Annotated in this window: 49 protein-coding genes and 1 pseudogene (1 of these 50 only partly in view); 33 read left to right on the top strand and 17 right to left on the bottom strand. The window is 64.1% G+C overall.

Annotation, left to right across the window (positions count from 1 at the left end; translation table 11 throughout):
* Positions 1–143 precede the first annotated feature (143 nt).
* From FQ755_RS36760 to purN, 3 genes and pseudogenes are all read right to left on the bottom strand, one after another.
* Positions 144–1540: pseudogene (locus tag FQ755_RS36760) on the bottom strand (mechanosensitive ion channel family protein).
* Between the two features lie 82 nt (positions 1541–1622).
* Entirely contained in the window at positions 1623–2882 is a 1260-nt protein-coding gene (locus tag FQ755_RS36755) for an RsmB/NOP family class I SAM-dependent RNA methyltransferase (protein WP_144163080.1), read from the bottom strand.
* Positions 2879–3544: a phosphoribosylglycinamide formyltransferase gene (gene purN / locus FQ755_RS36750; RefSeq protein ID WP_144163078.1), complete on the bottom strand. Its 666-nt coding sequence runs from the start codon at positions 3542–3544 to the stop codon at positions 2879–2881. Before purN ends, FQ755_RS36755 begins: the two co-directional genes overlap by 4 nt.
* Positions 3545–3654: 110 nt before the next feature.
* Between purN and FQ755_RS36745 the strand changes: the two genes are divergently transcribed.
* The 6 genes from FQ755_RS36745 to dut all read left to right on the top strand — a co-directional run bounded on the left by FQ755_RS36745 (position 3655) and on the right by dut (position 10988).
* The gene (locus tag FQ755_RS36745) at positions 3655–4650 is read left to right on the top strand and encodes a bifunctional riboflavin kinase/FAD synthetase (RefSeq protein WP_144163076.1); all 996 of its coding nucleotides are present in this window, start codon (positions 3655–3657) and stop codon (positions 4648–4650) included.
* A 175-nt stretch (positions 4651–4825) separates the two neighbouring features.
* Entirely contained in the window at positions 4826–7663 is a 2838-nt protein-coding gene (gene ileS / locus FQ755_RS36740) for an isoleucine--tRNA ligase (RefSeq protein WP_144163074.1), read from the top strand.
* Positions 7663–8166, top strand: a complete 504-nt coding sequence (gene lspA, locus FQ755_RS36735) for a signal peptidase II (RefSeq protein WP_144163072.1) — start codon at positions 7663–7665, stop codon at positions 8164–8166. Before ileS ends, lspA begins: the two co-directional genes overlap by 1 nt.
* Before the next feature lie 34 nt (positions 8167–8200).
* On the top strand, positions 8201–9415 hold the full coding sequence (gene coaBC / locus FQ755_RS36730) for a bifunctional phosphopantothenoylcysteine decarboxylase/phosphopantothenate--cysteine ligase CoaBC (protein ID WP_144163070.1): 1215 nt from the start codon (positions 8201–8203) through the stop codon (positions 9413–9415).
* An 83-nt stretch (positions 9416–9498) separates the two neighbouring features.
* Complete coding sequence (locus FQ755_RS36725) at positions 9499–10500, top strand: LLM class flavin-dependent oxidoreductase (RefSeq protein WP_144163068.1); 1002 nt, start codon at positions 9499–9501, stop codon at positions 10498–10500.
* 41 nt (positions 10501–10541) lie between these two features.
* Positions 10542–10988, top strand: a complete 447-nt coding sequence (gene dut / locus FQ755_RS36720; RefSeq protein WP_137958993.1) for a dUTP diphosphatase — start codon at positions 10542–10544, stop codon at positions 10986–10988.
* Between the two features lie 198 nt (positions 10989–11186).
* On the opposite strand, the gene clpA is transcribed toward dut, so the two are convergent.
* Positions 11187–13484, bottom strand: a complete 2298-nt coding sequence (gene clpA / locus FQ755_RS36715; RefSeq protein WP_144163066.1) for an ATP-dependent Clp protease ATP-binding subunit ClpA — start codon at positions 13482–13484, stop codon at positions 11187–11189.
* A complete protein-coding gene (clpS, locus tag FQ755_RS36710; protein ID WP_144163064.1) occupies positions 13481–13795 on the bottom strand; it encodes an ATP-dependent Clp protease adapter ClpS in 315 nt (104 codons plus the stop codon). The genes clpA and clpS overlap by 4 nt, the downstream gene beginning before the upstream one ends.
* A gap of 652 nt (positions 13796–14447) precedes the next feature.
* Here clpS and cspD point away from each other — a divergent pair.
* Positions 14448–14654, top strand: coding sequence for a cold shock domain-containing protein CspD (gene cspD, locus FQ755_RS36705; RefSeq protein ID WP_017776809.1), 207 nt, complete (start codon positions 14448–14450; stop codon positions 14652–14654).
* Between the two features lie 76 nt (positions 14655–14730).
* On the opposite strand, the gene FQ755_RS36700 is transcribed toward cspD, so the two are convergent.
* Together FQ755_RS36700 and icd are read right to left on the bottom strand one after the other, a co-directional pair.
* Complete coding sequence (locus FQ755_RS36700; protein WP_144163062.1) at positions 14731–16356, bottom strand: multicopper oxidase family protein; 1626 nt, start codon at positions 16354–16356, stop codon at positions 14731–14733.
* A 613-nt stretch (positions 16357–16969) separates the two neighbouring features.
* Positions 16970–18226 (bottom strand): NADP-dependent isocitrate dehydrogenase, encoded by a 1257-nt coding sequence (gene icd, locus FQ755_RS36695; RefSeq protein ID WP_144163060.1) that lies wholly within the window; start codon positions 18224–18226, stop codon positions 16970–16972.
* A gap of 311 nt (positions 18227–18537) precedes the next feature.
* Here icd and FQ755_RS36690 point away from each other — a divergent pair, with 311 nt between their 5' ends.
* From FQ755_RS36690 to FQ755_RS37750, 10 genes are all read left to right on the top strand, one after another.
* Complete coding sequence (locus tag FQ755_RS36690; protein WP_144163058.1) at positions 18538–19107, top strand: pseudouridine synthase; 570 nt, start codon at positions 18538–18540, stop codon at positions 19105–19107.
* A gap of 394 nt (positions 19108–19501) precedes the next feature.
* On the top strand, positions 19502–19699 hold the full coding sequence (locus tag FQ755_RS38520; RefSeq protein ID WP_144163056.1) for a hypothetical protein: 198 nt from the start codon (positions 19502–19504) through the stop codon (positions 19697–19699).
* A gap of 155 nt (positions 19700–19854) precedes the next feature.
* Positions 19855–20361 carry a DUF192 domain-containing protein gene (locus FQ755_RS36680; protein ID WP_144163054.1) on the top strand — a complete coding sequence of 169 codons (507 nt, stop codon included), beginning with the start codon at positions 19855–19857 and terminating at the stop codon, positions 20359–20361.
* A gap of 256 nt (positions 20362–20617) precedes the next feature.
* Complete coding sequence (gene fusA / locus FQ755_RS36675; RefSeq protein WP_144163052.1) at positions 20618–22723, top strand: elongation factor G; 2106 nt, start codon at positions 20618–20620, stop codon at positions 22721–22723.
* A gap of 209 nt (positions 22724–22932) precedes the next feature.
* Complete coding sequence (locus FQ755_RS36670) at positions 22933–23466, top strand: cupin domain-containing protein (RefSeq protein WP_144163050.1); 534 nt, start codon at positions 22933–22935, stop codon at positions 23464–23466.
* Between the two features lie 291 nt (positions 23467–23757).
* On the top strand, positions 23758–25422 hold the full coding sequence (locus FQ755_RS36665; RefSeq protein WP_144163048.1) for an ABC transporter substrate-binding protein: 1665 nt from the start codon (positions 23758–23760) through the stop codon (positions 25420–25422).
* A 47-nt stretch (positions 25423–25469) separates the two neighbouring features.
* Positions 25470–26480 carry an ABC transporter permease gene (locus tag FQ755_RS36660; protein WP_144163046.1) on the top strand — a complete coding sequence of 337 codons (1011 nt, stop codon included), beginning with the start codon at positions 25470–25472 and terminating at the stop codon, positions 26478–26480.
* On the top strand, positions 26477–27340 hold the full coding sequence (locus FQ755_RS36655; protein WP_144163044.1) for an ABC transporter permease: 864 nt from the start codon (positions 26477–26479) through the stop codon (positions 27338–27340). Before FQ755_RS36660 ends, FQ755_RS36655 begins: the two co-directional genes overlap by 4 nt.
* On the top strand, positions 27337–29445 hold the full coding sequence (locus FQ755_RS36650) for an ABC transporter ATP-binding protein (protein ID WP_144163042.1): 2109 nt from the start codon (positions 27337–27339) through the stop codon (positions 29443–29445). The genes FQ755_RS36655 and FQ755_RS36650 overlap by 4 nt, the downstream gene beginning before the upstream one ends.
* A gap of 498 nt (positions 29446–29943) precedes the next feature.
* Complete coding sequence (locus FQ755_RS37750; protein ID WP_186308761.1) at positions 29944–30798, top strand: hypothetical protein; 855 nt, start codon at positions 29944–29946, stop codon at positions 30796–30798.
* Between the two features lie 197 nt (positions 30799–30995).
* Here the strand turns inward: FQ755_RS37750 and FQ755_RS36640 are convergent, their stop codons facing one another.
* Positions 30996–31841: an aldo/keto reductase gene (locus tag FQ755_RS36640; protein WP_144163040.1), complete on the bottom strand. Its 846-nt coding sequence runs from the start codon at positions 31839–31841 to the stop codon at positions 30996–30998.
* Between the two features lie 147 nt (positions 31842–31988).
* Here FQ755_RS36640 and FQ755_RS36635 point away from each other — a divergent pair, with 147 nt between their 5' ends.
* Positions 31989–32735, top strand: a complete 747-nt coding sequence (locus tag FQ755_RS36635; RefSeq protein ID WP_144163038.1) for a GntR family transcriptional regulator — start codon at positions 31989–31991, stop codon at positions 32733–32735.
* Between the two features lie 68 nt (positions 32736–32803).
* On the opposite strand, the gene FQ755_RS36630 is transcribed toward FQ755_RS36635, so the two are convergent.
* A complete protein-coding gene (locus FQ755_RS36630) occupies positions 32804–34198 on the bottom strand; it encodes a CoA transferase (RefSeq protein WP_144163036.1) in 1395 nt (464 codons plus the stop codon).
* Positions 34199–34363: 165 nt separating this feature from the next.
* On the opposite strand from FQ755_RS36630, the gene FQ755_RS36625 reads away from it, so the two are divergent.
* Positions 34364–35608, top strand: a complete 1245-nt coding sequence (locus FQ755_RS36625; protein WP_144163034.1) for a citrate/2-methylcitrate synthase — start codon at positions 34364–34366, stop codon at positions 35606–35608.
* Here the strand turns inward: FQ755_RS36625 and FQ755_RS36620 are convergent.
* Positions 35601–35924: a DUF2917 domain-containing protein gene (locus tag FQ755_RS36620; RefSeq protein ID WP_144163032.1), complete on the bottom strand. Its 324-nt coding sequence runs from the start codon at positions 35922–35924 to the stop codon at positions 35601–35603. The genes FQ755_RS36625 and FQ755_RS36620 overlap by 8 nt on opposite strands.
* 173 nt (positions 35925–36097) lie before the next feature.
* Here FQ755_RS36620 and FQ755_RS36615 point away from each other — a divergent pair, with 173 nt between their 5' ends.
* The 3 genes from FQ755_RS36615 to FQ755_RS36605 all read left to right on the top strand — a co-directional run bounded on the left by FQ755_RS36615 (position 36098) and on the right by FQ755_RS36605 (position 40668).
* Positions 36098–37510, top strand: coding sequence for a PLP-dependent aminotransferase family protein (locus FQ755_RS36615; RefSeq protein ID WP_144163030.1), 1413 nt, complete (start codon positions 36098–36100; stop codon positions 37508–37510).
* A gap of 139 nt (positions 37511–37649) precedes the next feature.
* A complete protein-coding gene (mdtD, locus tag FQ755_RS36610) occupies positions 37650–39110 on the top strand; it encodes a multidrug transporter subunit MdtD (protein ID WP_144163028.1) in 1461 nt (486 codons plus the stop codon).
* Between the two features lie 283 nt (positions 39111–39393).
* Entirely contained in the window at positions 39394–40668 is a 1275-nt protein-coding gene (locus tag FQ755_RS36605; protein WP_144163193.1) for an EAL domain-containing protein, read from the top strand.
* Here the strand turns inward: FQ755_RS36605 and FQ755_RS36600 are convergent.
* Positions 40624–41676, bottom strand: coding sequence for a sigma-70 family RNA polymerase sigma factor (locus FQ755_RS36600; RefSeq protein ID WP_144163026.1), 1053 nt, complete (start codon positions 41674–41676; stop codon positions 40624–40626). The genes FQ755_RS36605 and FQ755_RS36600 overlap by 45 nt on opposite strands.
* Positions 41677–41895: 219 nt before the next feature.
* On the opposite strand from FQ755_RS36600, the gene clpP reads away from it, so the two are divergent.
* Both clpP and FQ755_RS36590 read left to right on the top strand, forming a co-directional pair.
* Positions 41896–42549: an ATP-dependent Clp endopeptidase proteolytic subunit ClpP gene (gene clpP, locus FQ755_RS36595; protein ID WP_144163024.1), complete on the top strand. Its 654-nt coding sequence runs from the start codon at positions 41896–41898 to the stop codon at positions 42547–42549.
* A gap of 119 nt (positions 42550–42668) precedes the next feature.
* Positions 42669–44180, top strand: a complete 1512-nt coding sequence (locus FQ755_RS36590) for an NYN domain-containing protein (protein ID WP_144163022.1) — start codon at positions 42669–42671, stop codon at positions 44178–44180.
* Positions 44181–44245: 65 nt separating this feature from the next.
* On the opposite strand, the gene FQ755_RS36585 is transcribed toward FQ755_RS36590, so the two are convergent.
* The 3 genes from FQ755_RS36585 to FQ755_RS36570 form a co-directional block, all read right to left on the bottom strand.
* A complete protein-coding gene (locus FQ755_RS36585) occupies positions 44246–45364 on the bottom strand; it encodes a porin (protein WP_144163020.1) in 1119 nt (372 codons plus the stop codon).
* Positions 45365–45993: 629 nt separating this feature from the next.
* Positions 45994–46617: an FMN-dependent NADH-azoreductase gene (locus FQ755_RS36575; RefSeq protein WP_144163018.1), complete on the bottom strand. Its 624-nt coding sequence runs from the start codon at positions 46615–46617 to the stop codon at positions 45994–45996.
* 48 nt (positions 46618–46665) lie between these two features.
* Complete coding sequence (locus FQ755_RS36570; protein WP_144163016.1) at positions 46666–47307, bottom strand: glutathione S-transferase family protein; 642 nt, start codon at positions 47305–47307, stop codon at positions 46666–46668.
* Between FQ755_RS36570 and FQ755_RS36565 the strand changes: the two genes are divergently transcribed.
* Positions 47306–47503 (top strand): hypothetical protein, encoded by a 198-nt coding sequence (locus FQ755_RS36565; protein ID WP_144163014.1) that lies wholly within the window; start codon positions 47306–47308, stop codon positions 47501–47503. The two genes, FQ755_RS36570 and FQ755_RS36565, sit on opposite strands and share 2 nt — an antisense overlap.
* A 185-nt stretch (positions 47504–47688) precedes the next feature.
* Here FQ755_RS36565 and FQ755_RS36560 read toward each other — a convergent pair whose 3' ends face one another.
* Positions 47689–47922, bottom strand: a complete 234-nt coding sequence (locus FQ755_RS36560) for a hypothetical protein (protein WP_144163012.1) — start codon at positions 47920–47922, stop codon at positions 47689–47691.
* 142 nt (positions 47923–48064) lie between these two features.
* Between FQ755_RS36560 and FQ755_RS36555 the strand changes: the two genes are divergently transcribed.
* From FQ755_RS36555 to FQ755_RS36520, 8 genes are all read left to right on the top strand, one after another.
* On the top strand, positions 48065–48772 hold the full coding sequence (locus tag FQ755_RS36555) for an SRPBCC family protein (RefSeq protein WP_144163010.1): 708 nt from the start codon (positions 48065–48067) through the stop codon (positions 48770–48772).
* Positions 48773–48796: 24 nt separating this feature from the next.
* Complete coding sequence (locus FQ755_RS36550; protein ID WP_144163008.1) at positions 48797–49699, top strand: FAD binding domain-containing protein; 903 nt, start codon at positions 48797–48799, stop codon at positions 49697–49699.
* Positions 49689–50192, top strand: coding sequence for a (2Fe-2S)-binding protein (locus FQ755_RS36545; RefSeq protein WP_144163006.1), 504 nt, complete (start codon positions 49689–49691; stop codon positions 50190–50192). The genes FQ755_RS36550 and FQ755_RS36545 overlap by 11 nt, the downstream gene beginning before the upstream one ends.
* A gap of 1 nt (position 50193) precedes the next feature.
* A complete protein-coding gene (locus FQ755_RS36540) occupies positions 50194–52569 on the top strand; it encodes a xanthine dehydrogenase family protein molybdopterin-binding subunit (protein WP_144163004.1) in 2376 nt (791 codons plus the stop codon).
* A gap of 55 nt (positions 52570–52624) precedes the next feature.
* Entirely contained in the window at positions 52625–53275 is a 651-nt protein-coding gene (locus FQ755_RS36535) for a TetR/AcrR family transcriptional regulator (RefSeq protein ID WP_144163002.1), read from the top strand.
* A gap of 189 nt (positions 53276–53464) precedes the next feature.
* On the top strand, positions 53465–54949 hold the full coding sequence (locus FQ755_RS36530) for an MATE family efflux transporter (RefSeq protein WP_222105828.1): 1485 nt from the start codon (positions 53465–53467) through the stop codon (positions 54947–54949).
* An 89-nt stretch (positions 54950–55038) separates the two neighbouring features.
* Positions 55039–55641 (top strand): TetR/AcrR family transcriptional regulator, encoded by a 603-nt coding sequence (locus FQ755_RS36525; RefSeq protein WP_144163000.1) that lies wholly within the window; start codon positions 55039–55041, stop codon positions 55639–55641.
* Between the two features lie 195 nt (positions 55642–55836).
* Positions 55837–56400: a GNAT family N-acetyltransferase gene (locus FQ755_RS36520; protein WP_144162998.1), complete on the top strand. Its 564-nt coding sequence runs from the start codon at positions 55837–55839 to the stop codon at positions 56398–56400.
* A gap of 122 nt (positions 56401–56522) precedes the next feature.
* On the opposite strand, the gene sodB is transcribed toward FQ755_RS36520, so the two are convergent.
* Both sodB and xseA read right to left on the bottom strand, forming a co-directional pair.
* Entirely contained in the window at positions 56523–57101 is a 579-nt protein-coding gene (gene sodB, locus FQ755_RS36515) for a superoxide dismutase [Fe] (protein WP_144162996.1), read from the bottom strand.
* A 207-nt stretch (positions 57102–57308) separates the two neighbouring features.
* On the bottom strand, positions 57309–57470 hold the end of the coding sequence (gene xseA, locus FQ755_RS36510) for an exodeoxyribonuclease VII large subunit (RefSeq protein ID WP_144162994.1). 1218 nt of this gene lie beyond the right edge of the window; the window shows 162 of its 1380 coding nt (coding positions 1219–1380); its start codon lies off the right edge, out of view; the stop codon is at positions 57309–57311.

Raw genomic sequence — 57470 nt, 5'->3', positions numbered from 1 at the left:
AAAGCATACGGACAGATTGGACGTTATTCTACGCGAACCGTTCCAAGTGTTTGTAACAATTGGGGATTTTTTGTAGCGCATCAACCTGGGACAAACACGCTGACAGGCTTTTTTTACTGCATGTGGAAAGCGCCGCAGCCGCGTCAGGCGGCGCTGCCGGGCTCGTTGACGGCGTCGCCGGTCAGATTTACCGGACGCGACAGTATGTCGCCCGCGCCGACAATTCGCACCTCGCGTTGCGCGTAGGGCATCGCAATGCCGTGTTCGCCGAACAGGCGCCAGATATTGCGATTGATCGTCGAGCGCACGCCGGAGGTCCCCGTCGCCGCGTCCTCGATCCAGAAACCCAGTTCCAGGTTGATGCCGTCGGGTCCAAAACCGATCAGATAAGGCGTCGGCGCCGGCTCCTGCAGCACCCGCTCCACGCCTTGCGCCGCCGTGGCGAGCAACGCCATCGCCTGATCGACGTCCGATGCATAGGCCACCTGCACCGCGATCTTCGCGTAGCCGCGCGTCAGATAGGACGACTGGTTCTGTACGACATCGGTGATCAGCTTTTCGTTCGGAATCAGCGTTTCGATGCCGTCGAGGCCGCGCACGACCGTGTAGCGCGTGCGGATCTGCGTGACCATGCCCTGCAGGCCGCCGGTGTTGATGGTGTCGCCGATCCGCAACGAACGGTCGATCAGGATAATGAAGCCCGACACATAGTTGCTGGCGATCTTCTGCAGCCCGAAGCCGAGCCCGACACATAGTTGCTGGCGATCTTCTGCAGCCCGAAGCCGAGCCCGACACCCAGCGCGCCGCCAAACACGCCCAGCACCGTGATATCGATGCCCACCAGCGACAGGCTGATTAGCACCGCCGCCAGCATGAACAGCGCGCGCCCGACCCGCGCGACCACCACTTTCAGGTTGGCGTCGAGCGTGCGCGAGCGCACAAGACGCTCCTCGAACGCCGAGCCGAGCCACATGGCCACCACCATCGTCACGCAGACCCACAGCAGGCCGGTGGAGAGCGACAGCAGCGTCATATGCGCGTTGGCGACGCGGAAGTGGACGCTCGCCATCCAGTCGAGCACGTCGTCCTGAATGCCCATCACCGTGAGCACCATGCCGATCCAGACGATCAGCGAGACGATTTTCTCGCCGAGGAAAAGCCACGTATGCGCCTCGCCATGGCTCGCGAACACGCGGCGGGCGAGGAAAAACAGCACATAGATCAGGCCGATGCCGAGCAGCGGCACCAGCGCGAGTTCGAGCAGCGCCGTGTGCATGAACGGCCCGGCCACCGCCTGCGCGATCCACACCAGCAAGGCGCCGATCAGCGGAAAGAACGCGCGGTTAAGGCTCTCCGCGCCGAAACGCAGCGCCTGATAGCGCGTCTGGCGGCGCAGATCGAGCCTGCGCCGCAGCAGCCAGGCGAGCAGCCACGCCAGCGCCAGCGTGCCGAGCAGCACGCCGACCTGCCAGAGCATCACGGGCTGGCCGAAGTCGTGGGCGACGTCGCCGAACAGGTGCGAGAAGATCCGGTTGTGCATGGTCTCGTTGAGGCGCCTGGCGAGGCGCGGCTGCCGTTACAGCACGGCAGCCGCGCTTCGCCTGCGGCGCCCGGGCGCGTCTTTAAGCCTTGCGCTCCAGCACGGCGGCGAAGAAGCCGTCGGTGGCATGACGGTGCGGCCATAGCGACAGATAGTCGCCCATTTCAATTTCGACCCGCTGCTCGGCCAGCACGTCGCGCGCCGGCACCAGCGCAAAGCCCGGATGATTGGCGAGGAACTGCTCGACGATGCGCTCGTTTTCGGCTTCCAGGATGCTGCAAGTCGCGTAGACGAGGCGCCCGCCCACCTTCACGAGACGCGCGGCGCTCGTCAGGATGGACAACTGCTTGGGCGCGAGTTCGGCCACCGATTCCGGCGACTGGCGCCACTTCAGGTCCGGATTGCGCCGCAGCGTGCCAAGGCCGCTGCACGGCGCGTCCACCAGCACGCGGTCGATCTTGCCCGCCAGACGCTTGATCTTGGCGTCGTGCTCGCTGTCGATCAGCACCGGATTGACGTTCGACAGCCCGCTGCGCGCGAGGCGCGGCTTGAGCTTGGCGAGGCGCCGCTCGGAGATGTCGAAGGCGTACAGACGGCCGGTAGAACGCATCATCGCGCCCAGCGCCAGGGTCTTGCCGCCGGCACCGGCGCAGAAGTCGACGATCATCTCGCCGCGCTTCGGTGCGACCAGCGAGCACAGCAACTGGCTGCCCTCGTCCTGCACTTCGACCCAGCCGTTCTGGAACGCGTCGAGCTTGGTGAGCGGCGGCTTGCCGACCACCCGCACGCCGAACGGCGCGAACGGCGTGGCGCCGGCCTCGATGCCGGCCTTCGACAGCGCGTCGAGCACCTCGTCGCGGCTCGCCTTGATCGGGTTGGCGCGCAGGTCCAGCGGCGCCGGGTAATTCAGCGCGGCGGCGAGCTGCGCCAGTTCGTCGGCCTCGAAGCGCTTGGCCAGCGCCTGATAGATCCAGTCCGGCAGATTCATGCGAATCCGCAGCGGCAGGCTCTCCGGGTCGATCTTGGCGACGTGTTCGAGCCAGTTCGACTCGGTGTCGGAGAGAAACGGCTTCAAGGCCGAGCGCCCGGCCGTCTGCATCAGGCCCAGCAAGGCCATGCGGCGCGCCGGGCTGCCGGTGCCGCTTTCGGCCAGGTGGGCGAACTCCATCCGGCGCCGCAGCACCGCAAACACGGCCTCGGCGATCACGCCGCGCTCGCCGTGCCCGAGCTTCGGGTGAGCGCGGAAAAAACGGCTGGTGGCGGCGTCGGCGGGGCCGGCCAGCTTCAGCACGTCCGCCAGCAGCGTTTCGGTTTGTCCAATCAGAAATCCATGCAGTCTCATACGCCCTCTCCGGCGATCCTGTTGCTATTGATGTCGGCAAAGAGCCATTGCGGCTCCGGCGGCGTGAGCGTGACGCGCAGTCCGTCGAGCGCGAGGCGCCCTTCCACGAACCAGCGCACCGCGCGGGGGTAAATCATGTGTTCGGTCTCGAGGACGCGCGCGGCCAGCGCCACGGCGTCGTCGCCCTGCAGCACCGGCACGGCCGACTGGATCACGATCGGTCCGTGATCGAGTTGCGAGGTGACAAAATGGATCGACGCGCCGTGCAGACGCACGCCGGCGTCGAGCGCCTGCTGGTGCGTCTTCAGGCCCGCAAAGCTCGGCAGCAGCGACGGATGCACGTTCAGCATGCGGCCAGCGTAGCGGTCCACGAAACCAGCCGTCAGCACCCGCATGAAGCCGGCGAGCACCACCAGATCGGGCGCGAAAGCGTCGATTTCGCGTGCCAGCGCCGCGTCGAAACTCTCGCGATCGGGAAACTGGCGGTGGTCGACCACCGCCGTGGCAATACCATGCGACGCGGCAAACTCGAGGCCGGCAGCGTCTGGACGGCTGGCAATCACGGCGGCGACCTGCGCCGGCCAGCCTTCGCGCGAACAGGCGCGAACGATGGCTTCCATGTTGCTGCCCCGCCCGGAAATCAGGATGACAAGTTTTTTCATCCGCGGATTTTATCATTCGGGGGACGCCGGAACGGCGCGGCGCCGCCGTGGCGTGCTTTGAGCGTTTATAATCGTTTGTTTTGCAACTTAAAGTCGCCCCACACGCCATTGTGAGAGTCTTCCGCGGTCTTCCCAATGCCGAGAGCCGAGCGCCCTGCGCCCTGACCATCGGCAATTTCGACGGTGTCCACCGCGGCCATCAGGCTTTGCTCGCCCATGTGCGGGCCGCAGCCGACGCCCGCGGCCTGCCCGTCTGCGTGATGACCTTCGAGCCGCACCCGCGTGAATTCTTCAATCCGGCGGGCGCGCCGCCGCGCATCGCGATGCTGCGCGACAAGCTGGAAGCCTTGCGCACCAATGGCGTCGACCGGGTCGTGGTCGAGCATTTCAACCACACGTTTGCCAGCCAGTCGCCGGATGCGTTCGTGAAACGGATCATCGTCAACGGCCTGCACGCGCGCTGGGTGATGATCGGCGACGACTTCCGCTACGGCTCGAAGCGGGCGGGCGACTTCGACTCGCTCAAGGCGGCGGGCCTGCAACACGGCTTCGAAGTGGAACAGATGGCGACCGTCGCGGATCCGTCCGGCGCGCGCATCTCCAGTTCCGGCGTGCGTGCGGCGCTGGTGGCGGGCGATCTGGACTCGGCGCGCGCCGCTCTGGGCCGCGACTACCTGATCAGCGGCCACGTCGTGCACGGCATGAAGCTTGGCCGCGACCTCGGCTTTCCCACGCTGAACCTGGCGATCGCCCACAAGCGCCCGGCGCTGGCGGGGATTTTCGTGGTCCGCGTGCACGGCATCGAGGCGCAGCCGGTGCCAGGTGTCGCGAGCCTCGGCTTGCGCCCCACCGTCGACGATTCCGGCCGCGTGCTGCTCGAAGTGCATCTGCTCGACTGGCACGGCGACGCCTATGGCAAACTCGTGCGCGTCGAATTTCTGAAGAAGCTGCGCGACGAGGAGAAGTATGTCGACCTCGAAACGCTGACCGCCGCCATTGCGCGCGACGTCGCCAATGCGCGCGCGTGGTTCGCGGCTGTCGGCAACGGCACGCCGGGCAGCCGTTCCACCGGTTTCGCCACGTCAGCCACCGACCGAATTAGATAGCCGCCGCGGTACGTGCCGGCGCGCTTGGCATCAGGCGCCGCAAGTACCCGTCGCCGCGCGCATCGAAGGGCGTCCGTGCCACACGCGACATGCCTGCCGGGCGCGCCCAACGCCCGCGCATCGTGCGCAAACTGCGCCCTTACCGCGCACCGAAAGAATTCACCGCGACCACATCATGAGCAACAAGAAAGCCGATTCGAAACCGCAGTCCCGCTACCCGGTCAACCTGCTCGACACGCCGTTCCCGATGCGTGGCGACCTGCCCAAACGCGAGCCGCAATGGGTCAAGGAATGGCAGGAACGCAAGATCTACGAAAAGATCCGCGCCGCCAGCAAGGGCCGCAAGAAGTTCATCCTGCACGATGGCCCGCCGTATGCGAACGGCGACATCCACCTCGGCCACGCGGTGAACAAGATCCTCAAGGACATGATCGTCAAGGCGCGCAATCTGGCGGGCTTCGACGCGGTCTACGTGCCGGGGTGGGATTGCCACGGCATGCCGATCGAAATCCAGATCGAAAAGCAGTTCGGCAAATCGCTGCCCGCCGCCGAAGTGATGCAGAAGGCGCGCGCCTACGCGAGCGAACAGATCGAAAAGCAAAAGCTCGGCTTCCGGCGTCTGGGCGTGCTCGGCGACTGGGACAATCCGTACAAGACCATGAACTTCGCCAACGAAGCCGGCGAGATCCGCGCGCTCGCGAAGATCATGGAGAAAGGTTATGTGTTCCGCGGCCTGAAGCCGGTGAACTGGTGTTTCGACTGCGGCTCGGCGCTGGCCGAGGCGGAAGTCGAATACGCGGACAAGGTCGATCCGACCATCGACGTGCTGTTTGCCTTCGCCGAGCCAGAAAAGACCGCCCAGGCGTTCGGCCTCGCCGCCTTGCCGCGCGGCGAAGGCGGCGTGGTGATCTGGACCACCACGCCGTGGACCATTCCCGCCAACCAGGCGCTCAACGTCCATCCGGAAATCGTCTACGCGCTGGTGGATACGCCGCGCGGCTTGCTGATCCTCGCGGAAGAACGCGTTGAAGCGTGCCTGAAGCAATACGGTCTGGAAGGCAATGTGGTCGCCACCACCACGGGCGCGAAGCTCGCCAATCTGCGCTTCCATCACCCGCTCGCCTCCGCGCATCCCAGCTACAAGCGCACGGCGCCGGTGTATCTCGGCGACTATGTGACGACGGAAACGGGAACCGGCATCGTCCACTCGTCGCCCGCCTATGGCGTGGAAGACTTCGTGTCGTGCAAGGCGCACGGCATGGCCGATTCCGACATCATCAGCCCGGTCATGGGCGATGGCCGCTATATCGAATCGCTCGCGCTGTTCGGTGGCCTCTCGATCTGGGCGGCCAATCCGAAGGTCATCGAAGCGCTGGAGTCCGCCGGCACGCTGCTGCGTACCCAAAAGTTCGAGCACAGCTACATGCACTGCTGGCGCCACAAGACGCCGATCATCTACCGCGCCACGTCGCAGTGGTTCGCCGGCATGGACGTGAAGCCGAACGATAGCGACAGGACACTGCGCGAGACCGCACTGGAAGGCATCGAAAACACAGCGTTCTATCCGTCGTGGGGCAAGCAGCGCCTGTTCAGCATGATCGCCAACCGCCCCGACTGGACGCTGTCGCGCCAACGCCAATGGGGCGTGCCGATGGCGTTCTTCGTGCACAAGGAAACCGGCGAGCTGCATCCGCGCACGCTGGAGCTGCTCGAAGAAGTCGCGCAACGCGTCGAAAAGGCCGGCATCGAAGCGTGGCAATCGCTCGATCCGCGCGAGCTGATCGGCGACGACGCCAACCTGTACGAGAAGAACCGCGACACGCTCGACGTGTGGTTCGATTCGGGCACTACGCATTGGCACGTGCTGCGCGGCTCGCACAAGGACGAACTGCAATTCCCGGCTGATCTGTATCTGGAAGGCTCGGACCAGCATCGCGGCTGGTTCCATTCGTCGCTGCTGACGGCGTCGATGCTCGATGGCCGGCCGCCGTATAACGCGCTGCTGACACACGGCTTCACCGTCGACGGCGAAGGCCGCAAGATGAGCAAGTCGCTCGGCAACGGCGTCGATCCGCATGAAGTGTCGAACCGTCTGGGCGCGGAAATCATCCGCCTGTGGATCGCCTCGACCGATTATTCGGGCGAGCTCGCCATCTCCGAGGAAATCCTCAAGCGCGTGACGGAAGGCTATCGCCGTATCCGCAACACGCTGCGCTTCCTGCTTGCCAACCTGTCGGACTTCGACTTCGAGAAGAACGCGCGTCCGGTGGAAGACTGGCTGGAAATCGACCGTTACGCGGTGGCGCTGTCGGCCAATCTGCAGACGGACATCCTCGCGCACTACGACCGGTACGAGTTCCACCCGGTCGTCGCCAAGCTGCAGACGTTCTGCTCGGAAGACCTCGGCGGCTTCTACCTCGACGTGCTGAAGGACCGTCTGTACACCATGGCGCCGGATTCAGTCGCCCGTCGCGCCGCACAGACGGCGCTGTATCACATCGCGCACGGACTGCTGCGCATCATGGCGCCGTTCCTGTCGTTCACCGCGGAAGAAGCGTGGAAGATCTTCCAGCCGAATAGCGAGACCATCTTCACGGAGACCTATCACGCGTATCCGGAAGTGGCGGATGCAGCGGCTTTGCTCGACAAATGGACGCTGTTGCGCGCGGTGCGCAGCGACGTGACAAAGGCGCTGGAAGAAGCGCGCGTTGCCAACCTGATCGGCTCATCGCTGCAGGCGGAAGTCGAAATCCGCGCGAGCGGTGCGCGCCACGATGCGCTGGCGAGCCTCGGCGCCGACCTGAAGTTCGTGCTGATCACCTCGGCGGCGACGGTCGTGAAGGTGGAAAGCGAAGCGGACGAAAGTGTCGACGTGGTGGCGTCGAAATATCTCAAATGCGAACGCTGCTGGCACTACCGCGCAGACGTCGGCGAGAACGCCGAGCATCCGACGCTGTGCGGCCGGTGCTTCAGCAATCTGTTCGGAAGCGGCGAAACGAGGAGCGCGGCATAATGGCAAGAACCCTGTCGAAACCGGCCAGCGGCGGTTCGCTGGCACCGTGGCTTGGCGTGGCGCTCATCGTCATCCTGTTCGATCAGCTCTCGAAAATCGCCGTGCAGAAAGTGTTTGCATACGGTGTGCCGCACGCGGTGGCGCCGTTTTTCAACCTCATTCTGGTGTACAACCGCGGCGCCGCTTTCAGCTTCCTCGCCATGGCGGGCGGCTGGCAGCGTTGGGCGTTCACGGCGCTGGGCATCGTCGCGGCGCTGGTGATCTGCTACCTGCTCAAGCGTCACGGCTCGCAGAAGATGTTCTGCGCGGCTCTCGCGCTGATTCTGGGCGGCGCGCTCGGTAACGTGATCGACCGGCTGGCTTATGGCCACGTGATCGACTTCCTCGATTTCCACGTGGGCACCTGGCACTGGCCGGCGTTCAACCTCGCCGACAGCGCGATCACGATCGGTGCGATCCTGCTCGTGCTCGACGAATTGCGGCGCGTGCGCGGCTCGCGCTAACGCTGTTGCTTTTGCTCTGTCACGGAGGCTTTCGTTGGCAACCGCAGAACTCGCAGGAAAACATCTCGTCCTCGGCATGAGCGGCGGCATTGCCTGCTACAAGATCGCCGAACTCACGCGCCTGCTCACCAAGGCGGGCGCCACCGTGCAGGTCGTCATGACCGAAGCGGCGACGCAGTTCATCACGCCCGTCACCATGCAGGCGTTATCGGGCCGTCCGGTCTACAGCAGCCAGTGGGACGGACGCGTGCCGAACAACATGGCGCATATCGATCTGTCGCGTGAAGCGGACGCCATCGTGATCGCGCCGGCTTCCACCGATTTCCTCGCCAAACTCGCGCACGGCATGGCCGATGACCTGCTCTCCACGCTATGCGTGGCGCGCGATTGCCCGCTGCTGGTCGTGCCGGCCATGAACCGCCAGATGTGGCAGAACCCGGCCACGCAACGCAACGTTGCACAACTGCGCGCGGACGGCATCGAGGTGCTCGGCCCGGATTCCGGCCCGCAGGCCTGTGGCGAGGTCGGCGACGGCCGTATGCTGGAAGCCGCCGCCACCTACGAAGCGATCGCCTCCTTCTTTCAGCCGAAGATTCTCGCCGGCCGCCGCGTGCTGTTGACCGCCGGCCCGACCTTCGAGCCGCTGGATCCGGTGCGCGGCATCACCAACCGTTCGAGCGGCAAGATGGGCTTTGCGCTGGCGCGTGCGGCGCAGCAGGCTGGCGCGGACGTGCATCTGATTGCTGGACCGGTCGCCCTGGAAACGCCGTGGGGCGTGATCCGCGAGGACGTGCAGACCGCGCAGCAGATGTACGACGCCGTGATGCGCGCGGTGCCCGACTACGACATCTTCATCGGCGTCGCGGCGGTGGCCGACTGGCGCGTCGATCAGGTGAGCGAACACAAGATCAAGAAGACCGCCGGGCGCATCGTGCCCGCATTCAACTTCGTCGAAAATCCGGACATCCTCGCCTCGGTGGCGAAGCTGCCGCATGCGCCCTTTTGCGTCGGCTTTGCAGCGGAGAGCGGTGATCTGGACGTGCACGGCGAACAAAAGCGCGTGCGCAAGAACGTGCCGCTGCTGATCGGCAATCTGGGCCCGCTGACTTTCGGCCTCGACGATAACGAAGTGGTCCTGTTCGAAGCCGGCGGCGCGACGAAGCTGCCGCGCGCGGGCAAGCAGGCGCTCGCCGGCACGTTGATTGCCGAAATCGCCCGGCGCCTGCCCGATACAAGCCTGATCCGGTAGGCAATCAACCATCCGGCAAAGCGATTCCGGCAAGTGCGTGGTCCCTTCGCCGGAACCGTGAGTCACCTTGGAGCCGTACTGTCATGACGCTACTTTCCGTGCTCGATCAAACGCCCGTGATCGACGGGCACTCGGTGGCGGACGCGATCGCCGCCACCATCCAACTCGCGCAACTCGCCGACGATCTCGGCTACACGCGCTACTGGTGCGCCGAGCACCATGGGCTGCGCGGTGTCTCGAATCCCTGCCCCGAAGTGATGCTGGCGCGCCTTGGCAGCGTGACGAAGCGCATCCGGCTCGGCTCCGGCGGCGTCATGCTGCCGTACTACAGCCCATTCAAAGTGGCCGAGCAGTTCATGATGCTCGAAGCGCTGTTTCCGAATCGCATCGACCTCGGCGTCGGTCGCGCGCCGGGCGGCGACATGCGCACCGCCCAGGCCGTCGCCGCCGGCGACTACAACCGCGGCGACATCTTCCCGCAGCAGGTCGCCGATCTGGTCGGGCTCTTCAACGGCACGCTGCCGGCGGATCATGTTGCGCAAGGCGTGCTGTTGCAGCCGCAGGTCGAAACCCGTCCGCAACTGTGGATGCTCGGCTCAAGCGAATTCGGCGGCCTGCTCGCGGCGCAGCTTGGCATCCGCTTCGCCTTCGCGCATTTCATCAACGCGCATTTCGGTCATCAGGTGGCCGAGGCGTATCGCGAGCGCTTCACCGCCGGCAACGAAGCGCAACCTTATCTGGCCGCCGCCGTGTTTGTGATCTGCGCGGACACCGAGCAGGAAGCCGCCGATCTGGAAAAGGCAGTCGACCTGCGCCGCGTGCAAATGGCCTACGGTCTCAACGCGCCGATTCCGAACATCGAACAAGGTCTCGCCCAGGAATACGGCGAGCGCGAAAGGCTGGTGATCGACCGCGAGAAGCCGCGCAGCGTCATCGGCACGCCGGAGCAGGTCACCGCACGCATGCTCGATCTGCAGGAGCGGTTCCAGGCCGACGAGCTGATCGTACTGACCGTGGCGGGAAGCTACCGCGCGCGGCTGCGCTCCTATGAACTCCTGGCCGACGCGTTCCAGCTTGGCCGCTAACGCAAACTTTTTGCCTCTACTTACCCATCGATTCGAACTGCATGAAACTCGACCTGAAGATTCTCGATGCGCGCATGCGCGACCAACTCCCGGCCTACGCCACGACCGGCAGCGCCGGTCTCGATCTGCGCGCCTGCCTCGACGAACCGCTGACACTGCAACCCGGCGAAACGGCACTGGTACCGACGGGTCTGGCGATCCACGTAGGCGACCCTGGCTATGCGGCGTTGATCCTGCCGCGCTCGGGTCTGGGACATAAGCACGGCATCGTGCTGGGGAATCTGGTAGGACTGATCGACTCGGATTACCAGGGTCAACTGATGATCTCGACGTGGAATCGCGGACAGACCACCTTCACGTTGAATCCCATGGAGCGCCTCGCGCAGCTCGTGATCGTGCCGGTGGTGCAGGCCGAATTCAATATCGTGGATGACTTCGAGCAGAGCGAGCGCGGCGCGGGTGGTTTCGGCAGCACGGGCAAGCATTAAGGGTTGCTTGCCGTGGACGATTGAGGCCGCTTCGGTTGATGCGCTTCGGTTGATGCGCCAGGCGCTTGATGCCCGGCCGACTCGACGCCAGTAAGCCTTGAGCCGCAAAAGATGCGCATAAAAAAACGGCGCGGGTTTTAAGGCCCGCGCCGTTTTTGCCTGGCTGAACGAATCCGCCGGCTCCGTAGAGCCTCAGCTTTACTCGACTTCGACCGCTTCCGGATTCGGATTGCGCGGTGCCGGTTGCTCGTCGAACGTGAGCTGCACCTTGTCTTCCGCATCCACGTCGACCGTCACGCGGCCGCCGCTCATCAGCTTGCCGAACAGCAGCTCGTCGGCCAGTGCACGACGGATCGTGTCCTGGATCAGACGCTGCATCGGACGTGCGCCCATCAGCGGATCGAAACCGTGCTTCGCCAGATGCTTGCGCAGCGCGTCGGTGAAGAGCGCATCGACCTTCTTCTCGTGCAACTGATCTTCCAGTTGCATCAGGAACTTGTCGACCACGCGCATGATGATTTCTTCATCCAGCGAGCGGAAGCTGATGGTTGCGTCCAGACGGTTGCGGAACTCCGGCGTGAACATCCGCTTGATGTCGACCATTTCGTCGCCGGTTTCGCGGCGCGTCGTGAAGCCGATCACGGACTTGCCCATTGCCTCGGCGCCCGCGTTCGTCGTCATGATGATGATGACGTTGCGGAAATCCGCCTTGCGACCGTTGTTGTCCGTCAGTGTGCCGTGGTCCATCACCTGCAGCAGCACGTTGTAGATGTCCGGATGCGCCTTTTCGATTTCGTCGAGCAGCAGCACGCAATGCGGCTTCTTGGTCACGGCTTCGGTCAGCAGACCGCCCTGATCGAAACCGACATAGCCCGGCGGCGCGCCGATCAAACGGCTCACCGCGTGACGCTCCATATACTCCGACATATCGAAGCGGATCAGCTCGATACCCAGCGTGAACGCCAGTTGCTTCGCCACTTCGGTCTTGCCGACGCCCGTCGGGCCGGAGAACAGGAACGCGCCGATCGGCTTGTCCAGCTTGCCGAGACCCGCACGCGCCATCTTGATCGCAGCCGACAGCGCGTCGATGGCCGGGTCTTGCCCGAACACCACGCTCTTCAGGTCGCGGTCCAGCGTCTGCAGCTTGCTGCGGTCGTCTTGCGACACGCTTTGCGGCGGGACACGCGCGATCTTCGAGATAATTTCCTCGATCTCGCCCTTGCCGATGGTCTTCTTCTGCTTCGACTTCGGCAGGATGCGTTGCGCCGCGCCCGCTTCGTCGATCACGTCAATCGCCTTGTCCGGCAAATGACGATCCGTGATGAAACGAGCCGACAACTCAGCGGCCGCCGACAGCGCGCCCGACGAATACTTCACGCCGTGATGTTCCTCGAAACGCGACTTCAGTCCGCGCAGGATAGCCACGGTCTGTTCGACGGTCGGCTCGGTCACATCCACTTTCTGGAAGCGGCGCGACAAAGCTGCATCTTTTTCGAAGATGCCGCGGTATTCGGTGAACGTCGTGGCGCCGATGCACTTCAGCGTGCCCGACGACAGCGCCGGCTTCAGCAGATTCGACGCATCCAGCGTGCCGCCCGAAGCAGCGCCCGCGCCGATCAGCGTATGAATTTCGTCGATGAACAGGATGGCGTGCGGACGTTCCTTCAGTTCCTTGAGGACCGTCTTCAGGCGCTGTTCGAAATCGCCGCGGTATTTGGTGCCGGCGAGCAGCGCGCCCATGTCGAGCGAATACACCTGCGCATCCGCGAGAATGTCCGGCACTTCGCCGCGCGTAATGCGCCACGCCAGCCCTTCGGCAATCGCGGTTTTACCGACACCGGCCTCACCGACCAGTAGCGGATTGTTCTTGCGCCGGCGGCACAGCACCTGCACCACGCGCTCGACTTCCGATTCGCGCCCGATCAACGGGTCGATGCGGCCGTCTTTCGCCATCTGGTTCAGGTTCTGCGTGAACTGGGCGAGCGGGGTTTCTTTCTGCGCAGCGGCTTCGTCAGACTCGGCGTTCGCATCGCTCGCCTTGGCGGCGTCGGTGCTATTGGTCTTGGCGATGCCGTGCGAGATGAAGTTCACCACGTCCAGACGCGTGACGCCCTGCTGTTGCAGGTAGTAAACCGCGTGCGAATCCTTCTCGCCGAAGATGGCGACCAGCACGTTCGCACCGGTCACTTCCTTCTTGCCATTCGAGGTGGACTGCACATGCATGATGGCACGCTGGATCACGCGCTGGAAACCCAGCGTGGGCTGCGTGTCGACGTCATCCGTGCCAGGCACGGTTGGCGTGTTGTCATGAATGAAGTTGCGCAGGTTCTGGCGCAGATCCTCGATGTTGGCCGCGCACGCGCGCAACACCTCTGCGGCCGTCGGATTGTCCAACAGGGCCAGTAAAAGATGTTCGACCGTAATGAACTCGTGCCGCGCCTGGCGTGCTTCCATGAACGCCATGTGCAAGCTGACTTCCAGTTCCTGGGCAATCATGCTTCCTCCATCACACACTGCAGCGGATGCCCGGCCTGCCGTGCGTGGGTAACGACTTGCTCGACTTTGGTCGACGCGATGTCCCGCGTATAGACCCCACAAACTCCCCTGCCTTCGCGATGCACCTTCAACATAATCTGCGTTGCGGTTTCACGATCTTTATTGAAGTATTCCTGCACGACCATCACGACAAATTCCATTGGCGTGAAGTCGTCATTCAACAGCACCACCTTGTACATGGCCGGCGGCTTCAGCTTTTTTTCCTGCCGCTCCAGTACGGTGCCATCCTGCTTGTCCGGGATAATTGCCATACACCCATTCTAAACAACTCGGACAGGGCCGCAATCCTGTCAAAACCCGACCGGCTGGCCGGTGATCTGTTTCGCCTCCACATGACGGCACTGCCTGTCACGCGTGCGCCTTGCACGGAGCCGATTGCGGAGCCGGCCCTCCAAAAGAATGTCATTGCTGCTGGTGTTACGGTGCTTTGGATCGAGTATCGCACAACCTGCCGTAGCAAGCTGAACGCGTGCGCGGCGGCTCCGCGAAAACCCCGGGCGCCCCCATTTACGACTGAGACGACTGCGCTCCGGGCGGCTCTACCCAAACCGCCTATATGGCCTTGAGTGCTGATCCGGTAAGACTTGCGGGAGTGCCACCCCCGCTGAACAGCATGTGAGTCGATTATGCGACTTTTCAAGATGCAACGCTTGCGCCACCGCACATAAGAAAAGCGGTAAAAACCCTGGAAATGGGGCGTTTGCAACGCACCGTTGCGTGTCTCAAAATTTTCTTGACACTCGAATAAAGAGCCTCAACAATCAAGCTGGCACTTTTTTCAGTCAGCCACAAATTCGAAAAAATGCCGATGGTGAGCTTGTGAGGAGGGAGCGGCTGCATGCCCGCGGCCGTTGAGCTTTTCGAGGGCTCGTGGTGGTGTCATGAGTTACAGGGGAAGTAGGTATGGCAACTGGTACGGTCAAATGGTTCAATGACGCGAAAGGTTTCGGATTCATTACGCCCGACGAAGGCGGTGAGGATCTGTTTGCACACTTTTCGGCCATCCAGATGAATGGGTTCAAAACCCTGAAGGAAGGCCAGAAGGTTAGCTTTGAGGTCGTGCAAGGCCCCAAAGGCAAGCAGGCATCGAACATCCAGGCGGCCGCCTGAGTCTGTTCGATACCCGTACCCTGGAAACCCGGCTCCGTGCCGGGTTTCTTCATTCTGGGGACGCGTTTCAGATCATTTACACCACGTCGAGCGTGCCCATCATGCCGAGATCCTCGTGTTCGAGGATGTGGCAATGGAACATGCGCCTGCCCGCCTGCTGTTGAACCGTGGCAATGCGCACCGTCTCGCCAGGCTGCACGTTGACGGTGTCGCGCCACGCCATATAAGGCTCGGGCGTCACGACGCCATCCTGTTCGCGCTCGATCACCTGAAATTGCGTGCCGTGCAGATGGAATGGGTGGTCCATATCCGTGCGGTTGGCAATCGACCAGCGTTCGACCTCGCCACGGCGGCTTGTCAGTGTGACGCGTTGCGGATCGAAACTCGCGCCGTTGATCAGGAAACTCATGCCAGCCGGCATGCCGTTGTGCGATGCGCCGGGGCGATGCATCGCGGCCATGTCCATCTGCTCGGAAAACACCACGGATTTTTGCGCGGCGGGGGCGCCGAGCGGCGAGATCTCGCGCAAGGTCGCGGGGAGTTTCGTCGCAGCGTGCGTGGTATCGGCAGCGCGCGGCCCGGACTGGACATCGGCAAGCGGGATAGCCGCGCCCGCTGGCAGACTGCCGCCCGCCATCGCCATCTTGCGACGATCGTAGACCGCGGAAGTCAGAACCGCCCGCCGTCCCGCGGACACAATCAGCTCCGCGCGCTCTCCCGGCGCCAGCAAAAGCTCTGTCACGTTCTCGCGCGGCGTTCCGAGCAGACCGCCGTCCGTGCCGACCTGCGTGAAAGCACGACCGTCATCCAGCGACAATCTCAAATAGCGGGCATTGCAGCCATTCCACACGCGCCAGCGCTCGTCCGTCGCCATGACGACGCTCGGACGACGCGCGCCGTTCACCAGCACGAACTGCCCTTCGCGTCCGTTCATCCAGTCCATCATGTCGTTGGGCGCGATCGTGCCGTCGCTGGCGAGCTTCAGATCGGAGAAGAACAGATGGCGCTCGGGCCAGCCGGCGAGCGGATCGGCGGCGGCGCGCACCACTATCGGCCCCGCGAGTCCGCGAAACACCTGCTCGGCCGACATCATGTGCGGATGCGGGTGATACCAGTAAGTGCCGGCACTGCCCGGCGGCAGCGTGAAGCGGTAGACACGCGAGGCGCCGGGCGCGACGGGATCGGACGGATTGCCGTCCTGATCCGGCGGCACCGGCAAGCCGTGCCAGTGGATCGTCGACGCCTGCGGCAGGCGATTGACGAAGCGGATTTCGACCGTATCGCCCTCGCGCACGTCGATCAGCGGTCCGACGACCGGACCTTGCAGCTGCGCGGTGGAATCAGGAGGGTCGCCGCCTTGTCCGTATTGCCAGAAAGTGGTCGGGTGGCCGGGTATGAGCGTGTGTTGCTCCGGTTGCGCGACCAGGGTGGCGCGAAATACGCCAGGCGCATGGCTTTCGTTCACCAGCGTGCGCAATGCGGCGAGCGGCGCGCCTGATGGCAACGCATCGGGTGCGGCCAGCGTGCTGGCTTGCGGCGTGGCGTTTTTCGCCATGCCCGGCATATCGGACATCCCTTGCATGCCGCTCATCCCGGACATGTCGTGCATCGCGTGCGCGTTTTGCTGCGCAAGCGCGTGACGTCCAGACAACGACACCGCGGCGGCACTCAGCGCGCGGAGGAGAAATTCTCTGCGGATCATCGATCGTTTCCTCTATTGGATTGCGCGGAAAGCCTGCAGCCCGCCGCGCGTCATCGTTGCAGGCCCGCGTGACGAAGATCACGCCGCAGGCCGCGCTGACAGGCAAGCGTCGCGCGTTCGTATAAGGAAGCACACGACGCCAGGAAAACGATCAGTCGATGGGCGGCGGCACGGGAGGCGCGTGAGTCAGCCCATCGCGGGGAAGTTCGGTGAGGGAGCGGGGAGACGCGGTATCCAATGCACGCGGTTCGAATTGCCAGGCCGTTAACAGGACAGCGCAATGAATACTGCAAGCCGTTGCACAGCAGGCACAGTGGTTGTGCTCGTGACCGCACGGCGGCTGTGCGGCAGTCGTCGTTTCACAGTGGTCCGCCGGCGAACTGGATGCGACTCGCGAGACCGCATTCATATGCGGCGCGACGTCCACCATTTGCAGCGCGCCGCCTTCTACAGGCACAGCTGCAGGCATGGACATAATCCGCTCATGTGCAAACGCGCCTTGGCCTTGCATGGTTAGCAATGCGAGCGAAAGCACGATGAGGAATCGCCGGAGACAGATCATTGCGGATTAAGGCGCACGGGTTGCGAAGGCGGGGTGAGGCCGCCGTCACACTCACATATTCTCAATCAACACCTGCCCAAACCCCGAACACGACACCTGCGTCGCGCCTTCCATCAGACGCGCGAAGTCGTACGTCACGCGCTTTTGCAGAATCGACGCTTCCATCGCATCGATGATGATGTCCGCCGCCTCGAACCAGCCGAGATGGCGCAGCATCATTTCCGCCGAGAGAATTTCCGAGCCCGGATTCACGTAGTCCTTGCCCGCATACTTCGGCGCGGTGCCGTGGGTGGCTTCGAACATCGCTACCGAATCCGACATGTTGGCGCCCGGCGCAATGCCGATCCCGCCCACCTGCGCGGCCAGCGCGTCCGAGATGTAGTCGCCGTTCAGGTTCAGCGTGGCGATCACATCGTATTCGGCTGGACGCAGCAGGATCTGCTGCAGGAAAGCATCGGCGATCACGTCCTTGACGACGATATCGTTACCCGTCTTCGGGTTCTTGAACTTCATCCACGGACCGCCGTCCACCAGTTCCGCGCCGAACTCCTTCTGCGCGAGCGCGTAGCCCCAATCGCGGAACGCGCCTTCGGTGAACTTCATGATGTTGCCCTTGTGCACCAGCGTGAGCGAGCGGCGCTCGTTGTCGATCGCGTACTGCAGCGCCTTGCGCACCAGGCGCTCCGTGCCTTCACGCGACACCGGCTTGACGCCGAGCGCCGAAGTGTCCGGAAAGCGGATTTTCTTCACGCCCATTTCGTCGCGCAGGAACTGGATGACCTTCTTCGCGCCCTCCGAACCGGCGGCCCATTCGATGCCCGCGTAGATGTCTTCGGAGTTCTCGCGGAAGATCACCATGTCGGTCTTTTCCGGTTCGCGCAGCGGCGAGGGCACGCCCTTGAAATAACGCACCGGCCGCAGGCACACGTAGAGGTCGAGTTCCTGGCGCAACGTCACGTTCAGCGAACGGATGCCTCCACCCACCGGCGTCGTCAGCGGTCCCTTGATGGAGACCACGTATTCCTTCACCGCAGCCAGCGTTTCTTCCGGCAGCCACACGTCCGCACCATAGAGTTTGGTGGCTTTCTCGCCGGCATAGACTTCCATCCAGTGGATCTGCTTCTTGCCGCCGTAGGCTTTCTCGACCGCCGCGTCGACCACCTTGATCATGACCGGCGTGATGTCGGTACCCGTACCGTCGCCTTCGATGTACGGAATGATCGGTTGGTCGGGAACCTTGAGCGAGAAATCCTGGTTGACAGTGATTTTGTCTCCGCCCGTCGGAACCTTGATGTGCTGATACGGCATGATCGGACTCCAGTGATGGCTATTCTGGTTGAAGCAGATGGGGACTGCGGCGCCGCGCGCTCCTCGTTGCGCGCAATGCCGAACGCCTGCAAGCGACTGAGCGGTTATTCTAGCCCACGGTGGACTCTGCGAAGCGCCCGCTGCCACGCAGCCATGTCTTATGTCTTATATAAGATGCAGGACATATCGTCGCAGCTTATGCATTATGATCCCGCCATTCGCCGCCCGATTGGCTACCTCGTTGGCCACCCGACCCGTCTCCTGATTCGCTAAACACGCCACCACCACGGCCGCTGTCCGCCAGATTCCGCATGCGCCTTCTTGCTCTCAACAAGCCCTTCGGCACCATCTGCCAGTTCTCGCCGCACGAGACGCGCGCTTCGCTCGCCGATTGGGTCAAGGTGCCGGGCGTCTATCCCGCCGGCCGTCTCGATTCCGATAGCGAAGGCCTGTTGCTGCTCACCGACGACGGCGCCTTGCAGGCGCGCATCGCCGAGCCACGCCACAAGCTCGTCAAGCGCTACTGGGCGCAGGTCGAAGGCGTGCCGGATGAAGCGGCGCTCAGCCGGCTCGCAAGCGGCGTCGATCTTGGCGACTATGTGACACGTCCGTGTCAGGCCCGGCCGATCGACCCGCCTGAAACGCTATGGCCGCGCAATCCGCCGGTTCGGTTTCGCGCGGCCATCCCCACGACGTGGATCGAACTTTCCATTACCGAAGGCAAGAACCGCCAGGTCCGGCGCATGACGGCGGCGGTCGGCTTCCCTACCCTGCGGCTCGTGCGCGTCGGCATCGGCGCGCTCGATATTTTTTCGCTCGGCCTAGAGCCGGGCGCCTGGCTCGATCTGCCGCCACGCGCACCTTGGGACGGTTTGCGCTGAACGGCGCCGCTTCAGAAAATTCACGCTAAATCGTTGTATCCGCAAGCCTTTTCTTTTCATAACGATTTTATTGCGGCGCTTGGAAAGATGCCTCTGGCCTTTTCATCGCGGCGGAATAAACATTCCCGAAAATTTGCGCGAAATTTACGTCAACCGCAGCGTCGGCTCACGCGTTATTCGTCGCAGATGCCGCCCGAAGCTATCCGGCATTCAGCCTTAAGGGCCTTTGTACAAGCCGTTCTTGCGGTCAGTGCGGAGAGTCCGAGCGCTCGCAGACGCGTCACGAAAATTTGTTGATGCGGCTGTCAACCGAAAGGTGGATGGCACGTTTACCGACATGACTCATATATAACCGGGTCATTTGGTTAATTAACTAAAGCTGAGGATTCACAAAATGAACAAACTGATCGCCGCTCTGGTCGCTGGCCTCTTCGCAACGGCAGCATTCGCACAAGCATCGGCAACGGACGCAGCTTCGGCACCGGCAGCAGCTTCGTCGGCAAAGAAGACCACGAAGAAGGCAACGCACGCCAAGAAGGCATCGAAGAAGAAGGCAGCATCGGCTGCTGCAGCTTCGGGCGCTTCGGAATAAGTTTGTTGTAAAAACGCAGTCAAGAACTAGCAGCACTTGCCGTTCTTACGGCGTTGAAAGGCAGATCCCGCAAGGCGATCTGCCTTTTTGTTTTTGACGTGCCCGGAGGCGCTCGCGTAACATGCGCGGATTCATTTCCTGCCAGGAGTCTTGCCGTGCGAATTTCCCTGCGCTCGTTGTTGGCGCGTTTTGCGTTTGCCGTTGCATTGCCGCTGGCCGCCGCCTCGTTCACGCTGGCCCCGCTTCATAACGCCTACGCGCAACAGATGCCGCCTGGCGCCAAGCAGCCCGGCGACTTCCCGCGCACCAAACTGACGGTGGGCATGTTCGTCATCGACGCCGCCGTTGCCGCCAACGATCCCGACCGCGAGCAGGGTTTGATGTACCGCACGCAGCTCGCGCCCAACGAAGGCATGCTGTTCGTGTTCCAGGAGAACGCGGTGCATTGCTTCTGGATGAAGAACACGCTGATCCCGCTGTCGATCGCCTTCATCCGCGCCGACGGCACCATCACCGACATCGACGAAATGGATGCCGAAACCACCAACAATCACTGTCCGCGCAACAACGGCGTGTATGCGCTGGAGATGAGCAAGAACTGGTTCGCAGCGAAGGGCATCAAGCCAGGGATGACAATGCAGGGCTTGCCGGCCGCTCAGTAAGCACCCCGGCCGCCGGCCGACTGCCACCGCTGCCAATCCCGCGAAGCCGGCGCCCTTTCCGGGGCGCCGGCTTTTTTGCGCCCGCACACGCCGCCGTGACGCCCACGGGCCGGTCCTGACGCCCGGCTGGCAAGATTCCTGCAAAAGCCCCTGCGACGCGCTATCCTAGTGGTCTTACCGCAGCACCGAGTTCGTCCGGGCGGCGTCGTGCGCCGCCCGACGCCTACCACCGGCGCGCCAATCCAAGGAGGTTCACGTGCCCCGCAAGACTCCCATCGAGCGCTACCGGAATATCGGCATTAGCGCTCACATCGATGCCGGCAAAACTACCACCACCGAACGCATCCTGTTCTACACCGGCGTGACTCACAAAATCGGTGAAGTTCACGACGGTGCGGCGACGATGGACTGGATGGAGCAGGAACAGGAGCGCGGCATCACGATCACCTCGGCCGCCACGACCGCGTTCTGGAAAGGCATGGCCGGCAACTATCCTGAACACCGGATCAACATCATCGACACCCCGGGCCACGTCGACTTCACGATTGAAGTCGAACGCTCGATGCGCGTGCTCGACGGCGCCTGCATGGTGTACGACTCGGTCGGCGGCGTGCAGCCGCAGTCCGAAACCGTGTGGCGCCAGGCGAACAAGTACAAGGTGCCGCGCATTGCATTCGTCAACAAGATGGACCGGGTTGGCGCAGACTTCTTCCGCGTGCAACGGCAGATCGGCGATCGCCTGAAGGGCGTGGCCGTGCCCATCCAGATTCCGATCGGCGCGGAAGAGCATTTCCAGGGCGTGGTCGACCTCGTCAAGATGAAGGCGATCTACTGGGACGAAGAGAACCAGGGCATCAAGTTCGAGTACCGCGAGATTCCGCCCGAACTCGCCGACACCGCCAAGGAATGGCACGACAAGATGGTCGAGGCCGCCGCTGAAGCGAGCGAGGAACTGCTCGACAAGTATCTGGGCGGCGACACGCTGAGCGAAGACGAGATCAAGCACGGCATTCGCGTGCGCTGCATCGCCAACGAAATCGTGCCGATGCTGTGCGGCAGCGCCTTCAAGAACAAGGGCGTGCAGGCCATGCTCGACGCGGTGATCGACTATCTGCCCTCGCCGATCGACGTGCCCGCGATCACGGGTCACGACGAGCACGACAAGGAAATCGAGCGCCATCCGAGCGACACCGATCCGTTCTCGGCACTCGCCTTCAAGATCATGACCGACCCGTTCGTCGGCCAGTTGATCTTCTTCCGGGTGTATTCGGGCGTGGTGAATTCGGGCGACACCGTCTACAACGCGGTGAAGGAGAAGAAGGAGCGCCTCGGCCGGATCCTGCAGATGCACGCCAACGAGCGCAAGGAAATCAAGGAAGTCTACGCGGGCGACATCGCCGCGGCGGTCGGCCTGAAGGAAGCCACCACGGGCGACACGCTGTGCGATCCGAACCACGTGATCATCCTCGAACGGATGATCTTCCCGGAGCCGGTGATCTCGCAGGCCGTCGAGCCGAAGACCAAGGTCGACCAGGAAAAGATGGGCATCGCGCTCAATCGTCTTGCTCAGGAAGACCCGTCGTTCCGCGTGCAGACGGACGAAGAGTCCGGCCAGACCATCATCTCCGGGATGGGCGAGCTCCACCTGGAAATTCTGGTCGACCGGATGAAGCGCGAGTTCGGCGTGGAAGCCACGGTCGGCAAGCCGCAGGTCGCGTACCGCGAAACGGTGCGCAACAAGGTGGAAGACGTCGAAGGCAAGTTCGTCAAGCAATCGGGCGGCCGCGGCCAGTATGGTCACGCGGTGGTGACGCTCGAACCGGCGCCGCAAGGCAAGGGCTACGAATTCGTCGACGCCATCAAGGGCGGCGTGATTCCGCGCGAGTACATCCCGGCGGTGGACAAGGGCATTCAGGAAACCCTGAAGGCCGGCGTGCTGGCGGGCTATCCGGTGGTCGACGTGAAGGTCACGCTGACTTTCGGTTCGTATCACGACGTGGACTCGAACGAAAACGCGTTCCGCATGGCTGGTTCCATGGCTTTCAAGGAAGCCATGCGCAAGGCCAAGCCGGTGCTGCTCGAACCGATGATGGCCGTCGAGGTGGAAACGCCCGAGGACTTCATGGGCAACGTCATGGGCGACCTGTCGTCACGCCGCGGGCTGGTGCAGGGCATGGAAGACATCGCCGGTGGTGGCGGCAAGCTGGTGCGCGCCGAGGTGCCGCTCGCGGAGATGTTCGGCTATTCCACGTCGCTGCGTTCGGCCACGCAAGGCCGCGCCACTTACACGATGGAGTTCAAGCACTACGCGGAAACGCCGAACAACGTCGCTGAAGCGGTGATCAACGCGAAGCAGAAGTAAGCGCTGCAGGTTGGCGTCAGGAAAGCCCGTTCGTCGTGAACGGGCTTTTTTTTGCTCCCGCCATGCGCAACGTGCGTTCGTTTCGCTCGCGCTTCGCGTGATGACATTCCGCGCGTCGCGCGCGCCCGACGCGAACATGCAAGAATAACGGCACACCCGCCTGGCACACCTGCCTCGCCCGAACCGCTTTGCATAGGACCGGACACGCCATGAGCCACGACCATCCGCACGACCATGATCACGACCACGAGCACGCACATGAGCCGGATGCCGCCGCACCGGTCGACTGGCGCGAACACGGCGTCAAGGTAATCCGCGGCGACCAGCTCGATTCGAATACCGCGCAAACCCCCGGCATGAACCGCGCCGCCGCGATCAACGCCGCGCGCGTCGGTGCGCAGAAAATCTGGGCCGGCACGGTGACGATTCATCCGAATGCGAAGACCGGCGCGCATCATCATGGCGCGCTCGAAAGCGTGATCTACGTGGTGCGCGGCCAGGCGCGCATGCGCTGGGGCGAGCACCTCGAGTTCACCGCAGAAGCCGGTCCCGGCGACTTCATCTTCGTGCCGCCCTACGTGCCGCATCAGGAGATCAACGCCAGCACCGACGACCCGCTCGAATGCGTGCTGGTGCGCAGCGACAACGAAGCGGTGGTGGTGAATCTGAACATCGACGCCGTCGAGGCGCCCGAAACCGTGTTCTGGGTCGATCCGATTCACAAGCATCCCCACGAGCACTGAGCCGTCCACGGCGGCGGTCGGTAAAGATGCCGCCGTGACAGCGGTTCTTCTGCCGATGCATCGGCAAGTCCGATACGTGGCCGGGCTGGCCGCCAGCAGGCGTCCAGCCGGCGTTGTCAGAGCGACACAGGTTGATCGTTTTGAGCGCGTCACCCAGGCTCGCAGCGGCCGCAACGTTCCGAATCGATAGGCAATCGCTTACACTGAAACCGCTTTTCGCCATCGCAATACCGTCGCCCTGCCGTGCGCGAGCCGCCCGGCATCTATCAGAACGGACTGGACACCCCATCGATGAAGACACCCGCGGATCGACTCCTCGCGCTCGAAACTGCACGCCGCAGCGCCGATCAATACGGCAATCACGCCATCGACGAATTCCTTGCCGGCCGTCTGTCGCGCCGCGAACTGCTGCGTTATGCCAGCGTCATCGGCCTATCGCTCGCGGGCGGCGGCCTTTTCGCCACGCCGCAAGCGCGCGCGCAAGGCACGGCGGGCGCGGCCAATGCGACCATCCGCGTGGCCCATCTGACGCCGGCCGGCGCCATCGACCCGCTCACCGTCACCGACGCCGGCGGTCTCGCGCTGCTGGTGCAGACCGGCGAATTCCTGATCGACGACGACGGCGACCAACTGGTCCTGAAGCCCGCGCTCGCACTCTCATGGAAGCCAAACGACAAGGGCGACGTCTGGACCTTCAAGCTGCGTCCCAATGTGAAGTTCAGCGACGGCCAGCCGTTCAGCGCCAAAGACGTCGTCGCCACCTTCGACCGTCTCGCCGATCCGGCAAGCGGCTCGGCGGCGCTCTCGGTGTTAAAGGGCGTGTTGTCGAAGGGCGGCACCCAGGCGATCGACGAGCACACGGTCGCCTTCCATCTCGACGCACCGAACGGCAACTTCCCGTATTACGTTTCCTCGGACAATTACAACGCCATCCTGCTGCCGGCCAACTACGCGGGCAATTACGAAAAGAGCTTCATCGGCACCGGTCCGTTCAAGCTCGAAAAGTACACGCCGAAAGTGGGCGCCTCGTTTGTACGCAATCCCGACTATTGGGGCGACAAGGCGCTGCCGCAGCGCGTGCAGTTTTCGTTCTACGCCGACGAACAGGCGCAGATTCTCGCACTGCAGGGCCGTCAGGCAGACGTGATGGGCACGTTCACCGTGCAGGGCGGCGTGGGCATCATGAACAACCCGGAGTTCAGGACGATCGGCGTAAAGTCGAGCGCGCATCGGCAGATTCACATGCGCAACGACGATCCGCGCTTCAAGGACAAACGGGTTCGTCAGGCGTTGGCGCTCACGCTCGACCGCGACGTGATCGTGCGCGGCCTGTTTCGCGGCAAGGCGCAGCTCGGCAACGACAGCCCGTTCGCACCGGTGTTTCCGTCGTCGAACGCAGGCGTCCCCCAGCGCAAGGTCGACCTTGCCAAGGCGAAGCAACTGCTCGCGCAAGCGGGTGTGGCCAATGGCTTCGACGTCACGCTCACCACTGAAAAGTACATGGAGATTCCCGATCTCGCCGTGGTCGTGCAGAACGCGGCCAAGGCGATCGGCGTGCGCATCAATCTGAAAGTGGAAAGCCAGTCGCTCTATTACGGCGCGGGCACGCCCGGCAAATCGGATTGGCTCGACTCGCCGCTCGGCATTACCGATTACGGTCACCGAGGCGTGCCGAACGTGTTCCTGAATGCACCGCTGACAAGCAACGGTACGTGGAATGCCGCACACTTCAGGAATCCTCAGTATGACCAGCTGGTTGCGCAATTCGTCGCGGCTATCGACATCGCCTCGCAGCGCAAGCTCTCCGGCCAGATCCAGACGCTCCTGCTCGACGAGACGCCGGTCATCATTCCGTTCTTCTACGATCAGTTGATTGCGATGCGGGCGGGTGTCAACGGCATGCGCTTTACGGCGCTGGCGCAGCTGTACTTCAACCGCGTGACGCTCAGCGCGTGATGGCCGCCGCCTGATCCCCGCGCCCGCAGCCACGAACCACAAGCCCCATGTCGAGCGCCCTCACTCCCTCGCCCCCTCGTGTTGCTTCCGGCAACGCGGGGCGGGTGGCGCGTTTTCTCGCCACCCGCGTTGCGCTGTCGTTGATCACGCTCTGGCTGTTGTCGGTGATCGTGTTTGCGGGCGGGCAGTTGCTGCCGGGCGATGTCGGCCGCGCGATTCTCGGGCCGCTCGCCGACGCCCGCGCGGTCGCCGCGCTCAATCATCAGCTCGGCGCGGACCGGCCGCTGTTCACGCAATACGTCGATTGGATCACGCATTTCCTGCGCGGCGATATGGGATTGTCGTATGCGTATCGCGAGCCGGTGGGGCCGTTCATCGGCAGCGCGCTCGCGCATTCCGCGAAGCTCGGCTTGCTGGCGTTCATCGTGGTCGTGCCGTTGGGGATTGCCGGCGGCGTGTGGGCCGCGATGCACGCGGGACGCTGGATCGACCGCACCATCAGCATCGCCGGGTTATCGGCGACCGTGGTGCCGGAGTTCGTGTCATCGATCGCGTTGATCCTGATCTTCGGCGTGTGGTTGCGCTGGCTGCCCATCGAGGCCACCTATTCGCCCGACGCCGGCGTGCTGGAACAACTGAAGCATCTGGTCCTGCCGGTACTGCCGCTCGTGCTGGTGTTCTTCGGCTACATCGCGCGCATGGCGCGCGCCGGCACCGTCGAAGCGCTCGACGCCGACTACACCCGCACCGCCATTCTCAAGGGCCTGCCGCAGCACATCGTGATCTGGCGACACGTGTTGCGCAATGCGCTGCTGCCCACCATCACGGTCGCTGCGACGCAACTCGGCTATATGATCGGCGGCCTCGTCGTCGTGGAGACGCTGTTTCATTATCAGGGCATCGGCTCGCTGATCTACAACGCCGCCAGGTCGAAGGACTTTCCGATGCTCGAAGCCGGCGTGCTGACTATCGGCGTCGTCTACACGGCGGCCAATCTCGTGGCCGACGCCTTGCAGGTGTTGCTCAATCCGCGCCTGCGCGTGAGGAACGGCGAATGAGCACAATCGTCCCACCGACGCCGCAGACCCGCGAGCCGCGCTTCGATGCATTGCGCGTGCTGCTGCGCTCGCCGACCTTCGTGGCGGGCGTGATCATCGTCCTGTGGTGGGTCGTCTGCGCGATCGGCGGGACGTGGATCGCGCCGCAAGACGCCTACGCCTCCGATCCGCTCAATTCGCTGATGCCGCCCGATCACGCCCACTGGTTCGGCACCGACCAACTCGGCCGCGACGTGTTCTCGCGCGTGATCGTCGGGGCGCGCGACATCCTCACTATTGCGCCGCTCGCCACCCTGCTCGGCACGGTGGCGGGCACGGCGCTCGGCCTCGTGGTCGGCTACTTCGAAGGCTGGGTCGATAACGTGGTGGGACGCGCCATCGACGCCGTGCTGGCGCTGCCGCTCGTGATCGTCGCGCTACTCGCGCTGGCCGCAGTGGGCGCGTCGAACTTCACTGTGATCCTCGTGATCGGCATTACCTTCATGCCGATCACCGCGCGCACCGTGCGCGCCGCCGTGTTCGCCGAACGCCATCTCGACTACGTCGCGGCGGCCCAACTGCGCGGCGAGCGCGCGCCTTACATCATGTTCGTGGAGATCCTGCCGAACGTACTGGCGCCGATCATCGTCGAAGCCACCGTGCGGCTCGGCTACGCGATCTTCGCGGTGGCGACGCTCTCGTTCCTCGGCTTCGGCATCCAGCCGCCGTCCGCGGACTGGGGCCTCGCATTGTCCGAGTCGTACACGCTGATGGCGGGCGGTGCGTGGTGGACCGTGGTGTTCGACGCCGTGGCGATCGCCTCGCTGGTGGTCGGCGTGAACCTGATCGCCGACAGCGTACAAAGCCTGCTCGACCGATGAACGGCCCGCCGCCCGCCTCCTTCCCCGCCTTCGACGTCTCGAAGAGCGACCGCACCGACGCGCTGACCGTGATCGGCCTGACCGTCACGTACCGGACGCGCGGACGCGAGCGCGAGGTGCTGCACGACATCTCCCTGCGAGTGCGGCGTGGCGAGGCATACGGACTGGTGGGCGAATCCGGTTGCGGCAAATCGACCATGGCGATGGCGGCGCTGCGCTACCTGCCGCGCAACGGCAAGGTGAAAGCGGGCAAGATCCTGATCGCCGGCCAGGACGTGCAGGCGCTCGATGCCGGCGCGCTGCGCAGCTTGCGCGCGACCGCCATCTCGATGGTCTATCAGGACCCGGGCCGCGCGCTGAATCCGTCGATGACGATTGCGCGCCAGGTCGCCGAGGCCTTCGAAGCCGCTGGCGCGAGCCGCAGCGAAGCGCTCGCGCGCGCGCTGGAGATGCTCGGGCGCGTGCGCATCGCGGCGCCTGAACGGGTAATGGATAGCTATCCTCATCAATTGTCGGGTGGCATGCAGCAGCGCGTGGTGATTGCCATGGCGCTGGCGTCCAACCCCGCCCTGCTGATTCTCGACGAACCGACAACCGGCCTCGACGCCACGGTCGAAGCCGAGGTGCTCGATCTCGTCGCGCAGCTGCGCCGCGAACTCGGCACGGCCGTGCTGTTCATCAGCCACAACCTCGCGGTGATCGGGCGCATGTGCGAGCGCGTCGGCGTGTTGTACGCGGGCAAGCTCGTCGAAGAAGGCGCGACGCAGGATGTGTTTGCGCGGCCGCGTCATCCGTACACGGTAGGGCTGCTGCGCTGCCTGCCGACCTCGGGCCGCAGCAAGACGCTGGAGCGGCTCGACACGATCGCGGGCCAACTGCCCGCGCCCGGCTCGGTGACGCAAGGCTGCATCTACGCCGAACGCTGCCGTCTCGCCGACGACCGCTGCCGCCGCGAGGCGCCGCCCCCGCATCGGGTGGGGGCGGCGCACGGCGATCAGATGTCGCGCTGTCACTATCACGAACGCGCAATGGAGTTGCCGCGCGCGAATGCCGATGCACGCGCAACGGTTGGCGCTGCTAACGAAACCACGCAGGCCCAAACGCAAGCGGCCAAACCCGGCGCGCTCGTGCTGCGCGCCGAGCACGTCTCGAAGACTTTCCACGTCGCGGGCGTCGCGGTCAAAGCCGTCGACGACGTCTCGCTCGATCTCGCCACCGGCGAGACGCTCGGCCTCGTCGGCGAATCGGGCAGCGGCAAGACGACTCTCGCCAAGCTGATGCTCGGGCTGCTCGCGCCGGACGCCGGCAGCATCCTCGAACTCGACGGCACGCCCTTGCCGGCGCGCGTCACCCGCCGCAACGACGCGCAGGTCAAGTCGCTGCAGATCGTGTTTCAGAACCCCGACTCGGCGCTCAACCGCTCGCATTCGGTGAAGCGCCTGATCGGCCGCGCGCTGTCGCGGCTTGCCGCGCTGCGGGGCGCCGCGCAGGACGAACGGCTCGCCGCGCTCGCGGCGGCCGTGCGGCTGCCGAACCGCTATCTGAGTGCGCGCACGCGGCAACTGTCGGGCGGTCTCAAGCAGCGCGTCGCGATTGCGCGCGCGTTTGCGGGCGAACCGCGCGTGGTGGTCTGCGACGAGCCCACTTCCGCACTCGACGTTTCCGTGCAGGCGTCGATCCTCAACCTGCTTGCCGACCTGCAGCGCGAGCGCGGCACGAGCTACGTGTTCATCTCGCACGATCTGCATGTGGTGCGCTATCTGTCCGACCGGATTGCCGTGCTTTATCTCGGGCGCCTGCTCGAGATCGGACCAGCCGCCGCGGTCTTCGAAGGACCGCATCATCCGTACACCGAAGCGTTGCTGTCGTCGGCCCCCGCGCTCGACGCCACGCAGCACGGCGCGCGCATCCGTCTGTCCGGCGAGATGCCGAGCCCGGCCGAGCCGCCCTCGGGCTGCGTGTTCCACACGCGCTGCCCGCGCAAGCTCGGTGCCATCTGCGAGGAACAGGCGCCGCCTTTCGTCGATGCCGGCGACGGCCACCGGATCCGCTGCCACATCCCGATTCAGGACCTGCGCGCCCTGCAAGGCATCACGCGGATTTAACAATCCGTCCGGACGCGTTTCACGCCCGAAACGTTTTCCATCGATTTACCCCGCTGCGCGCCACCACACCTGCCCCGAGGCCACACCGGACGGGCCTCCACAGGCTGTGGCATGGATATCGCTATGGAAGGGGCGGTATCCGGCCCGCGCTGAACGATCCAGCGGCGCACGCGAACCGTTGCGCCGCGCTCCATGCGGATGGATCGGCGCTGCGGCAAATCGCGCACCGTCGACATCGCGCGCGGCAAACGAGCGGGCAACCGCTGTTTGCCCCAACCACGCGAGGGAGGGGGAATCGCTCACACGAGCCGGGGCCAATGACGATCGGCAGGACGCTGACGGCGTTCCGCGCGCATCGCGTGTGTTATGCAGCGGCACGCGACGCGCAAAGCGAACTCGGGGAGCGATGAGGTCCGCAACACGACGGGCCATTCGCACACGCAACAGCTTGAGAGACGACAGCTTGCGAGGAGCTGGCGACTCCTCGGGAGAAGTGTGATGAGAACCACAAGATTTGATCAGTACTGCTACGGGATAGCGAGAGGAGTCGCGATATTGACCGCCGGCGCGGGATTGCTGGCCTCGCAGGCGGGGTATGCCGGTTCGCTGGAAAACGGCGCGAACCTGGCGAGTGCCGCGGGCGCACAACAAGTACCCACCGCCGGCGCCTCGGCGACGACACAACTCGCGCAAAACGATCCGTCCGCGACAGGCGATGCGGCCTATGCCGCCACCATGGCCGACGACGTCGCCGCGATTTTCTCGGTCGAGGAATGCCATAACAACGGCAGCGGCAGTTGCACGACGCGCTCGCACGGCGGCCCCGCGCTCGGCGCGGCGAGTGGCGGCGCCAACCCCGGCGTGGGCAGCTCGGGCTCGAACCCCGGTTTAGGGTCGAGCGGCGCTGGCGCAAGTGCTGGCGGCGGCCCGAGCGGCGGTAGTAAAGGCAGTGGCCCTGGCGGCAGTGGCCCTGGCGGCGGTGGGCCCAGCGGTGGCGGTCCCAGCAGTGGCGGTCCTAGCGGTGGCGGCCCTAGCGGTGGCGGTCCTAGCGGTGGCGGTCCTAGCGGCGGCGGTCCCAGCGGTGGCGGTCCTAGCGGAGGAGGCCCTGGCGGTGGCGGCCACGGCGGTGGCCCCGGTGGCGGCTTTGGTGGCGGCTTCGGCGGCGGAATGGGCAGCGGCTGCGGTTGCGGCAGCGGTCCCGGCGGCGGGTTCGGCAGCGGCCCTGCTGGCGGTTTTGGTGGTGGCTTCGGTGGCGGTCACGGAGGCTTTGGCGGAGGCTTCGGCGGCGGTCACGGAGGCAAGGGTGGAAGCGGCAATGGCGGTGGCAACGGCGGCGGCGGAAACGGGCATTAGACCCACGGGAACGGCGCCCCCGAGCCGTTCCCTCTCCGCTCGCCGGGCTCCTTCACGGCGGCTCCTCCCGGCAAGTGCTGGCGGTGGCGTCTCGATCCCCCGGTCGAACGTCACCGCCCCGGCCGGGAGTCTTCGTCGATGTATTCAAAGGCCGTCAGAACCAGACAGCGTCACGCCTGCACCTGGCTGCCCTACGCCTAGAGCATTTCGAGCGGCCGCTTGCTGCGCGGCGGCCTGAAGAACGCATCGATGGCCGCACGTTCGTCGACGGTCAGTCGTAGTTCGAGCGCGCGGTGATTGTCGCGCACGTGCTCGACGCTCCCGGCCTTCGGAATCGCGAACACTTGGGGTTGCAGCAGCACCCACGCGAGCGCCACCTGAAACACCGAGACGCCGCGTGCGTCGGCGATCTCGTCGAGCCGCGAGCGCTTCGGCAGGCGCGCGTGATCCACCGGACTGTAGGACATGGCCGGCATCTTGTGGTCGGCGAGCCATGGCAACAGATCGAATTCAGGACCGCGCCGCGCGACGTTATACAGAATCTGATTGGTCGCGCAGGCGTCACCGCCCGGCGTGGCGATCAGTTCCTCCATATCGTCCATGTCGAAATTGCTGACACCCCAATGGCGAATTTTGCCAGCACGGCGCAGGGCCTCGAAGCCTTCCACCGTCTCCGCCAATGGCACGGAGCCGGGCCAGTGCAGCAGATACAGATCCAGATGGTCGGTCTTCAGGCGTTTCAGGCTTTGCTCGCAGGCCGCCTCCATGGCGCGCCGGCCGGCATTGTGCGGATAGACCTTGCTGACGAGGAACACCCGCTCGCGCAAGCCCGCGAGCGCCTCGCCGAGCAGGCTTTCGGTCGCGCCGTCGCCGTACATCTCGGCGGTATCGATGAGGGTCATGCCAAGCTCGACGCCCGCGCGTAACGCGGCGATCTCGGCCGCGCGGCGCGCCGGCTGCTCGCCCATCTCCCAGGTGCCCTGGCCGAGCTTCGGAATAAGCTCGCCATCCGGCAGGCTCACGGTGGCGATGGTGGACGTCATAATGCCTCCTCGGGCTAAAGGGATGATCGATTGTCCGGCCAGTTTATCCGCTCATCAATTGTCAAATCGTCCCCCCCGGCAAAAGCCCGCTATAACGCAGCGCGCCAATGTCATAGAATTGCCGCTTGCCCTTCTTGCGTCTGCCCAATGAACTCTGCCTCGGAAGACCGCTGGCGCGACCTGCGTCCGGACCCGGAAAACGATACGCCGCTTTACCTGCAACTCGCGCGCAAGCTCGGCAACGCGATTCACGAAAACCGCTGGAACGCAGGCGAAGCGCTGCCGTCCGAACGCGTGCTGTCGGACGCGCTGGGCGTCTCGCGGATCACCGCGCGCAAGGCGATTGCGTTGCTCGTCGAACAGGGTTTGATTCGCCGCACCCAGGGCGCGGGCAGCTTCATCACGCCGCGCTATGAAGACCCGCTCTCGCGTCTGTCGAGTTTCAGCGAGATGCTGCGGCGGCGCGGCTTCAGTCCCAGCTCCGAATGGATCTCGCGTGAGATCGTGCCCGCCAATCGCGACGAAGTAATTCAGCTTGGCCTGTCGCCGGCGGCGGCGGTGACGCGGCTGCGACGCCTGCGTCTGGCTGACGGCATCGTGATGGCGGTCGAGAACTCGACCTTCCCGGCGGCGCTGATTCCCGATCCGCAGGCCATCGGCGATTCCCTGTACAGCTTTCTCGAACAGCGCGGACTCGGCATCACGCGCGCACTGCAGCACTTCCGCGCCGTCAATGCGAACGAGGAGATTGCCCAGCAGATGAGCATTGCGCCGAACGAGGCGCTGCTGCTGATCACGCGCGTCGGCTACACGGCCGAGCAGCGCGCGATCGAATTGACCGACACGTACTGCCGCAACGACTACTACGATTTCGTCGCGGAGCTGCGTAAGTAGCGTGATGGGCATGGGCGTCGTGCACGTGGCTCGCGCAAGAAGCCCGCGCGAGCCCCGAAGCATCTTCCTCAATCCACCCACACGGCGGCATCGGTGCCGATCGGCGCCGATGGCCGGTCGTAAAACGCCGGCGTCTCCGTCAACCGTTCCGCGGGCAAGGTGCCGCGAATCCGGCCAAACGGCGACGCGACGGTCTCCATGCAGTCCTGCACCTCCTCGAACGTGACCTCAGGCGCGCGCCAGCCGTCTTCCATCTGCCCCATCGACTGCAGCCAGCGCCCGGTCTGCGCCAGCGACACCCGCACGTGCCAGCTGCCGCCCTCCGTGGCGCGCCGCGCCAGCGCCACCATCGCACCGAACGCCGCAAGATAACCGGTGGCGTGATCGAGCGCCTGACACGGCAGATGCTTCGGCTCGTCGGTGTGCGCCGCGCGGCTCTCGGTCCACGCGATGCCGCTCGCGGACTGCACGAGGCTGTCGAAGCCACGGCGCTGCGCCCATGGTCCGGTATGCCCATAAGCGGAAATGGACACGTAGACGATTCCCGGCCGCGCCTGCGCCAGCGCTTGCGGCGCGAACCCGCGCGCGGCGAGCGCCCCTGGCCGATAAGCCTGCAGGAACACATCTGCATCGCCGGCCAGCGCGCGTAATTGCTCACGTTCACCGGCGTCACGCAGATCGAGCGTCGCCGAGCGTTTGCCGCGGCCGTTGTCCATCACCAGCGGCGCGATGTTCGGCAGATGCGGGCCGTTGATCATCAACACCTGCGCGCCATGCTGCGCAAGCGCACGCCCGGCCACCGGCCCCGCAATGATGCGCGACAGATCGAGCACGCGCACGCCGGCCAGCGGCCGGTCGGCGCCGCCGCGCCCGGCCGGTTCGGGCGGCGCATCGCCGATCCGCATGATCTCGAACAGCGGCAGATTGGCAATTGCGTGCGCCTGTTCGTGCGCGGCCCATTCGCGCGGCGAGCGGATCAGCGCCGCGCACAGGCCCGCATCGGCGAGGGTCTGGTCAAGCGTCGCGCCGTCCCAGCCGCGAATTGCCGTGGCCACGGCCGCGCGGTCATTGGCGCAGTCCAGCACTTTCAGAATACCCGCCAGATGATGCGGGAAATTGGTGTGCAGCTGAATCCAGTGGCCGTCGCGGGTCTGATAGAAGCCCATCACAGGATCACGCAGGGCCGGCGGCGGGCCGTCGTTCACACGCAGATAGCGCTCGCTGCGAAACACCGCCAAGGCGCGACGCATCTCCACTTCGACGCGTTGCCGGCAACCGGTGCGCAGGCGGAAGCATTCCGCGGCAGCCAGCCCCGTCGCCGCAATCGTGGCGCTGGCGAGCGTGCCGACCCGGTAGATCGACGGCAGGCCGGGGTCCTCGCCGGTCAGCGTGACGGCGTCGAGCGCGGCGGCGTCGCAACCGGCCGCGGTCCAGAGATGATCGAGTGCGAGGCGAGGTGTCATGGCAAGTGGTCTGAAGGAGGAAAGGTTGGCCCAGTCTAGAATTTCGCCCCGCTCCGATCAATCTTGATTAAGATAATCAATATATATTGATTTCTCCGGTTTTTCCGCTCGCTTATACCCCGCTCATCCCCCGGCTCATACCCTGCTGATCTCCCGCTTAGACCCATGCCGACCGATCTCACCGCCACCGAAGCCGCCGCCCTGCTCGGCGTCAGCGTGCCGACGCTGTACGCCTACGTGAGCCGCGGCATGCTGCACTCGACGCCAGATGCCCACGGCAAGCATCGCCTGTACGACGCGGCCGAAGTACGGCGGCTCGCGCGTCGCAAAGCTGACGGCAAGCGCGCCGGCAAGGTGGCGCAGAAGGTGCTCGACTGGGGCGTGCCGGTGCTCGAGTCGTCGATTACGCTGATCGCCGACGGCCGTCTGCTTTATCGCGGCCGCGATGCAACGGAACTGGCGCGCACGGCATCGCTGGAAGAAGTGGCGGCGCTGTTGTGGGAATGCAGCCCGCGGCGTCTGAGCGAGGCGCCGCCTGCGCCGCTCAGTGCGGCGCAATGGTCCGCGTGGCTCAAGTTGTGGAGTGACAGCGCGCCGCTCGAACGGGCGCTGGTGCTGCTGCCCGCCGCCGCCGCGCAGATGCCGCGCGTCTGGGCGCAAGGCCGTGACGCGCAACTCGATACGGCGTGTGCCGTGATGCGTCTGCTGGCGGCGGCAATGATCTCGGCAGCGCCGTCGAACGAGCCGCTGCACCGGCAACTCGCCGCCGCGTGGGGCATCCGCAACCGCCAGCAGATCGGCGTGCTGCGCGCCGCGCTGGTCGCCTGTGCGGATCATGAACTGAATGCCTCGACCTTCACGGTCCGCTGCATCACGTCGACCGGCACGCATCTGTTCGGCGCGGTGGCCGGCGGTCTCGCGGCCTTGTCCGGACCGCGGCATGGCGGCGAATCGATCCGCGCCGCCGCAGTGCTCGACGAAGCGGCCCGCGCACCCGATCTCGACCGTTTTCTCGCCACACGGCTCAATCACGGCGAGCACACCACTTATGGCGCGCTGCTGTCCGGCTTCGGACATCCGCTGTATCCCGACGGCGATCCGCGTGCGCGTGTCTTGCTGGATATGCTGACCGAATGCGCGCCGGCCCGTTCGGCGATTGCGGAAGTCCACGCGCTGGCCCGCGCGGTGCGCGAGACGGCAGGCACGGAGCCGACGCTCGATTACGCCCTGGCCGCCATCGAACGCGTGCTGGGCTTGCCTGGCGGCGCGGCGTTCACGCTGTTTGCGGTTGGTCGCGTGGTGGGCTGGATCGCCCACGCAATGGAGCAGAGCGCGGACGGCCGCCTGATCCGGCCGCGCGCCCGATACATTGGAGAGTACGACGCCGCGCCGGCGTCACCCGTCAGATAGTTTGCAGCCAGCGCGGCACGAAGCTACGGACCGTGGACAACCCCGTCCGTTGCGCAGCGGGACGCGCCTGCACGCCGTCCGTGCCGCTCGCGAACGCCAGCGCGAGCCGCGCACCGCCCGCCCCCGCGCTGACCCACGCGCGCTCGCCGCGCCGCAGTTCGAAGGTCTCGCCCGCCGACAGCCAGTAATCGCGCAGATCGCCCTGCACTGTCAGCCAGACCTCGCCCGCCATCACCTGCAAAGTGAGCGCCTGCGTGACACGCCAGGCAGCCGCCGGCTCGCCATGATCGAGTTCAAAAGTACGGATTTCACGCATCGCATTGCTCCTTTGATGGCTTTTCTGGTTGACTGATTATTGCTGTGCGATCATGGAACTCCCATGCACAGTTACGAACAGTTTCGGTAAAACTGTGCAGTTGAAAAACCGGACACTTGTCTTAACCCCAAAGTTATCGGCGCGATGCGCCGGCCTTCCCGAGGCACGACTTCATGAAACTCGAAATCGAACTCGACCGCGAAAGCGGCGTCCCGTTGACCGAGCAGATCGTCACAGGCGTGACCGCGTGGATCCGCTCGCGGGCCGCCCATCCCGGCGCCAAGCTGCCGTCGATCCGGCAATTCGCGGCCGATTTCGGCGTCAGCCGCTTCCCGGTGATCGAGGCATACGACCGGCTGGTCTCGCTCGGTTACCTCGATTCGCGGCACGGCTCGGGCTTCTTCGTGACCGAGCGGCATCGCAGCCTGAGCAGTTCTCAAGGCTCTTCGGACCCTCGCCGCGCCGAAGAAGAAGCGGTGCATATCCTGCAGCAGTTCAATCATCCGGGTGAGACGCTCAAACTCGGCAGCGGCTTTATCCCCGAGGCCTGGCGCGACATGGAGGGCCTGGGCCAGGCAATCCGCCACGTCTCGCGCGCCGACCCCGCGAGCCTCGTCGACTATGCGACGCAACTCGGCAATCCGACCTTGCGCGAGCATCTGCAAGGCCGCCTCGGACAACTCGGCATTGAAGCGAGCGCCGCGCAGATCCTCATCACCAACGGCGCGAGTCAGGCGTTCGATCTGCTAATGCGCTACATCCTCAAAGCCGGCGACACGATGTTTGTCGAAGACCCCGGCTACTTCAACCTGTTCGGTCTCCTGAAGTTGCATGGCGTAAAGCTGGTGGGCATTCCGCGCACCCGCAGCGGCCCGGATCTCGACGTGCTGCAGGAACAGCTGCGCCTGCATCGCCCGAAGCTGTTCTTCATCAACTCGCTGTTTCACAACCCGACCGGCACGATCATCGCGCCGCCCGTCGCGTTCCGTTTGCTGCAACTGGCGCGCGAACACGACTTCAGGATCATCGAAGACGACATCTACGCCGACTTCCAGACCGACCTCACCGACCGCCTCGCGACCCTCGACCAGCTCGAACACGTGATCTACGTGGGCGGCCTGTCGAAGACGCTGTCGTCGTCGCTGCGGATCGGTTTCGTAGTCGCCGACCGCGCCACTATCAAGGATCTCGCGGACATCAAGATGCTCACGAGCATCGGCGGCTCGCGCTTCGCGGAAGCGGTGGCTGTCGCCATGCTCGAACGCGGCACCTACCGCAAGTACCTGGAGCGGCTGCGCCGGCGCATGCGCGACGCCCTCGGCGCGACCATCCAGGCCCTCGAAGCCTGCGGCTGGGAAGTGTTCGAAACGCCGCTCGGCGGCAAGTTCGTGTGGGCGCGCGTGCCGCACGTGGAGGATTCGATGCGGCTCGTCGAATGCGGCGCGCCGCTCGGCGTCACGGTGGCGCCGGGCAGCTATTTCCGGCCGAACGCCGAGACGAGCCCATGGATCCGCATCAACGCCGCCTATGCCGGCGATCCGCGCGCCCAGGCGTTCTTCGAGGCGGCGGCGAAGCTCAGTCCATAACCCGGTGCATAGCTCGACCTGCGGCTCAGCCCGTGACTCGGCCCTTGACTCAGCCCGCAAACCTCGCTGCACGGCCCCGCGGATTTCCCTAAAATGAGCACTCCCCAGCCCGTCCGGCGCGCGTGAGCAGCCGCCCCTCATGACCAATCAGCCGAACGCCGCCTCGACACCCGCCTCCCCCACCGCCCAGCCCACCGCACGCTCGCTCACCGTGATGCTGTGGATCGTCGCTACGGGCTTTTTCATGCAGACCCTCGACTCGACCATCGTCAACACGGCGCTGCCCGCCATGGCCACGAGTCTCGGCGAATTGCCGCTGCGCATGCAATCGGTGGTGATCGCCTACTCGCTGACGATGGCGGTGATGATCCCGGTGTCCGGCTGGCTCGCGGACAAGCTCGGCACGCGCAAGGTGTTCTTCAGCGCGATCCTCGTCTTCACCATCGGCTCGCTGCTATGCGCCGACGCGCACACGCTCAACCAGCTGGTGGTGTATCGCGTGATGCAAGGCGTGGGCGGCGCGATGCTGCTGCCGGTGGGACGCCTCGCCGTGCTGCGGACCTTCCCCGCCGAACGTTATCTGCCCGCGCTGGCGTTCGTCGCGATTCCTGGGCTGATCGGGCCGCTGATCGGCCCGACGCTCGGCGGCTGGCTCGTCAAGATCGCCTCGTGGCACTGGATCTTTCTGATCAACGTGCCGGTAGGTCTGGTCGGCTGCATCGCGACCTTCATCTTCATGCAGGACAGCCGCAATCCCGACACCGCCAGGTTCGACATCAAGGGCTACGTGCTGCTGGTGATCGGCATGGTGGCGATCTCATTCGCGCTCGACGGCCGCACTGAACTCGGCATCCAGCAAGCCACCGTGCTGGTGCTGCTGATCCTGAGTCTGGCGTGTTTTGTCGCGTATGGGCTGCATGCGGTGCGCGAGCCGCATCCGCTGTTCCCGCTCGATCTGTTCAAGATCAATACCTTCAGCGTCGGCCTGCTGGGCAACCTGTTCGCGCGGATCGGCAGCGGCGCGATGCCGTATCTGATCCCACTACTGCTGCAGGTGAGCCTCGGCTACAGCGCCTTCGAAGCCGGCCTGATGATGCTGCCGGTCGCCGCCGCCGGCATGAGTTCCAAGCGCCTCGTGACGAAGCTCATCACGCGGCACGGCTATCGCCGGGTGCTGGTGACCAATACGGTGCTGGTCGGCCTCGCGATGGCGAGCTTTTCGCTGACCAGCGCGGGCCAGCCATTGTGGCTACGGCTCGTGCAACTGGCGTTCTTCGGCGCCGTCAACTCGATGCAGTTCACCGCCATGAACACGCTCACGCTGAAGGACCTCGGCACCGGCGGCGCGAGCAGCGGCAACAGCCTGTTTTCGCTGGTGCAGATGCTGTCGATGAGCCTCGGCGTCACCGTCGCCGGGGCCTTGCTCGCGACCTTCACCGGCTTGATCCGCCAGGTGACCGCGGCCAATTCGCTGCCCGCCTTCCACGCGACCTTCCTGTGCGTCGGCATCATCACCGCCTGCTCGGCGTGGATCTTCGCGCAGCTCTCGGCGGATATCCGTAGTACCGCGAAGAAAACCGACCCTTCCGAGCGAACCTGAGAACAACGCGAAGCGCGGCTCGAAACGGGCCGTGTTCCGCTACGGCAGCCGTTCCGACGCTTCACGACAGTCGCCCCGCCGACCCGCAACAGGGCGCACAGCGCACCACCGCAGTGCGCCGCATAGCCGCGACGCGCATCCCGGCGCACAATGAGGGGTTGTCTACGCGCCAGGCGCAATTCCGTCGTGCGCACGGTTCTTGCTCGCCTATCCTGTAAACTTACGCTGTTTGCGCGCCCGCTTTGTTAGCCCGATGCCGCCCCTCTCACACGACTGACACATGATGAGCATGATCGAACTCGATCCTCCCGGCTTCCAGCCCCCGCGTCCGATGGCGGGCGACGAAGGCTCCCGGCGCACCGTCCTGTACGGCGGCTACACGGTGTTCAGCGTGTTCCAGCCGGTGTTTTCCGTGTCGCACCGGCGCGCGATCGGCTATCACGCCTCGCTGCGCGCCCGTGACGAACATGCGCAACAGGTGCCGTCGCACGAAGTGTTCACCCAGGCCGCGCGGCGCGGCGATCTGCTGGAACTCGGGCGGCTCGCCGAATCGCTTCATCTGGGCAACTTCAATGCATTCGACAGCCACGACGAATGGCTCTTCCTGAGCCTGCATCCCGCAGCGCTGATGGACACCAGCTACGGCGACGCCCTGCTGGCCGGCCTGAAGGCGCTCGGCCTGCCGCCGCAACGGGTGGTGCTGGAGGTGTCGGAACAGGCGGGCGGCGAAACCACGCGCTTTGCGGAGATCGTCGACGCGCTGCGTAAATCGGGCTTTCTGATCGCGCTGGATGGATTCGGCGCCAAGCATTCGAACATCGACCGCGTGTGGAATCTGCGGCCCGATATCGTCACGCTCGACCGCTGCATCCTCGCGCAGGCGAGCGAGCATTCGCATATCGAACGCGTGCTGCCGGGCCTCGTCTCGTTGCTGCATGAATCGGGACAACTGGTGCTGATGGGCGGCCTCTCGACCGAGCGCGACGCGCTAATCGCGCTCGAATGCAATGTGGATTTCGTGCAAGGCGCCTATTTCGCCGGACCGAGCGTGGAGCCGGTGAAGCCGCAGGCGGCCGCCGGTTTGATGGACGCGTTGTCGGCCGCGCTACGCGAGCGGGTCGCCGCGCGCGACCGGGCTCAGGCCGCGCGTCTCGCGCCGTATGTAACGGCGCTGGAGACGGCCAGCATGCAACTGGTGGCGGGCGAATCGGTCGCCCAGGCGACCGCGCCGCTGCTCGCACTGGGCGAAACGGCACGCTGTTTCGTGCTGGACGGATCAGGCCGGCAGATCGGCGACAACGTGTTGCCGCCAGGGCGCGCGTCGCAACGCGCCAAGCGGTTTCGACCGCTGCTGCATTCGGAAGGGGCAAGCTGGGAGCGTCGGCCGTATTTCATCGGCGCGATGCGCACGCCCGGCCAGGTGCATCTGACACCGCCTTATCTGTCGATCAACGAGGCGCACCTGTGCGTGACGGCATCGATTGCCGCGCGCACGCCGCACGGCATGCAGGTGCTATGCGTCGACATCAACTGGGAAGTGGCCGCACACCGTAATTGACGACGTGCGTGGGGCCGGCGCGAACTGCACGGCGGGTCTGTTGGGGTTGTTGCGCGGGTCGGCGCGGATCGCGTCCAGCAGACGCACGACGGCTGCCAAACCAAAGCGGCGTCGCGCCGCCTGAAGTTGCGCAGCACGCGTGATGATACGCAGCGCAACGATCCGGCCGCCGCGCGTCGATACATCGAGCAACGCGGTGATTTCTCCCTCGTTGAGCAACGCGATTCCTACCGCGCCGTTTAGCATCAGCAGTTCGGCATGCGTGGCGAACACCGTCGCGCCCGACGCATTCACCGCGCCGCTCGTCTCGCTCCTCAGCGACGTCACCGTGTCCACCCAATTTGCCGCAGCCAGAACCGGCTCGGCCACGCGCGCGGGCGCATCGCTGCGCACCTCCGGCGCGTCGCTAAAGAGCCGCAGCAATCCGGCGCGATCCTGTGCGTCCAATGCCGTTCGCAGACGCTCGACGAGTTGCGCATGCCGCGCGGGATCGGGCCGCTGCAAAGGCGCGCCCTCGCGCTGCAAACGCGTTTTCGCACGATGCACGATCTGCCGGCAGGCAGCAGACGTGCGTTCGAGGATGCAGGCGATCTCCGCATAGTCGCAATCAAACGCCTCGTGCAACACGAAGGCGGCCCGCTCATCAGGCTTGAGCCGTTCGAGCAACAGCATCACGCCATAGGACATCTGCGCCGAGCGCAGCGCCAGTTCTTCCGCCGACGGCGCCACGTCGTCGAGCCATGGCTCCGGCAGCCAGCCGGCGGCGCGCGCGTTGCGCTCCAGTTGCAGATGACGCAGCCGGTCGATGGCGAGGCGCGCCGCGATCGTGGTCAACCATGCCGCCGGCGTGCGGATATCGGCGGTATCCGCGAGATGCCATTTCAGCCAGACGTCCTGCACTACGTCTTCGGCTTCCGCGCGGCTGCCCAGCATGCGGTAGGCGAGCGCCACGAGCCGCGCGCGGGCGGCTTCAAACGTGGAGGCCTTGTCGATTTCCTGTTCCGTCATTCGTGATGCTCCCAGAAACGTGCAATGCCGCGCGGCCGCAAAGACCGGCTTCTTTGTATGTAGACGTTTGAGCCTCGCCGGATGTGACAGGCCGGCGCAAAAATTTTTCTGTCACACCTCGGCACGCGTTTTCGTCATGTGGTCAGACAGCCGCGCCCACAACGGCGGCGCCGGCTTGTCGTCCGCTCAACCAGTCAACCCCACTCAGACGAGGCGCGCATGCATTCCAGCTTTCCTTCCTTCTCCGGTCTTGGCCTCGTGCCCACCGTCATCGAGCAGTCCGGCCGCGGCGAGCGCGCCTACGACATCTTTTCGCGGCTGCTGCGCGAGCGCATCGTGTTTCTGGTGGGTCCGGTCAATGAGCAGTCCGCGAGCCTGATCGTCGCGCAGTTGCTGTTTCTGGAGTCCGAGAACCCCGATAAGGATATTTCTTTTTATATTAATTCGCCGGGCGGTTCGGTCTACGACGGCCTCGCGATCTACGACACGATGCAGTTCATCAAGCCGGAAGTGTCGACGCTATGCACCGGATTTGCCGCCAGCATGGGGACATTTCTGCTGACCGCCGGTCAGCGCGGCAAGCGCTACGCCTTGCCGAACGCGCGAATCATGATTCATCAGCCATCGGGCGGCAGCCAGGGCACGGCAGCGGATGTGGAGATTCAGGCGCGCGAGGTTTTGTATCAGCGGGAACGTCTGAATGCGTTGATGGCGGAACATACAGGGCGCAGCATCGACGAGATCGTGAAAGACACGGATCGGGACAATTTTATGTCGGCGGCAGACGCCAGATCCTATGGGCTGATTGATGATGTGCTGGTGACGCGGGATGCGCCTGGCGGTGAGGGGGGCGTGCCAGGGCGTGAGAAATAGATCACGACCACAAGCCGTTTTCTTGCGTCCACGACCATGTATTGGAGCAACGAAAGCGCCGGAGCCGCTATCATGGTCGCGATCCGTCGCATTCGACGGCTGCCTCATTGGAGAAATACATGGCGTCATCCAACGAAAACATCAGCATGGCGCTGTTTTGCGACTTCGAAAACGTCGCCCTCGGCGTGCGCGATGCGAAGTTCGAAAAATTCGACATCAAGCTGGTCCTCGAACGGCTACTGCTCAAGGGCAGCATCGTCGTCAAGAAGGCTTACTGCGACTGGGAGCGTTACAAGAGCTTCAAGGGCACGATGCACGAAGCCAACTTCGAACTGATCGAAATTCCGCATGTGCGCCAGTCCGGCAAGAATTCGGCGGATATCCGGCTCGTGGTCGATGCGCTCGATCTCTGCTACACCAAATCGCACGTCAACACCTTCGTCATCATCAGTGGCGACTCGGACTTCTCGCCCCTCGTGTCCAAGCTGCGCGAGAACGCCAAGCAGGTGATCGGCGTCGGCGTGCAGCAATCCACCTCGGATCTGCTGATCGCCAATTGCGATGAATTCATTTTCTACGACGACCTGGTACGCGAAAGCCAGCGAACCGTCGTAAAGCGCGAGACCGCGCGCCCCGCGCAGCAGCCGGCGACCACGGCCGCCGCGAAACGCGCACCGAGCGAAGAAAAGCGCCCGAAAGAAGACCTCGAATCGCGCCGCACCAAAGCGGTGGAAATCGCCGTGCAGACCTTCGATGCGCTCGCTTCGGAACGCGGCGACAGCGGCAAGATCTGGGCGTCGGTGCTGAAAAACGCCATCAAGCGCCGCAAGCCCGACTTCAACGAAACCTATTACGGCTTTCGCGCGTTCGGCAATCTGCTGGAGGAAGCGCAAGCGCGCGGCCTGCTCGAATTCGGCCGCGACGAGAAGTCGGGGGCGTATGTGTATCGCAGCACGACCGCCATTGCGGCGACCGTCGGCGAGTCGGTGAACGAGCCGGCGGAGCAAGCGCCGCAGGAAAGCCCAGTTGCTGCAGAACCGGCTCAGGCCGCGGAATCGGGTCACAAGCACGACGCGCGCCGCCGTGGCCGCGGCAATCGCAAGACGGGACGCGAAGCGCCCGCTGAGCCGGCACGCTCGGAAGCGGCACCTGCTCATGACGACGCAGACGTGCTGGCCGACGCGCCGGATGTCCGGCGCAATTACGGTGGCCGCTCGCCTTTCGCGGACGACGACCCTATCGAAGAACAGGAGCACGCGCAGGAGGAAGCCGTCACCGAGCACGCGATGTTCACCTTCGAGCCGGCACCGGTGAGTGAGACCCAAGCGAAGGCCCACGCGGAGGCCGACGCCAAAACCGAAGCCGAACCGGCCGAGCATCAGGAAGCGCAGGAGCCGCAGGAGTCTCGCCGCACGGGACGTGGCAACCGCAAACCGGCGGCGAGGAAGACCAGGAAGGCCGCTGCACCGGCAGCCGAAGCGGCCGCTGCAACACCCGCCGCCGAAGCGCCGCAGGAAACTGCGGCTCAGCCTGCTGCGGAAGCGCCGGCAGCCCGCAAGACCGCGCGCAAATCCACCACGCGCAGCCGTCGCACGCCGCGCAAAACGGCGGCCACGTCAGAGGCTGAATAATCGGGGCTGTGTGAGCGGCAGCGTGACGATGAAGCGTTATCAAAGTCACGCCGCCGCAATAGTGCTCAGAACCGGTGCGTCATGCCCAGCGTCGCCATTACCTGTTTGGTGCCGGACTCGCTCACGGTGTCGCCCGGCCAGCTCATCGTCGCGCTGCCGTTGTTTTTGATGTAGCCGGCGCGAACATAGAAACTCGTGCGTTTCGAGATCGAGTGATCGGCGCCGATCTGGATACCCTGTGCGTTGTCATGCACACCGCGCACGCTGCGCTGAATCCCGGCAATTTCGATCGTATCCGCCGCTGTGGCCTGGATCGTCGCGCCCAGCTCGGCGATGCTCAGCGAATGCGCCGTGCCGAGCAATGCTGCCAGCGAATGCGCGGACGGGTCCTGTGCTCGTTGGTAGGAATAGTTGAACTGGAAGTTGACGATCCCCACGCGGTAAGCCAGTGCGCCGATAAAGTGTTCGGTGCCGAGCAGGCTCAGCGCAGCGGGCAAGCCCGCAACCGTCTCCTGCCCCGGATGCTGATTCACGTAGGACAGCCCGGCATAAAGGCCATAGCCCGAATAGGTTGCGGCCAGGTTCAGCATGTTGCCGCTGGTCGCAGGCACCGGCTGTGAGACGGTAGACGCAAACGCGTACATGCCGTAAAGCTGCAGACCACCCAGACTCGGCGACTGATAGAGCACCGAGTTGCTGGCGCGGCCGGAGTCGTATTGCGTGGAGAGCGTGTTCCTGTCGACCGTGAGCACGGCTGCGGAGAACGGCGAGAGCACTTCGTTCGCGCGGTACGGGTCGCTCGGGTAGATCACGCGGAAACTCGGTTCGTATTGGCGGCCGAATGTCAGCGAGCCATACGTCGAGTCGTTCAGGCCCACCCAGGCCTGACGATAAAACAACGCGGTCGTGTCGGCGAACAGGCTGCCATTGTTGAGATTGAAGCCCGTTTCGACGTCGAATTGCGCCGCGAGGCCGCCTCCCAGATCTTCATTGCCCTTGAGACCGAACTGCGAACCCGTCGAGCCGCCGCTTCGTTCGGAATACGAATGATTGCCGCCGTTATCGAGGTATTGAAGGAAGGTGTCGGCTACGCCGTACAACGTCACACTCGAATCGGCCGCCGCCGCGCTGCCTGCCGCAAGCACCAACGTAGCCCCGCAAATACCCTGACTGATCAAACGCATGCCTGTCTCCTCTTTTCTGATGGCCGCTTGCTGCGGACTTTGCTTGCCTTACGGCGATACCGCGCGACCGCTGTCTCCTCGCGAACCGGTTCAACCCGGCGCGAGCGGTCGTTCCCTCAGGTCCTGTGCGCCCGGCCAGGCTGGAACGCCTGCCAGATCAAAAAATAGAACGGACGTGCCAATTTGAAGGTAACTGACGGCATAAAGCCATTGCATTATTTTCATCAAGAGATTGCAGAAGGCGCATGGCCACGCGGCAGGCGGCGGGCAGCGCGTGACGCTCAGAAAAGGCGCAAGAAAGGGAGGGTTTATCACGACAGACGTGGCTGGCGAGTCGCATCCCGTACTCGTCTTATGCCACCTGGGTATCTGGACTTCCATCAATGCGAACGCAACGCAGGACGCGTTGGACGCAGACCTCCTCCTCTTTCGGTGATCAGGAGAACCATCGTGACCCGCATTGCACACATTGGGCGCTGCGTTCTGCGGAGTCCGAGTCTGGGCGGCGGCCGACCCTCTGGATGCGGTCGAGAAAGCGCGTCAGGCTTTCGACCGGCGTCGCAAATGACTGGCGCCGGAGCGGCATCGGGCGACGCTTCGGCGCGCGGCAATGAAACTACAATCCCGGCCTACAAACTCCGGGCAAGCTCGCGAGCCTGTTCGCTGGCCTCGTTGCGGGATGCATGATCCTGCTCGGCACCCGCCAGCGTTTTTTCGACATTGATCACCCGTACATCGGTGATTCCAACCATGCGCGACCACATGGTCAGATAGGCCGTCTGAAAGTCGAACTGTTCCGGCGGAAAAGCCGCGCCAAGCTGAACGCCTCGCGCCGCGATCGTGACGACCGTCCGTCCACCCAGCAGGCCGTTCAAACCCCGATCGTCGAATGAAAACAGCACGTCCTTCTGCGATATGACATCGATCAGATGCTTGAGGCGATACGGGATGCCGAAATTCCACATCGGCACGCTGAAGAGAATCACGTTCGCCTGCCGGAACCGTTCGGCCAGCGTATGCACAGTACGCCACGCATCGGCCTGCACAGCATCGAGCGGCCGGCCCTCGATGCCCGCGTATTTTGCTTCGAGCACCGGGCCGTCGAACGTGGGCAGATCGGTTTCCCAGACGTTCAGTTCGTCGACCGTGCCTTCGGGATGTTGCGCCTTCCAGGCTTCGGTGAAGGCGTTAGCGACCTGGCGGGAAGCCGAGCGCTGTGTGCGTGGCGAACCGATTACGTGAAGAAGATGCATAAGTCCTCGCAAAGGTAAGTGGGATGTGCAGCGAATCTCGCCGCGAGGTCATGTCAGCATCGGCGTCAGGTCGGGATCGCCTTTAGTCATCGCCCGCTGATAGCCGGCCCGCGCGCCGATGCGCTGAAGATACGCCAGTATGTTCGGATACGGCGCGAGATCGAGAGGATGAAAGAGGCGCATCGTGGTGAGCGAAAAGACGCTCATGATGTCGGCCGCGGTGAACGCGCTTCCCGCGAGATAGTCGCTCTGTGCCAGCCGCGCTTCGATCAATGCGAGCACCTTGTCCAGCCGTCCCTGCGCCGACGCCTGAATCGGATGATCAGGCGCAAGGCCGCAACGCCCGATGAACATCGAACGGCCCATGACCGGCTGAAGATTGCCATTGGCGAAGTGAAACCAGTAGAGATACGCAGGGAAATCGGGGTGGTCGGGCCCGTGCTGCAAACGTCCGTGACCATATCGGGCGAGGATAAATTCGACGATCGCGGCCGATTCGGCCAGCAAGATGCCGTCCACTTCGATAAGCGGCGCCGCGCCGAGCGGATGCAGCGCCTTCAACTCCGGCGGCGACAACTGCGTGAGCCGATCGCGCGTGTATTTTTCGAGCTGGTAGGGAATCTCAAGTTCTTCACAAAGCCAGACAATCCGTTCCGATTGCGAGTGACCAAGGTGATGGATTTTCAACATGAAACTTTCCTTGCAGGAAGTGCGGCTTGATTTGAAAAGACGAACCTGGGCACTTATCGGCAGCGCGTCTCCTGTCACCCGTTCCTCGCCGGATACGGATATCCGGGCGGTCAGAAGCATCGCCGGTGTAAATTCGGCTGCGTCGCCCAAAACTGGTTTCGACAGCATAGGCTATCGGGAAAATCGCGGTATTTAAAAGCGCTGGTGGCCGATTGAAAATCGTGCGCGAGAGTTGGGTGACCGAAAGTGGTCGGGGCCGGAAGTTCGGTTAGCCCGCAGTGGTTGCGACGGTGGTGGCGGTGACGATAGCGGCGGCGATGCCGGCGCGCATGCGCGGCGTTCTATTTTTTTGTATTGCGGAAGCCGCGCGTGACCCCGTAACTATTCGAGCAAGCTGAAAAAATCGCCGAGCGTCATTTCTCCGGCGTAGTCCGCCAGCAGCGGAAACAGGATCGCGTCATAGGCGGCACCGCAGGCGAGATCGGTGGGATCGAACCGGCCCAACTGAACCGCGACGATCGCTTGCGCCGCTGCACAGGATGACTCCAGGATCGCATTAGCTTGTTTTCTGTCCATGATGCGGTTATCGACCGCATTTTGCGTAGCTTTAGCCACGAAGAGCGCCGACAGACATCGCGAGCTTTCCGTCGGCATAGATCTCAGCAAACTTTCCATTCTTTGTTTACCATATGCTCAATAACGGCTCAAAACGCCCGGCGCCGCCCGGACAAGCCAATAGCAGACAGGAGACAAGGGCATGGAACTGTTAGGTCAACGCCAGATCGGCGCGCCGCGCGCCGCCGTCTGGGACGCTCTAAACGATCCACAGGTTTTATTGCGCAGCATCCCAGGCTGCGAGGACGTCGAAAAAGCCTCGGAAACCGAGACCCTGGTGCGGGTGGCGGTGCGGCTCGGCCCGGTGCGGGCGCGTTTCGTCGGCAAGATGTCGATGAGCGACGTGGTGCCGGCCGAGCGCTGCACCTTGTCGTTCGACGGCGCCGGTGGCGCGGCCGGCTTCGCCAAAGGCGTATCGAACGTGGCGCTGCGCGATACCGAGGGCGGCACGCTGCTCGACTATTCGGCAAGCGCCTCGGTGGGCGGCAAGCTCGGCCAGATCGGCAGCCGGCTGATCGATGCCTCGGCCAAAAAGATCGCCGACGAATTCTTCGTCAATCTGGAGCGGGAACTGACCGGACCATCTGCGTCAGCAGAGGCCGACGGCGAAGCCGGGCCAGCCGCAACAGGCGACGCAGCGAGCCTTGCAGATCGTGACACGGCTGCGCCACCGCTCCGCCCTGCCCCAGCCTCGTCCGGCAACCCAGGGCGCTCCCAGACGCACTCTGCCTCCGCAGCGCCGCAACCTGCTTCGGCTTGGTCCGGTGGCTGGCGCGCCGAGTTGTATCGCGCCGGCTGGTTTGCGCTCGGCGTGGCGGTCACGCTGCTTCTGACCCATTGGCCGCATTAAGCCAGATTCAGGGAGACTTCCATCATGAAAGCCGCCGCGTTCCAGTACGTGAAGCCGCGCACGCTCGCCGACGTATTCGCCGTCCTCGCTGAATACGAAGACGGCGCGCGCATCGTCGCCGGCGGTCAGACCCTGCTGGCGACGCTGAACATGCGCCTGTCGGAGCCGCAGATGCTGGTCGACATCACCGCGCTCGACGGCTTGCGCGGCATCACCGTTGGCGAGCACAACCTGCGCATCGGTGCGCTGGTCACGCATGCGCAGATCGAGGATTCGGCGGTAATCCGTGAGCATGCGCCGTTGCTGTTCGCCGCCGCGCCTCACGTCGCGCATCGGGCGATCCGCAATCGCGGCACCTTCGGCGGCTCGATTGCACTGGCCGATCCGGCCGCCGAGTGGCCCGCCTGCGCGGTCGCGCTCGACGCAACCATCGTCGTATGCGGCCCGGCGGGCGAGCGGCGCATCGACGCCGACGCATTCTTCGTCGATCTTTATACAACCGCGCTCGAGTCCAACGAGCTGGTCGTCGCGGTCGAGATTCCGCGTTCCGGCCCACGCGCCCGCTTCGCCTTCGACGAGTTGACGCGCCGCCACGGCGACTACGCCATCGTCGGCGCAGCGCTTACCGGCAATCTGGAAACCGACGGCCGTCTTACCGCCGCGCGCGCGGTGTTCTTCGGCACCGGCTCGGTGCCCGAGCGCGCCCGCTCGATCGAACCGCTGCTAGCCGCCGCGCCGCTCGACACGCAGACGATTCGCGCCGCCGTGGAAGCGCTCGAACTCGAGCCATCCGCCGATCTGTATCACTCCGCCGCCGCCAAGCGGCATCTGGCCCGCGTGCTGCTCGGCCGCCTGCTCACGCGGCTTGCCGCTGACGGAACCGGTGCGAGCGATGCCTCTCACGAAGGAGACAGCCATGTTCGATGAAACCATCACGGTGCGCCTGAACGTCAACGGCAGCACGGTGGAAGCGCGCGTCGAACCGCGCCGGCATCTGATCGATTTTCTGCGCGAGGATCTGCAGATCAAGGGCGCGCGCGTCGGCTGCGAGCACGGCGTATGCGGCGCCTGCACGGTGCGGCTGAACGGCGAGATCGTGCGCGGCTGTCTGGTGCTCGCGGTGCAGGCGGACGGCGCGGCAGTGGAAACCATCGAAGGCGCCAGCGATCGCGGCGCACTGAAGGAATTGCAGGCGGCTTTTCACGAGCGCAATGCCTTGCAATGCGGTTTCTGTACGGCCGGCATGCTGCTGGCCGCCGCCGATCTGATCGAGCGTCAACCGCGGGCGAATCGCGAGGAGATCCGCGCCTTCATCTCCGGCAACTACTGTCGCTGTACCGGCTACCAGGCGATCGTCGACGCCATCGAGGATGTCATCGAGCAACGCAATGCGGCGCGTCAGTCCGCAGCAGGAGCCTGACATGCTGAAGGCGCGCGATCCGAAAACGAAAACCGGCCCCTACATCGGCAGTTCAATGGCGCGGCCCAACGCGGTGCGGCTGTTGCAGGGGCGCGGCACTTATGTCGACGACATCGCGCTGGCGCGCATGGCGCACGTCGTATTCTGGCGCAGCCCGATCGCGCATGGCCGGCTGACCTCGTTCGACCTGCACTATGCACGCATGATGCCAGGGGTGATCGCGGTCTTCAGCGCGGCCGACCTGGACGGCGTCTGCAAGCCGTGGGTCGCCACGCTCGCGCATCTGGCCGGCATGAAATCGATGCCGCAATATCCGCTCTCGCATGGGCATTTGTGCTGGCAGGGCGAGCCGGTGTTCGCGATCGTCGCGCAGACGCGTCATCAGGCTGAGGACGCGCTGCAATACGTGCGCGCCGAGTGGGAGACGTTGCCGGTCGTGCATGACATGGAGCAGGCGCTGGCCCCGGACGCGCCCGTGATTCATCCGGAACTGGGCGATAACCTGTGCCTCGAACGACGCATCGACACCGGCGGCGTCGATGCCGCGTTCGCGGCGGCCGACGTGGTTGTAGAGGAAACCTATCATTTCGCGCGCCATACCGGCGTGACGATGGAGACGCGTTCGGTACTGGCCGATTACAACGCCGCCGAGAACACGCTGACGGTCTATCACTCGCATCAGGCGCCGCACATGATGCAGGATCTGTATTGCCGCCATCTGGACCTGCCGGAGTCGGCGGTGCGCGTAATCTGCAAGGACGTCGGCGGCTCTTTCGGCATCAAGGTCCACTCCTATCCCGACGACTTCGCCACCGTGGCGATCGCCAAGCTGCTCAAGCGGCCGGTGAAGTTCGTGGCCGACCGTCTCGAATCCTTCGCGAGCGATATTCACGCCCGCGAGCATCAGGTGAAGACCCGTCTCGCGGCGACGCGCGACGGCCGCATTCTCGCTTTCGAGATCGACGATCTGACCGGCGTCGGACCTTACTCGGTTTATCCGCGCACGAGCGGCATCGAGGGCAACCAGGTGCTGAACATCACCGGCGGCCCGTATCGGCACGAACAATATCGGGCGCGGCTGCGGGTGGCCTTTCAGAACAAATCGCCGATGAGCCAGTATCGCGGCGTCGGTCATCCGATCGCCTGCGCGGTCACCGAGGGCATCGTCGATCTCGCCGCGCGCACGCTCGGCATCGATCCGCTCGAAATGCGCCGGCGCAACGTGATGCCCGACGACGGCTATCCGTGTACCGGCGCCGCGGGCATCAAGCTCGAAGGACTGTCGCACGAGCGCTGCCTCGCGCGCATCGAGGAGATGATCGACTACGCGGCTTTGCGCGCCGAACAGACCCGTCTGCGCGAGCAAGGCGTGTATCGCGGCATCGGCATCGCCGCGATGATCGAGCTGACCAATCCCGGCGCGGCGTTCTACGGCGTGGGCGGGGCGAGGATCGCCTCGCAGGACGGCGCGACCGTGCGGCTCGACGCGGCCGGCACGGCGACGCTGCTAGCCAGCGTCGGCGAACAGGGACAAGGCACCGAGACGGTCTTCGCGCAGATCGCCGCCGACGCACTGGCGCTGCCGCTCGACAAGATTCGCGTGATGACCGGCGACACCAGCGTGACGCCTTATGGCGGTGGAACGTGGGCTTCGCGCGGCGCGGGCATTGGCGGCGAGGCGGTCCAGCAGGCCGCGCTCGCCTTGCGCACGCAATTGCTCCAGTTCGCCGCAGAACTCCGACAACTCGATCCGGCCACGCTGACGCTCGCCGACGAAGCGGTGGTCGATGCCGAAACCGGCGTGCGCATCGCCACGCTCGCGGAACTCGGCGCGCAGGCCTATTTCCGTCCGGATACCTTGCCGGCCGGCGTGCATCCGGAGTTGAGCGCCACCCGCCATTACGCGCAGCGCGACTTTCCCTTCATCTTCACCAACGGTGTGCACGTTTCGCACGTCGAAGTCGACGTCGATACGGGCCTCGTCAAGCTGCTACGGCATTGGGTGGTCGAAGATTGCGGGCGGGTGCTCAATCCGCTGCTGGTCGACGAGCAGGTGCGTGGCGCGGTGGTGCAGGGTATCGGCGGCGCGCTTTACGAAGAGTGTCTGTACGACGAGCACGGCACCTTGACGAACGGCAGCATGGCCGACTATCTGGTACCGATGGCGGCCGAAATGCCGGACATCGAAGTCGCGCACATCGAGACGCCGACCCGCAGTTCGACGCTGGGCGCAAAGGGCGCGGGCGAAGCGGGCGCGGCAGGCGCCCCGGCCGCGGTGATGAACGCCATCAACGACGCGCTGGCGCCGTTCGACACGCGCGTCGTCTCACAACCGATCACGCCTGAAAAAATCCTGCGCGCGCTGGGCCGCATCTGAGCCGGCGCCAGACCAAGGCCCATGACCCAATCCATGTTGAAGCGAAGCGTTCACGATGAAATCCGCCGCTAGCCCGATGACCGCAGCGCCGGCGAAGCGCCGCCGTTTGAGCACGCAGGAGCGCGAAGAGCAGATTCTGGCGGGCGCGGTCGCGTTTTTCGCAGAGCACGGACTCGAAGCGCAGACGCGCGATCTGGCGAAAGCGATCGGCATTACCCATCCGCTGCTGTTTCACTATTTTCCGACCAAGCAGGCGCTGATCGATCGCGTCTATGAACGCGTATACCTGGGCCGCTGGAAACACGAGTGGGAACAATGGGTCGTCGATCCATCGATGCCGTTCGAGGCCCGGCTGTGCCGCTTCTATTGCGACTACGCGCGCATGGCGCTGACCCGCGACTGGGTGCGCATCCTGCTGTTTTCCGGGCTCAAGGACGGCTACATCCCGCACCGTTATCTCGGCGTGCTGCGCGAGCGCATCTTTCCGCTGATCGTGCGCGAGACGCGAGCCTATCTGGGCTTCGCGCCGCGCCCGGAACCCACTGATGCGGAACTCGAACATCTGTGGGGATTGCATGGCGGGATTTTTCATCTGGGCGTGCGCATCCGGGTCTATCACGAGCCCGAACCCGCGGATCTCGATGCCGTGGTCCACCAGCGCGTGCACGCGTTCATCGTCTCGGCGGGCGCCATCTTTTTGCCGTGAGCAGGCCGGGCGAGGACGGCGCGTCCCCCGGCGACCATTCCGCTTGACCGCCCGGAAAGACGGCCGGTTGTCATCGTACTCTGCCCCGCCTGACTCCCCATTCCTCGTGTAGGACGCTCCCGGCCTGTGCGGGATACGCGCCGTTGCATCGAATGCTCACATGCCCTATAGTATTACGACCATAATTTAATGATGAGCGACGACATGACGGACCGCGCGACATTGAGCCCACCACAGCAGGGACACTCCAATGATGGAGAGCCGAAATTGACGACGCAGACCGGGCGCGAGGCCGCGAAACTACGAACGCGTGAAGCGATGCTGCACGGACCGATCTTCGCAACAATGATGCGCATGGCACTTCCGACGATCGGCGTCCTCGTCGCGCAAACGCTTGTCGGTGTCGCCGAGACCTACTACGTGTCGTTTCTAGGCACGCCGGCTTTGGTCGGCGTCTCGCTGGTGTTTCCCATCTGGATGCTCATGACGATGATGGCGGCCGGAGGGATTGGCGGCGGAGTCGCTTCGGCAGTCGCACGCGCCGCCGGCGCGGGCAGGCATGGTGACGCCAATGCTCTCGTCGTGCATGCGGTGGTTATCGCTATCATTTTTGGCCTGGCATTTTCGATCCTCACGATCGGAATGGGCTCTCATCTCTACAGCGCGCTAGGCGGGACTGGCGAAGCGCTCCGATCTGCGCAGACGTACTCGACTTTCGTCTTCCTCGCCGCCATCCCGATCTGGATCGTCAACCTTCTGTCGGCCGCCCTTCGGGGAGTCGGCAATGTCCGCGTGCCGGCGATGGTGACGTTTATCGGCGCAGCGGTTCTGGTCCCGCTGTCCCCTCTGTTCATCTTCGGCATTGGGCCGTTTCACGGCTTTGGCCTTGCAGGGGCTGGCATCGCCGTCAGCCTCTACTACTGGGTAGCGGCGGCCGCCCTGTTGCGATACATGGCAAGCGGACGATCCAGCTTGCGTCTTTCACTCGACGCCCTGCGCTGGCCGTTGTTCCGCGACATTCTCAAGGTCGGCGTGCTGGCCGCGCTCGGCACCATTCAGCTGAATGTGATGGTGTTGCTCGTTACTGGCGCCGTGGGCAGGTTCGGTGTCGATGCGATCGGCGGGTTCGGGACCGCGTCCAGACTTGACTACGTCCTCATTCCCGTCCTGTTCGGAATGGGAACCGCCATCCTCACGATGGTCGGCACCAATGTCGGTGCGGGGCAAGTCCCCCGAGCGAGGAAGATTGCATGGATCGGCGTCGCTGCCAGCGTCGCCATCACCGAGACGGTGGGTCTGTTGGTCGCGATCTTTCCCGGTCAGTGGATCGGCCTGTTTAGCCATGATGCGGGAATCATGGCGACAGGTTCGCTCTATCTGCGCGTCGTTGCGCCCTTCTATGCCGCGAACGGGATCGTCTTCGCCCTCGGCTTCGCGGCGCAGGGCAGCGGACATATGTGGCGAATCTTTTTTGCAGGCACGGCGCGTCTGCTGATCGCGGCTGGCGGAGGGTGGCTGGCTGTTGCCGTGTTCGGCCTACCGCAAGCGGGCCTCTTTGCCATCGTTACGGCCGCAATGATGATTGCCGCGGCGATCTGCGTGGTCACCGAGCTATCGGGTGCCATGTGGCCCCGCCCTGTCGGCCACACCGGCTCCGCAGTTAAAGTGTCGTGATGATCGCTACTTGTCCGGGCCGCGAACAACGGACAAGCGCTTTCGTTTAACTATCGACGGCTGTCTCGCCAGCCAGGGAGCAAGAAATCATGCGCTACGCCAAAGGCCACAAAGACGAAACGCACGGCCATATTGTCAAGATAGCCTCGAAGCTCTTCCGCGAAGAAGGCATTGAGAAAATCGGTGTTGCCGCCGTAATGGAAAGCGCCGGTCTGACCGTCGGTGGCTTTTACAGCCACTTCAAGTCGAAGGAAGAGTTGGTCGGAGAAGCCATTGCATGCGCCGCGGACCAAACCCTATTCCGTATGTTCGGCGCTCTGGACGACGACGGTAAAACCAGCCTCAAATTAATTGTGGAACGCTATCTGAGCGTCGAGCACCGAGACAATCCAGGAATGGGTTGCGTTGTGTCAGCGCTTGCATCAGAGCTGAAAAATCGACCGGCCGATACGCGCGCGACCGTTGCCGACAAGACCGCAGAGTTTATCCAGCGCATTGCGAATCGCCTGCCTTCAAAGGTCGGCGCTAAAACACGCTTGAGGACGGCGAGTGCCATCTGGGCTGTGATGGTCGGCACGCTGCAGCTTTCCCGCATCGTTCCTGATAAGGAATTGTCTACGCAACTGCTGAAAGATGGCATTGCAAACGCGCTGAGGCTTGCCTCTGAGACCGAAAGGCCGAACGCTGCGTGAATCCTGAAACGGGCAATCAACTCCCGCTCGGACTTGAAGTCGCTGCGGACGCCGGGCAGGACGTAATGCTGCTGGACTTCGCGCGCGGCGCACCCGGGCGTCTTGGACAAATTCCCGGACCCAAAAGATAGGCCTGAACGATCTGCTATCCTGGTGCCGCCGTAACAGACGGCGCATACCGTGCGGAGGAGCAGGATGAAAGATCGAGTTGAACTGCTGACAGAGCGCCTGCGTCTGCGTCGTGCGCGTCAGGGCGATGCCCCTGTCCTGTTCCGGAATTACACGGGCGCCCAGAATTGCTCACGCTTTCTGCAAAGGCGCCCCCACAAGGATGTCGCGCACACCGAAGCGATGCTCGAAAAGTGGTGCATCAGCGCGTGGAATCAAGCGGATGCGCCGTTTTCCTGGGTTATTAGCACTCTCGACGACGATGAACCGATCGGCTTGTTTGTTGTCATTCCCGACGGACACAAGACCGAAATTCACTTTGGAATCAGCGAACGGTTCTGGGGACGCGGACTCGTAGCCGAAGCGGGCCAGGCTGCGGTTTCGGCGCTTTGGCGCTCGCCTGACGTCCAACGAATCTGGACAGTATGTGATGTCGAAAACACCGGCTCACGGCGGGTTCTGGAGAAACTGGGATTTCGGTGTGAGGGGACATTGCACAAATGGCTAGTGCTCCCTGCATTCGGAAATCTCGCGAGAGATTGCTACGTATTCGCCAGCACGTCCCGCCGCGGTGTGGCGGGAGTCGAGTAGCGCTCGCCATCGCGGTGGCGACGGTTCACTCAACGGTCTAAACACCGAAAAGCAAAAACCAGAAAGCAGAAAGCAGAAAGCCCTCGAATGAGGGCTTTCACTTTCGTTACCGCGTTTAAACCTTACGCGAAATTCTTCGCAGCAAAGTCCCAGTTCACGATGTTCCAGTACGCTTCGACGAACTTCGGACGAGCATTGCGATAGTCGATGTAGTACGCGTGTTCCCACACGTCAATCGTCAGGAGTGCCTTCGCGTCCGTGGTCAGCGGCGTGGCGGCGTTGCTGGTCGACACGAGGTCGAGCGAACCGTCTGCCTTCTTCACGAGCCATGCCCAGCCCGAGCCGAACGTGCCGACCGCGGTCTTGGCGAATTCTTCCTTGAACTTGTCGAAGGAACCCCACTTCGCGTTGATCGCGTCAGCGAGCGCGCCCTTCGGTGCACCGCCACCTTGCGGCGACAGGCTGTTCCAGAAGAACGTGTGATTCCAGACTTGCGCAGCGTTATTGAAGACACCGCCCGATGCCTTCTTGACGATCTCTTCAAGCGACAGGTTCTCGAACTCCGTGCCCTTGATCAGATTGTTCAGGTTAGTCACATAGGTCTGGTGATGCTTGCCGTAGTGGTATTCGAGCGTCTCTTCCGACATGTTCGGAGCGAGAGCGTTCTTTGCAAACGGCAGCGGCGGGAGCGTATGTTCCATGGTGCTTTCCTTCTATCTGTGTGTGGGGGGTCAGTCTGAGGATAACGCTGTAGAGCACTCGATTGTAGGCGACTTGGAATAACCCCGCAAACGAGCGGACTTTATGCCCGGCATCCGCGAAAACGCGCCTGAATGACGTAATTAGTGCTCACGCCACACGCTTGTCACGGTCAAATGTACGACCCGGCCATGCTCCCGGCAGGTGTATCAGAATCCATCCGCCAGACGTGCCTGCACATCGGCCAGCGTGATGTCCGCGGCGCCTTCGGCGAGATGCACGGTGAGTCGCCGTCCGGGCTTGAGCGAGCCCGGCGTACGCACCGCGCGGCCGTTGTTGGCGTCGAGCAGAGCCGCATAGCCGCGCTCGAG

Origin of the sequence: Paraburkholderia sp. BCC1885 (genome assembly GCF_900996235.1) — a bacterium.
Classification (GTDB): Bacteria; Pseudomonadota; Gammaproteobacteria; order Burkholderiales; family Burkholderiaceae; genus Paraburkholderia.
This window is presented reverse-complemented; position numbering and strand designations above follow the sequence as displayed.

What these genes read in the sequence shown, in the direction of transcription:
- FQ755_RS36635 (WP_144163038.1), top strand. Translation starts at nt 31,989, where the DNA reads ATGAACTCTGCCTCGGAAGACCGCTGGCGCGACCTGCGTCCGGACCCG.
- dut (WP_137958993.1), top strand. Translation starts at nt 10,542, where the DNA reads ATGAAACTCGACCTGAAGATTCTCGATGCGCGCATGCGCGACCAACTC.
- FQ755_RS36660 (WP_144163046.1), top strand. Translation starts at nt 25,470, where the DNA reads ATGTCGAGCGCCCTCACTCCCTCGCCCCCTCGTGTTGCTTCCGGCAAC.
- FQ755_RS36530 (WP_222105828.1), top strand. Translation starts at nt 53,465, where the DNA reads ATGATGAGCGACGACATGACGGACCGCGCGACATTGAGCCCACCACAG.
- clpA (WP_144163066.1), bottom strand. Translation starts at nt 13,484, where the DNA reads ATGATTGCCCAGGAACTGGAAGTCAGCTTGCACATGGCGTTCATGGAA.
- FQ755_RS36725 (WP_144163068.1), top strand. Translation starts at nt 9,499, where the DNA reads ATGACGCTACTTTCCGTGCTCGATCAAACGCCCGTGATCGACGGGCAC.
- FQ755_RS36585 (WP_144163020.1), bottom strand. Translation starts at nt 45,364, where the DNA reads ATGCGTTTGATCAGTCAGGGTATTTGCGGGGCTACGTTGGTGCTTGCG.
- FQ755_RS36540 (WP_144163004.1), top strand. Translation starts at nt 50,194, where the DNA reads ATGCTGAAGGCGCGCGATCCGAAAACGAAAACCGGCCCCTACATCGGC.
- purN (WP_144163078.1), bottom strand. Translation starts at nt 3,544, where the DNA reads ATGAAAAAACTTGTCATCCTGATTTCCGGGCGGGGCAGCAACATGGAA.
- FQ755_RS36545 (WP_144163006.1), top strand. Translation starts at nt 49,689, where the DNA reads ATGTTCGATGAAACCATCACGGTGCGCCTGAACGTCAACGGCAGCACG.
- FQ755_RS36550 (WP_144163008.1), top strand. Translation starts at nt 48,797, where the DNA reads ATGAAAGCCGCCGCGTTCCAGTACGTGAAGCCGCGCACGCTCGCCGAC.
- FQ755_RS36525 (WP_144163000.1), top strand. Translation starts at nt 55,039, where the DNA reads ATGCGCTACGCCAAAGGCCACAAAGACGAAACGCACGGCCATATTGTC.
- FQ755_RS38520 (WP_144163056.1), top strand. Translation starts at nt 19,502, where the DNA reads ATGAACAAACTGATCGCCGCTCTGGTCGCTGGCCTCTTCGCAACGGCA.
- FQ755_RS36575 (WP_144163018.1), bottom strand. Translation starts at nt 46,617, where the DNA reads ATGCATCTTCTTCACGTAATCGGTTCGCCACGCACACAGCGCTCGGCT.
- FQ755_RS36700 (WP_144163062.1), bottom strand. Translation starts at nt 16,356, where the DNA reads ATGATCCGCAGAGAATTTCTCCTCCGCGCGCTGAGTGCCGCCGCGGTG.
- ileS (WP_144163074.1), top strand. Translation starts at nt 4,826, where the DNA reads ATGAGCAACAAGAAAGCCGATTCGAAACCGCAGTCCCGCTACCCGGTC.
- FQ755_RS36665 (WP_144163048.1), top strand. Translation starts at nt 23,758, where the DNA reads ATGAAGACACCCGCGGATCGACTCCTCGCGCTCGAAACTGCACGCCGC.
- FQ755_RS36655 (WP_144163044.1), top strand. Translation starts at nt 26,477, where the DNA reads ATGAGCACAATCGTCCCACCGACGCCGCAGACCCGCGAGCCGCGCTTC.
- FQ755_RS36555 (WP_144163010.1), top strand. Translation starts at nt 48,065, where the DNA reads ATGGAACTGTTAGGTCAACGCCAGATCGGCGCGCCGCGCGCCGCCGTC.
- clpS (WP_144163064.1), bottom strand. Translation starts at nt 13,795, where the DNA reads ATGGCAATTATCCCGGACAAGCAGGATGGCACCGTACTGGAGCGGCAG.
- FQ755_RS36630 (WP_144163036.1), bottom strand. Translation starts at nt 34,198, where the DNA reads ATGACACCTCGCCTCGCACTCGATCATCTCTGGACCGCGGCCGGTTGC.
- sodB (WP_144162996.1), bottom strand. Translation starts at nt 57,101, where the DNA reads ATGGAACATACGCTCCCGCCGCTGCCGTTTGCAAAGAACGCTCTCGCT.
- FQ755_RS36650 (WP_144163042.1), top strand. Translation starts at nt 27,337, where the DNA reads ATGAACGGCCCGCCGCCCGCCTCCTTCCCCGCCTTCGACGTCTCGAAG.
- FQ755_RS36570 (WP_144163016.1), bottom strand. Translation starts at nt 47,307, where the DNA reads ATGTTGAAAATCCATCACCTTGGTCACTCGCAATCGGAACGGATTGTC.
- FQ755_RS36755 (WP_144163080.1), bottom strand. Translation starts at nt 2,882, where the DNA reads ATGAGACTGCATGGATTTCTGATTGGACAAACCGAAACGCTGCTGGCG.
- FQ755_RS36520 (WP_144162998.1), top strand. Translation starts at nt 55,837, where the DNA reads ATGAAAGATCGAGTTGAACTGCTGACAGAGCGCCTGCGTCTGCGTCGT.
- FQ755_RS36590 (WP_144163022.1), top strand. Translation starts at nt 42,669, where the DNA reads ATGGCGTCATCCAACGAAAACATCAGCATGGCGCTGTTTTGCGACTTC.
- FQ755_RS36625 (WP_144163034.1), top strand. Translation starts at nt 34,364, where the DNA reads ATGCCGACCGATCTCACCGCCACCGAAGCCGCCGCCCTGCTCGGCGTC.
- FQ755_RS36535 (WP_144163002.1), top strand. Translation starts at nt 52,625, where the DNA reads ATGAAATCCGCCGCTAGCCCGATGACCGCAGCGCCGGCGAAGCGCCGC.
- FQ755_RS36640 (WP_144163040.1), bottom strand. Translation starts at nt 31,841, where the DNA reads ATGACGTCCACCATCGCCACCGTGAGCCTGCCGGATGGCGAGCTTATT.
- FQ755_RS36615 (WP_144163030.1), top strand. Translation starts at nt 36,098, where the DNA reads ATGAAACTCGAAATCGAACTCGACCGCGAAAGCGGCGTCCCGTTGACC.
- FQ755_RS36620 (WP_144163032.1), bottom strand. Translation starts at nt 35,924, where the DNA reads ATGCGTGAAATCCGTACTTTTGAACTCGATCATGGCGAGCCGGCGGCT.
- FQ755_RS36565 (WP_144163014.1), top strand. Translation starts at nt 47,306, where the DNA reads ATGAAACTTTCCTTGCAGGAAGTGCGGCTTGATTTGAAAAGACGAACC.
- icd (WP_144163060.1), bottom strand. Translation starts at nt 18,226, where the DNA reads ATGCCGTATCAGCACATCAAGGTTCCGACGGGCGGAGACAAAATCACT.
- FQ755_RS36600 (WP_144163026.1), bottom strand. Translation starts at nt 41,676, where the DNA reads ATGACGGAACAGGAAATCGACAAGGCCTCCACGTTTGAAGCCGCCCGC.
- FQ755_RS37750 (WP_186308761.1), top strand. Translation starts at nt 29,944, where the DNA reads ATGAGAACCACAAGATTTGATCAGTACTGCTACGGGATAGCGAGAGGA.
- cspD (WP_017776809.1), top strand. Translation starts at nt 14,448, where the DNA reads ATGGCAACTGGTACGGTCAAATGGTTCAATGACGCGAAAGGTTTCGGA.
- clpP (WP_144163024.1), top strand. Translation starts at nt 41,896, where the DNA reads ATGCATTCCAGCTTTCCTTCCTTCTCCGGTCTTGGCCTCGTGCCCACC.
- FQ755_RS36605 (WP_144163193.1), top strand. Translation starts at nt 39,394, where the DNA reads ATGAGCATGATCGAACTCGATCCTCCCGGCTTCCAGCCCCCGCGTCCG.
- FQ755_RS36690 (WP_144163058.1), top strand. Translation starts at nt 18,538, where the DNA reads ATGCGCCTTCTTGCTCTCAACAAGCCCTTCGGCACCATCTGCCAGTTC.
- FQ755_RS36670 (WP_144163050.1), top strand. Translation starts at nt 22,933, where the DNA reads ATGAGCCACGACCATCCGCACGACCATGATCACGACCACGAGCACGCA.
- mdtD (WP_144163028.1), top strand. Translation starts at nt 37,650, where the DNA reads ATGACCAATCAGCCGAACGCCGCCTCGACACCCGCCTCCCCCACCGCC.
- lspA (WP_144163072.1), top strand. Translation starts at nt 7,663, where the DNA reads ATGGCAAGAACCCTGTCGAAACCGGCCAGCGGCGGTTCGCTGGCACCG.